The organism is Actinospineispora acaciae DSM 45401 (genome assembly GCF_000620785.1).
Classification (GTDB): Bacteria; Actinomycetota; Actinomycetes; order Mycobacteriales; family Pseudonocardiaceae; genus Pseudonocardia; species Pseudonocardia acaciae.
In genome coordinates, this window is record NZ_JIAI01000008.1 from 113634 (window position 1) to 169609 (window position 55976).

Sequence of the window (55976 nt, forward strand, 5' to 3'; positions counted from 1 at the left end):
AGCCACTCGTGTGGCGTCATATGCAAGCCAGCAAATGCTGTAAGGCGCTCCGCAACTTCCGCGGCGGCGGCACGCGCCTCGGGATGCTCCCGCAGAAGCATATGCCAGTAGACGGTGCCGTGCCCGTGCCGAGGTTCGGGACGGTGCTTCCAACGATCGCGCATCCGATCAGGAAAGGGACTCATTCGGTCTCCGGGTGCCAGCCCGTCGACACCGCGCGGGCGCTGAACTCGCGGAGGCCCTTCCGGAGCTCGAGTACCATCTTGCTGCCTCGGAATTGGTTCCGCCCCAAAGAGCGGTCCAGTCGATCAACATAGGCGGTCACAGTGGCTACGCGCAGTTCAGGAGGCAATGTCAGGACAGGGGTGACCTCCTCGACAACCTCGTCGAGAGAACCGTTCATCAAGTGGGCTATGCCCGCTCCCATCCTTACCTGTGCCCACGTCGCCCGAACCCTTGGCCCGCCAGAGCGCCACTCCGCTTCGGCCGTCGACGCGGCTCGCAGCGCGGTTTGTGGATCTCCTGTCCCGGCCGCAACGGAGAGCGCGAAAAGTGCCTGACGGGCAACCGGAAAGGACCAGGCGGACATACCAGAATCGTCTGGAACAGTTTCAGCGGCATGCTCGGCGCGCTTGAGTGCTTCACGGGCTCTGCCACAATCCCCAAGCAGGGCCGCAGCGTTTGCTTCCTGACTGGCAAGCTGGATCCTCACCGGCGCGTGCGGGCTGCACTCGAAGCCTTTCCGAGCAACGTCAGCCGACTCGACTAGCCGCTCCTCCCACCTCAGTGTTTTCGCCAACGCCGTCCATGCGAGCGCCTGATTCGTGCCGGCTTCGCGCGCATATTCCAGTGCAGCAGCACCGCACTTCTCGGCTCGATAATCCTGCTTGAGATCTCCGAACAGCAGGCAGGCATGCGCTAGAAGTTCCGACTCGATCCGAAACAGTTCACGTTTCTGACTAAGACGCTGCCGACACCGGAGAAGTGTTTGGATCTCGCGGTGCAGTCGGAGAACCTGGGCCAGAACGCGCGTTGCCGGCGCTTGCGTATGAGCCTCCGCGAGCGATGCCGTAGCGGTTGACAGTCGACCAATGACCTCATCACTCACGCTTGAGTCGGCCAGCTCGGCGACCAGGACTCCGGTATCGATATCTTGATATCCCGGGCCAGTGCTGGCACTGGATTGCGGAACAACTCTTGACGCGAGCCCGAATTCCGCCCTGGCCCGATCTGGCATATCCAGGCCATCGGCTATGCGGCCCAGCACAGCGAAGCTCTCGACGCGCCGCTTGCCCTTCATGATCTCGCTGACCTTGCCCTGTGGGATCCCAGAAGTTACGCCAATGCGCGTTTGGCTGGCGCCGGCGTAACGACTCACGAGGCGAAACAGCATCCCAACATCGCGAGTACGAAGAGCCTCACGCGTGTCGCTTCGCTCCCAAAACCCGGCAGGTAGCTGGATCGCGTCAAAGGCTCGGCTCGCCACCGGTCGTTTCACCGCTTCCCGTCCAGGCCTTCCTCGTGCCAGGAGCCTAGTTGCCGTTGTCGCGGTCCGGCACCGCACTACACCCATCCCTTGGGGGGATACCCGCGCTGGATGGGTCGCAGCCGGGTCCTCGGTCGATCGTCTCACCATGGGTATGTCGCCGCCGCAGGCTGATGTCGCAGTCGTTCGATCGGAGCCGCGCTCGTGTTGATCTCCCCTCCTGCCCAGGCAGGGACAGCCAACGACTTCGTCCATTGGATTGCCCAGCGAGGAGACGGCGCGGAGATCATCCGTGAACACGCCCACGGGGACGATGGAACCTGCCGGTCGTGCGGACGGGTGTGGCCGTGCGCGATGCGCCGGCGCGCCGAGGAGTCGCTCACGCTTCAACCGGATCTACCGCCATCGAGTGGCCGGTGCCACACCGCGACCAACAAGATCACCGTATGGCGCGGCGAAACCTTCCGCGGCGACGGCGTGCGACCCCGCGCCGAGTGGCTCGGGCGAGCGGACTACCCGGATGCGAAGAAGGCGCGATGGTGGCTGGCGCTCATGCTGGAAACGCTACGGCACCACTCGCATCCCCACGCTGAGGACGTCTTCTGGGGCGAGGTGACCGCTGGGGAGTTCGCAGCCGAACAGGTCGAGGACGACGGGACGGTGGTCTTGCTGGGCGGCTGGCGACCGGTCGAGGAGCGAGGCAGCACGGCAACCGCGTACCTGCGTGGACCGGACGAACCGATCTCCTGGGAGGAGCCGTGAGACCGGGAGGCAGCCATGTACGCGTCAGCGGCGGTGGGCATGCGACAGATCGGACGACGTGATCTACCGGGGATCGTCGAAGCGGCTCAGCGCCTCCGGGGTGTCCACGTCGTCGGGGGTGGCCAGGTCGCCGCATTCGACCAGCCGCAGCGCGGGGTGACCGGCCAGGTAGGTACGGGCGCCGGCGTCGCCGACGGCGGCGGCCCGCACGGCGTCCCAGTGCGCCCGCCCGAGCAGGACGGGGTGGCCGGGCACGCCTCCGTACGCCGCGCGGGCGAGTACGTCGGGCACGTGAGCGGCCGCCTCGACCAGCCGGGCGATCACGGGCGCGCCGATTCCTGGCAGGTCCACCAGGTGCACCAGGGCGGCCGTCGCGGCCCCGGAGAGGGCGGCCAGGCCGGCACGCAGTGACGCGCCCATGCCCTCCGCCCAGTCCGCCGCGACCACGACCCGCACGCCGTCAGGCACCAGCGCGGCCGCCTCCTCCGCGGCAGCACCGAGCACCACGACCAGCGGATCGCACCCGCCCGCCCGCAACGCCTCCAGCGCACGCACCAGCAACGGCCGCCCGTGCAGCTCGACCAGCGCCTTCGGCCGGCCCATCCGGCGCCCGGCCCCGGCGGCGAGCAGTAACCCGGTAGGTGGGCTCAGCGGTTGATCTCGGTCTCGGGGTGCTCGTACGGCACCGAGGGCAGCGGGAACTCCACGTCGCCGAACGGCGAGGACGAGCCCTGCGTCGCGGCGGCAAGCTCGCTGACCGGATGGCCACCGTCCTCGGCCTCCGGCCACTCCGGGTCGATACGTTCGGGACGAGCCTTCGCCACCGGTCTCCTCCTGGGTCGGGTCTTCGAGGCAAAGGCTACCGTGGACATGATGGCCGGCATCTCCCTGCTCGACTGGCTGCGCGCCAGGGACGACGCAACGCTTGCGACCCTGCTCCGGCTGCGCCCCGACCTCGCGGTGCCGCCACCCGCCGATATGACCGTGCTCGCGACCAGGGCCGGCATCCGCGCATCGGTGAACCGCGCCTGCGAGGACCTCGACACCCGGACGCTGGCCGTGCTCGAAGCGCTGGTGGTGGCGGGCGCGGACACCGGGCCGGTGCCGGTCGAACGGCTGGACGCGCTGTTCGGCATCGACCGCTCCGCGCCGGAGGACCCGTCCGCCGAGCTGACCGGCCCCCGGCTCGACGAGGCCCTGGACGCGCTGCGCTACCGCGCGCTGGCCTGGGACGACCGCGACGAGAACGGGGTCAGGCTGGTGCCGGCCGCGCTGGAGGTGGTGTCCCGCTACCCGGGAGGGCTGGGCCGGCCCGCCGAGGCGGTGGCCGACCCCGACGAGCTGGCGCGGATGCTGGCCGACACCCCCGAGCAGGAGCTGCGGGTGCTCGAGGCGCTGGCCGCCGGCCCGCCGATCGGGCGCAGCCGCGCGTCCGGCGCCGGGGTGGTGCAGCGGCTGATCGGCAGGGGCCTGCTGCTGCGGGTCGACCCGGAGACCGTCGAGCTGCCGCGCCAGGTCGGGCTCGCGCTGCGCGGGCCGGCGCCACTGGGTCGGCTGGTGCCCGCCACGCCGGAGCTGGCCACCGTGGACCACGGCCCCGAACGGGTGGACGGCACCGCGTCCGGCGCGGTCCTGGAGCTGCTGCGCCAGGTCGACGTGTTGGTCGCGGCCTGGTCGGCGGAGCCGCCACCGGTGCTGCGCTCCGGCGGGCTGGGCGTGCGCGAGCTGCGCAAGGCGGCCCGCGAGCTGGGGCTCACCGAGAGCGAGGCCGGCCTGGTCATCGAGGTGGTGGTGGCCGCCGGGCTGATCGCGGACTCGGAGAGCGCCAGCGGCTCGGAGTGGGTGCCGACCACGCAGGTCGACCTGTGGGCCGCCGGCGGGCCGGAGCAGCGCTGGCTGGCGCTGGCCAGGGCGTGGCTGGAGCTGCCACGGCTGCCCGGCCTGATCGGCCAGCGCGACGACGCGGACCGGGTGCTCGGGCCGCTGTCCGACGAGCTGCGCCGCCCGCTCGCGCCGAGGGACCGCCGCCGGGTGCTCGACGCGGCGTCCGAGCTGCCCGCCGGGCGCGGCATCAAGGCCGAGACCGAGCTGGCCGCCGTGCTGGCCTGGCGCGCGCCCCGGCGCGGCGGCCGGATCCGCGACGACCTGGTGACCTGGACGATCGCGGAGGCGACGCTGCTCGGCGTGGTCGCCCTCGGCGCGCTGTCCACGCCCGGCCGCGCGCTGCTGACCAGCGCTGACCCGGCCCCGGTGCTGGCCGCGCTGCGCGCCGCGCTGCCCGAGCCGGTGGACAAGGTGCTGCTGCAGGCCGACCTGACGGCCGTCGCGCCCGGCCCGCTGCGCGCCGACGTGGCCGAGGAGATGTCGCTGGTCGCCGACGTGGAGTCGGCCGGCGGCGCCACCGTCTACCGGATCACCGAGGCCAGCATCCTGCGCGCGCTGGACACCGGGCGCGCCCCGGCCGAGCTGCACGAGCTGTTCGCCACCCGCTCGGCCACCCCGGTGCCGCAGGGGCTGACGTACCTGATCGACGACGTGGCCCGCCGGCACGGGCGGCTGCGCGGCGGCACCGCCCGGTCGTTCCTGCGCGCTGACGACGAGGTGCTGCTCTCCGAGGTGCTCGCGCACCCGTCCGCCGAGAACTGGGAGCTGCGCCGGATCGCGCCGACCGTGCTGGTCAGCGAGCTGCCGCTGGCGCAGCTGCTGGACGGGCTGCGGGCCGAGGGGTTCAGCCCGGCCGCCGAGGCCGGCGACGGCACGGTGCTCGACCTGCGCCCGCGCGGGCGGCGGATCGCGGCCAAGCCCCGCGCGTCCGGCTCCAGGTCGGCCGCCCTGCCCACGCCCGACGAGGACCGGCTGGCGGCGCTGGTCGCCGCGATCCGCGCCGGTGACCACGCCGCGACCATGGCGCCCTCGGCGGACCAGCTGCGCCGCTCGGGCGCCGACGCGGGCAACCACCGCACCCTGGAGCTGCTGCAGGAGGCCGCGCGACAGCGGCGCAGCGTGTGGATCGGTTACGTCAACTCGCTCGGGGTGGCCAGCCGGCGGATCGTGGAACCGGTCAGCGTCGGCGGCGGCGTGCTGGAGGGATACGACCGCGCCCAGGGCGACCTGCGCCGGTTCATGCTGCACCGCATCACGTCCGCCGTGGTCGTCGACGGCGAGCCGGCGCCCGAGGAACAGCCTTAGGACCGTGCGTGCGTCACCCACCGCCGCATGGCGTGCTCGACCAGGGCGATGAGGGTGAGCTTGACCGACGTGCGGTCGCGGGCGTCGCAGTCGACCATGGGCACCATGGGGTCGATCGACATCGCGTCCCGCACGTCGTCGCGGCGGTGCGCGAGCACGCCGTCGAAGCGGTTCAGCGCCACCAGGTAGGGCAGGCCCCGGTCCTCGAAGAAGTCCACGGCTGCGAAGCAGTCGGCCAGCCGTCGGGTGTCCACCAGCACCACGGCGCCGATCGCGCCGCGCACCAGGTCGTCCCACATGAACCAGAACCTGTGCTGGCCGGGCGTGCCGAACAGGTAGAGGATCAGGTCGGAGTCCAGCGACACCCGGCCGAAGTCCATCGCGACGGTGGTGGTCCGCTTGTTGGGCGTCTGGCGCAGGTCGTCCACGCCCGCGCTCGCCTCGGTCATCACCGCCTCGGTGGTCAGCGGCACGATCTCGGAGACCGAGCCGACGAACGTCGTCTTCCCGACGCCGAAGCCGCCGGCGACGACGATCTTCGCCGACGTGGTCGCCGTCGTGGCCGTGGGCCGGGACGGCCGGGACGAGCTAGAGACGGCGGAGTCCACTGAGCACCCTTTCCATCACACCCAAGTCTGGAGCGTTCCCGTTCCCGCTGACCGACTGATGCACCGAGACCAACCCGAGCCCCGCCATGTCACCGAGCAGCACCTTCGCCACCCCCAACGGCACCGACAGCAGCGCGGCCACCTCGGCGACCGAACGGGCATGCTCGCACAGCTCGGCGACCGACCGGTGCTCGTACTGCAGCATGTCCAGGTGTTCGAGGCCCTTCGGGCTGGTCGACACCAGGGTCTCGATCTCCAGGTGGTAGCCGGACCTGGTCCGGCCGCCGGTCCAGGCGTACGGGCGGACCGCCGAGGAACCGGACTCGAGCGGCGGCAGCGGGACCTCCTCGTGCCGCACCAGACCCCCGGAGGCCGGCTCCTCCGGCTCCGAGCGCGCGAGCTCCGGGAACGGCAGCTCGGCGCGCACCGGGATGGACACCTCGCCCACCGGCTCGGCCTCCTCGCCCTCCTCAGGCTCGTCGCGGTCCCGCCCGCGCCGCCGGCGCCTGCCCCGGCTGCTGCCGAAGCTGAAGCCGTTCATCACGTCGGCGAAGGTGGGTTCGGGAGGCCACCGCTCGTCGCCGTCAGGATCGTTCGTCACCGCGTCTCACCGCCCCAGGGAACCCTGCAGCCCTGCTCGCAGCTCGGGGGTCAGGACCCTACCGACCTTGTCGACCAACAGCGTCATCTCGTACCCGATCTGCCCGATGTCGCAGGTGGGCGAGGCGAGTACCGCCAGACAGGAACCGTCGCTGATGGACATCAGCAGGACGATGCCGCGCTCCATCTCGACGACCGTCTGCACCACGCCGCCCGCCTCGAAGCAGCGCGCGGCCCCATGGGTCAGGCTGACCAGGCCGGATGCCACGGCGGCGAGCTGGTCGGCGCGGTCGCGCGGCAGCCGGGCCGACGCGGTGAGCAGCAGGCCGTCCGCCGACACCACTACCGCGTGCGCCACGCCGGGCACCCGCTCGGCAAAGCCGTTGACCAACCAACCGAACTGGTTCGGATGGGCCTGCTCGGTCACGCGTACTCCTCGCTGTCTCTCGTCAGCCATGAACCCATCGGCGCGCTCACGGGTCGCCCCCGCCGTCGCGGCCGTTGGACTCCTCACCCGGCTCCTTGGCGCGATGCCGGGCCTGCCTGCCCTGCTGAACGCCGCGCTGGTAGCTGGCCAGCCGGCCCCTGATCTGCTCGGCGCTGCGGGCCGGCACCGCGGAGGCCGGCACCGCGCCGCCCTCGACGGACCCGCCGGGCATGAGGTGCGACTTGGGCTTGCGCTTGGGCAGGCCGGCGCGGGTCGTCGCGGTGTTCTGCTCCTCCTCCGGCATCGGGCTCAGCAGCGACCCGTCGGGGGCGCTCCACCCGGAGTCGGCGACCGCCTGCTCGGGGCCGTCCTCGGCCTGGTCGGGTCCGTTGCCCGGGGTCTGCCAGTTGTCCCGGAACCACGCCGAGGCCATCTGTTCGAAGATCGGCGAGTCGTCCAGCCCGCGCGCCGGCCCGCTGCCGCCGTCCAGCGACGAGGGTGGGGGCGGAGGTGGCGGCGGTGGCGGGCCGGGCTGGCGCGGTTGCTGCGAGCCCCGGGTGGGCGGGGGCGGCGTCTGCCCGCGCGGTGGTTGCGCGGGCGGTGGTGGCTGCGCGGGTGGTGGCTGCGCGGGCGGCGGGGGCGGCGGCTGTTGCTGTGGCTGCTGCGACTGCCTCGGCTGTCCGGACTGGTCGAAGCGGCCGGCCAGCGAGGCGCCCGCCGTGCGCCGGGGCAGCGGGGGCGCATCCGACGGCGGGGCGTCGGAGCCGGAGCCGGAGTCGCCGAGCCCGCCGTCGGAGGGAACCGCGTCGGCCCAGCCGGCGTCGGCCCGCACCGCGTCGGCCCAGCCGGTGTCCGCCGAAACGGTGTCCGGCGGGGCGGGCTCGGTCGGGCCGGGCTCGAGGTGGGTCGGTTCCGGGCCGTGCCCGTTGCGGGACGCCCCGTTCACCCGGCCGGCGGCCGCTCCGACCAGCGCGGTCCGCTCGGCGACCTGGACGGCCACCGTCGCGGCGGCGCCCCGGCTGGCCATCCCGGCACCGGCACCGCCACCGGCGCCGGCCAGGCCCGAGCCGTCGCCGCCCCGGCCCGGCGCGGCCGCGGTGATCAGCTCGGCGGGCACCGTCACCGACGCGGTCACCCCGCTGCCGCCGACGGCCGAACGCTCGGACTCGGTGCTGGCCAACTGCACGCTCACACCGTGCCGGTGGGCCAGCCGGCCGACCACGAACAGGCCCATCCGGCGCGACGCCGAGACGTCCACCACGCTCGGCCCGGCCAGCCGGTTGTTCGCGGTGATCAGCTCCTCGCCGGCCATGCCGACGCCCCTGTCCACGATCTCCACCCGGATCGCGCCGTCGTCCAGGAACCTGCTGGTGATCACCACCGAGGTCTCCGGCGGGGAGAAGCTGGTGGCGTTGTCCAGCAGCTCGGCGATCAGGTGCACCAGGTCGCTGGCGGCGCGGCCGCTGACCTGCCCGCTCGGCGGCTGCTGCACGACGCACCGCTTGTACTGCTCGATCTCGGACACCGCGGCGCGCAGCACGTCCACCACCGGCACCGAGGCGCCGCCGCGCTTGGTCAGCTCGCTGCCGGCCAGCACCAGCAGGTTCTCGCTGTTGCGCCGCATGCGGGTGGCCAGGTGGTCGAGCTGGAACAGGTTGTCGAGCTGCTCGGCGTCCTGCTCGTTGCGCTCCAGCCGCTCGATCAGCCGTAGCTGGCGCTCGACAAGGCCCTGGCTGCGCCGCGAGAGGTTGACGAACATGCCGCTGACGCTGGTCTGCAGGGTGGCCTGCTCGGCGGCCAGCCGGACCGCCTGCCCGTGCACCGCGTCGAACGCCCGTGCCACCTGACCGATCTCCTCCGTGCTGGTCACCGGGACCGGCTTGATGTTGACGTTGGGCACCTCGCCGGCGCGCATGCTGTCCACCGCCTTGGGCAGCCGGCGGTCGGCCACGTCCAGCGCGGTGCGCCGCAGCAGCCGCAGCGGCTTGAGCAGCGACTTACCGATCAGGTACACCACCGTCGCGGCGGCCAGCATGGTCAGCAGCAGGATCACCGAGTCGATGCCGGCGGCGTTGCGCGCGTCCTCCTGCTGGGCGGCGCTGGTGGCCTTGATCTCGTCGCGCAGCGCGGTCTCGGCGGTCCGCATCTGCTCAAGTACGGAGTTGGACGCGTCGTCCCATTCCTTCGCGCCCAGCCCGAGCTGGCCCCGGCTGTTCACCCGGCTCAGCGCCGACTGCTTGAGCCGCTGGCGCTCGCCGTTGGCGGTGTCGGTGGCGAAGCCGGCGAAGCGGGCCTGCTGGTCGGCGTCCAGGCTGGCCCGCAGCTGGCCGAGCGCGGAGTTCAGCCTGGCGTCGGTGGCCCGCACCGCGTCCGCGTCGGAGGGCAGCATCTCGGAGCGTGCGACGGCCACCGCGAGCACCGCATGCTCCAGCGCGACCTGCTCGCGGGCCACGTCCAGCTCGGCGAGCGCGGCGGACAGCCCGGCCAGCGCGGGCGTGGCGAGCTGGCGGCCCAGCGAGGTAGCGAACACCGTCATCGGCTCGATCAGGCCGGTGTAGCGGGCGATCACCGCGGGAGCGTCGATCCCGCCGCCGGCCACCTGACCACGCACCGGCTCCAGCCCGTCCAGGTTCTGCTTGGCCTGTTGGTAGGCGGTGGCGGGGGCGCCGGCCATGCTGGTCGGGTCGCCCACGGAGAGGGCCAGGTCGCCGAGCGCGCCGTCGGTCGCGGCGGCCACGTCGCGGATCGCCCCGCGATCGCCCACCCGGTTCTCCTGGACGAATACAGAGGCCTGATCACGTTCCTTCTGCAGCTGGGCGATCACCGTGGACGCCTTGTCCCGCAGCAGGACATACCTGTCCAGCGCGGCCAGCGAACCCGCGTCGTGGGTGCGGTCGGCGATCCGTAGTCCGCCCAGCGTCAGGCCGAGCAACGTCGGCACCAACAGCACCGCCGCAAGCTTGATCGGCAAAGGCCAGTTACGCGGTTGTAACCGCCCAGAGCGAACGGGTGCCGTCACATCTGTCACCTCAGCGCCTCCCCCGCACACCGCCAGACAACCCTCGGCGCTCCGCAGTGCGCCGGTTCACCCGTAGGTTCCCCCGAACCGACACCTCCCGTCGATCTTCGACACGCCCACCGAGCAGAAACGGGGAGCCCAAGATCAACGGGAGTATGATCTTGCTGGCGGTAGTGCGTCTTGAGGGCGCAAAGTATAGCGGGGTGTAAAGAGTCTCCTACTCTACCCGTGGGGAAGACGTGACAGCCGCTTCGCGTTTGCATCCTTCGGCATGTCCATGAACTACTACCGCCGTCATCCCGGCGGAAAGGAACGTCCGTGACCGACGGACCGCTGATCGTCCAGTCCGACAAGACGCTGCTGCTCGAGGTGGAGCACCCGGCCGCCGCCGAGGCCCGCGCCGCGATCGCGCCCTTCGCCGAGCTGGAGCGCGCGCCCGAGCACGTGCACACCTACCGGGTCACCCCGCTGGCGCTGTGGAACGCGCGCGCCGCCGGGCACGACGCCGAGCAGGTGGTGGACGCGCTGGTCCGCTTCTCCCGCTACGCCGTGCCGCAGCCGCTGCTGGTCGACGTGGTGGACACCATGGGCCGCTACGGCCGGCTGCAGCTGGTCAAGTCCCCGGTGCACGGCCTGGTGCTGGTCTCGCTGGACCGCGCGGTGCTTGAGGAGATCCTCAGGCAGAAGAAGATCGCCCCGCTGCTCGGCACCCGGCTCGACGACGACACGGTTCTGGTGCACCCGTCCGAGCGCGGGCGGCTCAAGCAGGCGCTGCTCAAGGTCGGCTGGCCCGCCGAGGACCTGGCCGGCTACGTGGACGGCGAACACCACCCGATCGAGCTGCGCGAGAACGGCTGGACGCTGCGCGACTACCAGCGCGACGCGGTGTCCGGGTTCTGGGCCGGCGGCTCCGGGGTGGTGGTGCTGCCCTGCGGCGCCGGCAAGACGCTGGTCGGAGCGGCGGCGATGGCCGAGGCGCAGGCGACCACGCTGATCCTGGTCACGAACACGGTGGCCGGCCGGCAGTGGAAGCGCGAGCTGGTCGCCCGCACCAGCCTGACCGAGGACGAGATCGGCGAGTACTCCGGCGAGCGCAAGGAGATCCGCCCGGTCACCATCGCCACCTACCAGGTGATGACCCGCAAGTCTCGCGGGGAATACAGGCACCTGGAGCTGTTCGACTCCCGGGACTGGGGCCTGATCGTCTACGACGAGGTGCACCTGCTGCCCGCGCCGGTGTTCCGGATGACCGCGGACCTGCAGTCGCGCCGCCGCCTCGGGCTGACCGCCACCCTGGTCCGCGAGGACGGCCGGGAGGGCGACGTGTTCTCCCTGATCGGACCGAAGCGCTACGACGCCCCGTGGCGCGACATCGAGCAGCAGGGCTGGATCGCGCCGGCCGACTGCGTCGAGGTCCGGGTCACCCTGACCGACGCCGAGCGCCTGGGTTACGCCACGGCGGAGGCCGACGAGCGGTACAAGCTGTGCGCCACCGCCCGTACCAAGGTCCCCGTGGTGCGCGCCATCCTGGACCAGCACCCCGGCGAGCCCGCGCTGGTCATCGGCGCCTACCTGGAGCAGCTGCACGAGCTGGCCGAGGACCTGGACTGCCCGGTGGTGGAGGGCTCGACCAAGAACAAGGAGCGCGAGGCGCTGTTCGACGCGTTCCGCCGGGGCGAGGTCCCCAGGCTGGTCGTGTCCAAGGTGGCCAACTTCTCCATCGACCTGCCCGAGGCGTCGGTGGCCGTGCAGGTCTCCGGCACCTTCGGCTCCCGGCAGGAGGAGGCCCAACGCCTGGGCCGTCTACTCCGCCCCAAAGGCGACCACCGCCAGGCCCACTTCTACTCGGTGATCTCCCGCGACACCCTGGACACCGAGTACGCCGCACACCGCCAGCGCTTCCTGGCCGAACAGGGCTACGCCTACCGCATCATGGACGCCGACGACCTGCTCGGCCCGCCTGTGGTCTAACCGCCCGCGAGTCGGGGATTTTGCCAGGGTGAGTCGCGGATTTCGTCAGGTCCGCGGGTCGGGTCACCAGAGCACGGCGGCCGCCGTGGTGGCGACCAGCAGGCCGGCCACGACCGGGACGAACAGCCTGCGGGCCAGGTCGATCACGGACACGCCGGTGATCCCGGCCACCGCGATCAGCGTCGACCAGACCACCAGGGTGCCGCCGCCCACCCAGGTCGCGCCGTTCTGCGCCACCGCAGCCAGGGTGGCCGGGTCGGCACCGCTCGCGCCGCCCAGGGCGGCGGCCAGCGTCCCGGTGAACGGCAGCCCCGGCCAGCCGTTCCCGTCCAGGCCCAGGATCATGCCGACCACGAGCATGACGAACGGGGCGACCAGCCGGTCGTGCGGGATCCCGCTGGACACGACGGCAACCGCGTCGCGCAGCAGGTGCGGGCCTTCGGGCAGGTCGAGGATCTTGCCGGAGAAGTCGTCGAGGCCGACGTAGATGAACCCGGCCACCGGGATCACCATGCCCATCACCCGGAACGCGAACGACGTCCCGTCCACGAAATGCTCGCAGGCCCGCTCGTGCCAGTCCGAGCGGTTCGTCACCGCCGCCGTGGCGACCAGCAACAGCGCCGCCGTCCCGCCCACCAGCGGCGCGGCGGCACCGTCGTCGAGCCTGGGCACCAGCGACGTGAACCGGCCGAGCAGGATGAACGCCAGCAGCGCGCCGAAACAGCCGGGCACCGCGACCGCAAGCGCGCGCGACCGCCGCCCGCTGATCGGCGGGTCGTCGCCGAGGTCGCCGAGGTCACCGCCGCCGGATCCGGGGCTCGCGGCGACCGGCACCTCGGGAGCCCGTTGCGCGTCGCGGACCAGCGTGCGGCGGACCGTCAACGCGTACGCCGCGCCCAGCGCCACCGCCCCGACCACCAGCGAGATCACCATCGCCCGGTCCGCGATCACGCCGGCCGGCACCCCGGCGCCCCTGGCGGACAGCCCCGGCGCCACGCCCAGGATGTAGTCCGAGGACAGCGCCATGCCCTGCCCGGCCACCGCGATGGCGACCGCCGCGCCCATCGGGCTCAGCCCCGCGCGCAGCGCCGCCGGGACCAGGATCGCGGCCAGCAGCGGCAGCACCGGGGTCGGCCAGAACACCAGCGAGAGCGCGAACGTCAACGCGGCGAGCACCAGGTAGGCGGTGCGGCCGCCGCGCATCAACCGCTGGAACGGCAACACCATCCGCTCGTCCGCGCCGGCCGCCCGCAGCGCCCGCATCAGCGACGTCATGATCGCGATGATCAAGAATATGGGCAGCAGCTCGGTGGTGGCCGCGATCGCCGCCCGGAACACCGCGCCGATCCCGGTGACCGCGCTGCCGGTCGCGACGGCGGCGGTGAGGAACGTGGCCACGATCGCCGGACCGACCACGTTCTTCTTGAACAGCACCAGCCCGATCAGCAGGGCGATGCCGGCGAGGTAGATCCAGTGCGCCCAGGTCAGTCCCACGCGATACCTCCCCGTTGAGATTCTTGGAACGGTAGGGGTGCCTGAGCTTGCGAGAACTGGAGCAAGCGCACTGGTCGTGGGCGGGTTAATGTGCACCTTGCCCATAGCCCGGGCCGGTGAGAACGCGCTTTGCTCTGCGTAACCTCGACGGTGAGGAGCCTTCATGAGTTCGGTGTCCGGTTCGGTTGCGGTGGTCACGGGTGCGGGCGGGGGGATCGGGGCGGCGTATGTGGCGGCGTTGAGTGCGGCCGGGGCGTCCGTGCTGGCCGTCGACCTTCCGGTGGCCGCCCCGGCGGGCATCGCGGCCGCCGAGCGCGCCACCGCCGCCGGACCCGGGCGGGCGGTGTTCACCGAGGCCGACATCACCGACGACGACGATCTCGCCCGGATGGTGTCGACCGCCCGCGACCGGTTCGGCGGCCTGGACGCGCTGGTCAACAACGCGGCGGTCTACGCGGACCTCGGCCACAAGCGCCCGCTGTGGGAGCTGGACAACTCCGACTGGGACCGGGTGCTGACCGTCAACGTGCGCGCCGTCTGGCAGGCGATCCGGGCGGTCCTGCCGGCCATGCGCGCGGGCGGCGGCGGGCGGATCGTGAACGTCTCCTCGTCCACGGCGCGCGCCGGCACCCCGGGTTTCCTGCACTACGTGACGTCCAAGGCGGCCGTCGAGGGGCTCACCCGCGCGGCGGCGAAGGAGCTCGGCGAGTTCGGGATCACGGTGAACTGCCTGGCCCCCGGCCTGGTCAGCGACGAGGCGTCCTACCGGGTCAGCGGCCGGGAGTACGTCGCGAACGCCGCGCTAGGACGTTCTATCAAGCGCGAGATGGCCCCCGACGACCTGCTCGGCGCGCTGCTGTGGCTGTGCTCGCCGGCCAGCTCGTTCGTGACCGGCCAGACCATCGTCGTCGACGGCGGGCAGGTGCTGGTGTGACCCGCATCGCGACGAACGGCGTGGAGCTCGCGGTCCAGGTCACCGGCTCCGGGCCGCCGATCGTGATGGTGCACGGCTCGCTGGACACCCACCGCGCCTGGGACCGGGTGGTGCCGCTGCTGGCCGACTCGTACCAGGTCGTGACCTACGACCGCCGAGGCCACGGCGCCAGCACCTGCCCGCCCGGCCAGGGCCGGATCGGCGAGGACCGCGACGACCTGGCCGGCCTGATCTCCGCGCTGGGGCTGACGAAACCGCTGGTGGTCGGCCACTCCTACGGCTCGGCCACCACGCTGCTGCTCGGCGCCCGCCACCCCGAGCTGACCGGCGGCCTGCTGGTCCACGAACCGCCGCTGTTCGCCCTGCTCCGCGACGACCCGGCGACGCTGCCGCTGGCCGAGCGGGCCGCCGAACAGCTCGCGCGGGCCGCCGCCCTGATCACCTCCGGTGCTGTCGAGGAGGGCGTCCGACACTTCGTGAACACCGCCGCGTTCGGCCCGGACACCTGGGAGAACCTGTTCACCCCAGAGATCCGCGAGACCTGCGTGGCGCACGCCGACACCTGGCTCGACCAGTCCCGCGACCCCGACCGCCTCTCGGTCCGCCCCGAGCTGCTCGCCTCCTACCCGCACCGCATCGGGATCAGCCACGGCGACGCCAGCCCGCCCGCCTACGCCCCGGTCGCCGAGCTGGTGGCCGCCGCCATCCCCACCGCTCGCCGACACGTCGTCCCCGGCGCCGGCCACGCCCCACACCTGAGCCACCCCCGGGCGTTCGCCGACCTCATCCGCGCCCACGCCCAGGGTCTCCACCCGACCGACTGAGGGTTGGCGATCAGGGACGGATCCGGGTGCCGCCCTGAGGCCCGCGCGCCCCGTCACCGGCACCCTCGATCCCATGAACGAGACCGCCTCGAACCAGAAGTCCACCCCCCAGCAGGACACCGCACCAACCGAGACCACCGAATCCCCAACCACCGAAACCCCGGCCACCACGCCAAAACCCGACACCACACCGGGACCCGACACCACGCCACCGGCGGACGCGTCGACACCGCCCGTAGACGCCACCACCCCGCCGCCGGGAACCGACACCCCGCCACCCCCGGCCCCCACCCCAACTCCCGAACCGAGCACCCCGACCCGCCTGCGGCGCAGCAAGTCGAACCGGATGATCGCCGGCGTCTGTGGCGGGTTCGCCGACCTGCTCAACGTCGACGTGACGATCATCCGGCTCGCCCTGGTGCTGGCCACCGTCCTCGGTTTCGGCGCCGGCGTGGTGCTCTACATCGCCTGCTGGATCCTCATGCCCGAAGAGGACTGACGAGCCGGCGGCCCGACCAGTTCGCCAGCCGCTCGGTCGGTCCCGCACCCGGCGCCGGCTCCACCACCGGCGCGAACGGGACGTGCCCCCCGCGCGGCTCGGCGGGCAGGAAGCCGGCCGCCGCCTCCAGCGTGGCCAAGGCAAGATCGGCATCCGCCTCCGAGCCCTGCCCGGTGGCCACCGCAAGGTCCCACCCGTGCACCAGCGTCTCGTTCAGATACGCCCACACCGCCACCCGCCCCGGAATGGTCGCCCACGGCGCCGTGACCTGAACGTCCAGCATCCGGTCGTCATCCCACACCGTCCACAGCTTCGCGGCGCCTTCCGCATAAGCGTCCGCCCACCCATCGTCCGCCACCCCCGTCACCACCACCGGCACCGTGAACGGATCCCCGCCCTCACCGATCACCTTCGCCCGCCGCACCGTGGTGACCAGATGCCCGAGCAGCGCGCGCACATCGAACTCCGTACACGGCGTCGGATCACCGAGCCGCTCAGCCCGTACCCCGCTCATCAACCCGTGCGTCCAAGCCAGCGCCCGCCGGTAGTACGGACGGGGATCTGTCAGCTCTGTGTTCGTCATGCCCGCCACCCTGCCCCCCTAAATACGACACCCCCTGTCGTATATCCATGAAACCCTTCCACCCATGCGCGCCGACCGACTGCTCTCCCTGGTCCTACTGCTGCGCAACCGAGGCCGCATGACCGCCGCCGCCCTGGCCCGCGAGCTGGAGGTCTCCACCCGCACCGTCCAACGCGACGTCGACGCCCTGTCCGCCGCCGGCATCCCGGTCTACGCCGACCGAGGCCGCGACGGCGGCTACGCCCTGCTCGCCGGCTTCTCCACCGACCTCACCGGCCTCACCCCCGACGAGGCCGTCGCCCTGCTCACCGCCCGCTCCCAAGCCACCTCCGACGCCCTAGGCCTAGGCCCCGCGTTCGCCTCCGCCATGCGCAAAGTGATCGCCGCAATCCCCGCCACCACCAGGCCCAACGCCACCACCGCCGCCGACCGCGTCCTGGTCCGCCCCGGCGGCTGGCTGGCCGACCCCACCCCCGAACCAGCCCTACCCGCCCTCCAACACGCCGTCTTCACCGCCCGCCGCCTGCGCCTGCGCTACCGCCCCGCCGAACCCCCCGGCTCCCCGCCGCCCAAAGGCGCCCCAACCTGGCGAACAGTCGACCCCATAGGCCTGGTCAGCGCCGCCGGCCGCTGGTACCTCCTGGCCCTGCGCAACGGCCAGGACCGCACCTACCGCGTATCCCGCATCACCGAAGCCGTCGAACTGGACGAACCCGCCCACCGCCCCAACGACGTAGACCTGGAAGCCCTCTGGCACCGCCGCCGCACCGAGTTCCGCTCCGCCCGAGCCCGCCTCACCGTCCGCACCCGAATCCGCCCCACCCGCCACCCCCACCTGGCCAACGCCGCCCTCACCCTGACCCCCGTCCCCACCAAAGACCCCACCTGGCTCACCTTCGACGCCGAGTTCGGCGACCTCCAACACGCCGAGTCCGCCCTCTGGACCCTCGCCCCCCACGCCGAAGCCCTCTCCCCACCCGAACTCCGCGCCGCCCTGGCCGCCCGCGCCACCCAAGTCATGACCGCACACACGTAGTCCTACGGATTCGTCCCAGCTCAACCGCTCATACGCTCGATCACCATGCGCGAGCCAACCGTCCGACACACCGCGACCTGGGCGCTCGCCCTACTAGCCGCCACCGCCCTGTCCCTGGCACTGACCTACTGCGGCCTGCTCGCGCTCGCCCTCTCCGCCATGTGCTACGACCCCGGCCCAAGCCCTCAAGCGACCGCCTGCGCCCAAGACGCCTACCTGTTCACCGCCATGTGCGCCGCCACCCTGCTCATCCCCGTAGCCATCGCCACCTGGACCCGCCGCGCCCCCACCCCCACCGGCGTCCGCAACAGGCTCGCCATCTGCCTGCTCTTCTACCTGCCGCCCGTACTCATCCTCGTGATCAGCATCCTGACGGCCTGACGCACGCCAAAAGGGGCGGTACCGGCAAAACCGGTACCGCCCCCTTTAGCACAGCGGAAATCGTGTCCAGGTGCGTCCATCGCAAGGCCGCAGCGACCGACGCGTGCCGCGCCTTGGCGCGGATCGGGCGGCCCGGCCAGTTAGCCGGGCCGCGGCGACACAGCACGCGAGGGAGCGAGAACGCCGCGAGGGGCGTGCCTGGGCGCGATTTTAGAAGTCCATGCCGCCGCCCATGTCTGGAGCACCGGCCGGAGCCTTCTCCTTCTCCGGCTTGTCCGCGATCACTGCCTCGGTGGTGAGGAACAGCGCCGCGATCGAAGCCGCGTTCTGCAGCGCGGACCGGGTGACCTTGGCCGGGTCGATGATGCCGGCCTTGACCAGGTCCTTGTACTCGCCGGTGGCCGCGTCCAGGCCCTCGCCGGCGGGAAGGTTGCGCACCTTCTCCGCCACAACGCCACCTTCGAGGCCGGCGTTGACGGCGATCTGCTTGAGCGGAGCCTCCAGCGCGACCTTGACGATGTTCGCCCCGGTCGCCTCGTCACCGTCCAGGCCGAGGCCGTCGAACACGTTGGCGCCCGCCTGCAGCAGGGCCACGCCGCCACCGGCGACGATGCCCTCCTCGACGGCGGCCTTCGCGTTGCGGACCGCGTCCTCGATGCGGTGCTTGCGCTCCTTGAGCTCCACCTCGGTGGCGGCACCGGCCTTGATCACCGCAACACCGCCGGCCAGCTTGGCCAGGCGCTCCTGCAGCTTCTCGCGGTCGTAGTCGGAGTCGCTCTTCTCGATCTCGGCGCGGATCTGGTTGACCCGGCCGGCGATCTGGTCGGCGTCGCCGGCACCGTCGACGATGGTGGTCTCGTCCTTGGTGACGACGACCTTGCGGGCCTGGCCCAGCAGCGACAGGTCGGTGTTCTCCAGCTTGAGGCCGATCTTCTCGCTGATCACCTCGCCGCCGGTGAGGATGGCCATGTCGGCCAGCATCGCCTCGCGGCGGTCACCGAAGCCCGGCGCCTTCACGGCGACCGACTTGAAGGTGCCGCGCACCTTGTTGACGATGAGGGTGGCCAGGGCCTCGCCCTCGACGTCCTCGGCGATGATGACCAGCGGCTTGCCGCCCTGCATGACCTTCTCCAGCAGCGGGAGCAGGTCCTTCACCGTGGAGATCTTGGAGCTGACCAGGAGGATGTACGGGTCCTCCAGCTCGGCCTCCATGCGCTCGGCGTCGGTGACGAAGTAGGGCGAGATGTAGCCCTTGTCGAAGCGCATGCCCTCGGTGAGCTCCAGCTCCAGCCCGAAGGTCTGCGACTCCTCGACGGTGATGACGCCTTCCTTGCCGACCTTGTCCATGGCCTCGGCGATCAGGTCACCGATCGCCTTGTCGGCCGCGGAGATCGACGCGGTGGCCGCGATCTGTTCCTTGGTCTCGACCTCCTTGGCGGTCTTGAGCAGCTCCTGCGCGACCGCCTCGGTGGCCTTCTCGATGCCGCGCTTCAGCGCCATCGGGTTCGCACCGGCGGCGACGTTGCGCAGCCCCTCCCGCACCAGCGCCTGGGCCAGCACGGTGGCGGTGGTGGTGCCGTCACCGGCGATGTCGTCGGTCTTCTTGGCAACTTCCTTGACGAGCTCGGCCCCGACCTTCTCCCACGGGTCCTCGAGCTCGATCTCCTTCGCGATGGAGACGCCGTCGTTGGTGATGGTCGGCGCGCCCCACTTCTTCTCGAGCACGACGTTGCGGCCCCTCGGGCCGAGCGTCACCTTGACGGCGTCGGCGAGGGTGTTCATGCCGCGCTCGAGCCCGCGGCGCGCATCCTCGTCGAACGCGATCATCTTGGCCATTGCGGTGTGGTCCTCCGGTAGGGATGACACGACGGCCGGCGACGGCGCCCGCGACGGACGATCGGCAACCCTGCGCTCGATCTCACCGACCCGACCTGAGTTGGCACTCGGCGCTGACGAGTGCCAGCAAGTGCCACTGCCGTGTTTAGCACTCTCCCCCTGCGAGTGCAAGGCGACAGGCTCCGCCGGGGACCGGTCGGGTGTGCTGAAATCCGCGACTCGGTGTGCTGAAACCCGCGACTCGCGGGCGGTTCTCGCGGACGGGCTGGGTCCGGTCGCGAGCGAGGGGCCCGGTGGCGGGCCCCTCGCGCGTACTCGGCCAACTTCGTGACCCTAGAGCCGGCGCACACCCTCCGCCTGGCTACGGCCATCGCGACCGGCCGTCGTCTCGAACTCCACCCGGTCGCCCTCTTCGAGGGTCCGGAAGCCGTCCATCTGGATGGCGCTGTAGTGGACGAAGACGTCGGGGCCACCATCTGTCGCGATGAAGCCGTAGCCCTTCTCCGAGTTGAACCACTTGACCGTGCCCTGGGCCACGGCATCCTCCTGTTGTTGCGGACGAACACCCCGACGCTACAACAGATTCGGCCCCCTCCCGAGGTGACCATCTCACGTTCCGGGAGGGCAGGATGCCTGTCGTGCGCACTGTTGACGAACATCGCGCGGTGGTCGCCGCGCTGCTCCCGCCTACCCCTGTCGAGGCCCGCCCGCTGGCCGACGCGCTCGGCCTGGTGCTGGCCGAGGACCTGCGCGCGGCGGTGGCGCTGCCCCCGTTCGACAACTCCGCGATGGACGGCTACGCGGTCCGCGCGCAGGACGTGGCGGACGCCCCGGTGCGGCTGCCGGTGGCCGAGGACATCCCGGCCGGGCGCACCGACGCGCCGAGGCTGGAGCCCGGCACCGCGCACCGGATCATGACCGGCGCGCCGATGCCGCCGGGCGCGGACGCCGTGGTGCAGGTCGAGCACACCGACGGCGGCACCGAGACCGTCCGCATCGACAGGTCCGTGTCCGAGGGCACGCACGTGCGCCGGGCCGGAGAGGACGCCGAGGCCGGCACGCTCGTGCTCCGCGCCGGCACCGTGCTCGGCGCCGCGCAGCTCGGGCTCGCCGCCGCCGTGGGCACCGCGACCGTCCGCGTCCGCCGCCCGCCGAGGGTGCTCGTGCTGTCCACCGGCTCGGAGCTGGTCGCGCCGGGCGAGCCGCTCGCGCACGGGCAGATCTACGAGTCGAACGGCGTCATGCTCGCGGCCGCCGTGACCGAGGCCGGCGGGATCGCCGAACAGCTGCGGTTCGTGCCGGACGACGTCGAGGAGTTCCTGGCCGTGCTCGCCGACCGGATCTCTCGCGGCGACGGGGTTGACCTGGTGCTCACCTCCGGCGGCGTGAGCGCGGGCGCCTACGAGGTCGTCAAGGACGCGTTGGCGAGCCGGGGCGTGGAGTTCGTCAGGGTCGGCATGCAGCCGGGCGGCCCGCAGGGGGCGGGAAGGGTGAGCGGCCTGGCCGGTGCGGCGAGCGGCGCTGCCCGAGCGGACAGTTCGGTGATCACACCCGGTGACGAGACACCCGTTGTGACACTTCCCGGTAACCCGGTCAGCTCACAGGTGTCCTTCGAGGTGTTCGTCCGCCCGGCGCTACGGAGCGCGATGGGCCATCCGGCACCGTATAGGCCGATCGTGCGAGCGCGGCTGGCCGAGACGCTGCGCTCACCGGCCGGTAGGCGACAGTTCCGTCGGGGGGAGCTCGATACGACGGCCGGCACAGTGCGGACCGTGGGCGGCCCCGGCTCGCACCTGCTGTCGGCATTGGCCAGGGCGAACTGTCTGATCGTGCTCGGCGAGGACGACCAGCTCCACGAGGAGGGCTCCGAAGTCGACGTTTGGCTGCTTGAGCGCTGATCTAGTGTCAAATGCCACCGATGTAACTCTGAGTTACACGCAGCGTTACGGCCGTTCGCTCCCTAGAGTGTGACGAAGGACACACCTCTTCGTGGCAACATTTACACCCTCTCGCGCGTCGATATCAGTACAGCGTTCGTCCGAACGGTCCATGTAGAGAGGGTTTCCTCTGTTTGCTCTGGACCACCGAGCGGGCGCTCGGGAATAATTTGACGCACGGTGGGTAACCCCAACTCACGAAGGACCTACCGCTTGTCGCTGGGGAGCGGACGAGCGGTTCCACGGCCGGGGTCGCTGTCTCGGGGGATGGCGGCCCCGGCCTTTTTATGTCGCCGCCCGGGTTGCCCCCAACGTTAAGGTGATCACCTTTCCCGCCCCCGCCGGTCCGGCGGCCGGCCCGGCGTACCGTGGGCGCCGGGTGGCCGCGCAGGGTCGCCCTCGCAGGAGGACTCGACACAGCCCGATGGTTTCCGTAGACCCCGAACCTCCCACCCCGGCCGGGCTCGGCCACTTCGTGAGCCTGGTACGCGCCGCGATCCCGCCCATGCACCCCGGCGGCCGGCCCGTGGTGGCCGGCGTCGGCGTGGCCGCCGTGCTGGCCAGGGCGATCACCGGCCGAGGCACCCTGCTCGGCCTGGCCGCCACCGCCGCGACCGCCGCGTTCTTCCGGGAGCCCGCCAGGGTCACCCCGGACCGCGCCGGCATCGTGGTGGCACCCGCGGACGGCACGGTGGCCACCGTCGAGGACGCCAGCCCGCCCGAGGAGCTCGGCCTGCCGGCCGCGCCGGTGCCCAGGGTCAGCGTGTTCCTGTCCGTGCTCGACGTGCACGTCCAGCGCATCCCGTGCGACGGCCGGGTGGAGCGGGTGGTCTACCGGCCCGGCAAGTTCCTGTCCGCCGACCTGGACAAGGCCAGCGACGACAACGAGCGCTCGTCCATGCTGCTGCGCGGCACCGACGGGCACCGGATCGGCGTGGTGCAGATCGCCGGCCTGCTGGCGCGGCGGATCGTCTGCGACGTCACCGAGGGCGCCGAGGTCGCCGCCGGGGAGACCTACGGGTTGATCCGGTTCGGGTCTCGCGTGGACACTTACCTGCCGGCCGGCAGCCGCGTGCTGCTCGCGCCCGGACAGCGCACCATCGGCGGCGAGACGGTGCTGGCCGAGCTTCCAGAAACGAGCCCGGGAGGGGCGTAGCCGATGCCCGTCACCGCCTACCGAGGCATCCGGCTGCTGCCGAACGCGATCACCGTGCTGGCGCTGTGCGCCGGGCTGTCCGCCGTGCAGTACGCCCTGGCCGCCCGCTACGAGCTGGCCGTGGCCGCGCTCACCGTCGCGGCCATCTTCGACGCCCTGGACGGCCGGATCGCCCGGATGCTGGACGCCACCAGCAAGATGGGCGCCGAGCTGGACTCGCTGGCCGACTGCGTGTCCTTCGGGGTGGCGCCCGCGCTGGTGCTGTTCGTCTGGCGGCTGGAGGGCAACCAGCTCGGCTGGATCGTGGCGCTGGTGTTCGCGGTGTGCGCGGCGCTGCGGCTGGCCAGGTTCAACACGCTGTTGGACGACACCGAGCAGCCGCCGTACGACAAGGAGTTCTTCGTCGGCGTCCCGGCCCCGGCCGCCGCGCTGCTGGCGGTTACGCCGCTGCTGCTGGAGCTGCAGTTCGGGCAGGGCTTCTGGTCCTCGCCGGCGCTGGTCGGGGCCTGGGCGCTGCTGGTGGCCGCGCTGATGGTCAGCCGGCTGCGCACGCTGTCCATGAAGACCGTCCGGGTGCCCGCGCAGTTCATCGCGCCGCTGCTGGTCCTGGTCGGGCTGGCCGGCGCGGCCCTGATCACCGTGCCGTTCCTGGCGCTCGCGCTGGCCGTGCTGGTCTACCTCGCGCACCTGCCCTACGCCGTGTACCGGTACCGCTGGCTGGGCCGCCACCCGGAGGCCTGGTTCATCGCGCCGCGCCAACGGCGGGCCGCCGTGCGCGCCCTGCGCGGCACCCGCCCGCCCGGCATCCGCCCGCCGCTGCGCCGCCGGGTCGCGGGCGCCGCCCGTGCCAGGGCCGCCGCCCTCAACTACCCCCGCCGCCGCCGCGAGCAGAACGGCAACGGCGAGGCGAACGGCCAGGTCGACGCCGCCGGCGTGAACGGCCAGGCCGACGGCACGGGAACGCCCCGCGACCGGCGCTTCCGCCGGCTGGGCCTACGCAAGATCCGCCGCCCGCGCTGACCGGCCCTTGACGACGGTGCTGGTGATCACGAGGGCGGCCAGGAGCACGGCGGTCACGTGGATCGGGGCGTGGGTCCACGGTGAGACCAGCACGGCCAGCGCCACCAGCGGGTAGGCCAAGTTCAGGGGCGCGACGCCGGGGCGGGGGCGGATCTCGAGCAGCCAGACGACGAGGACGAAGACGGCGACGGGCACGGCGGTCGCCCAGCCGGCTGTCAGCGGGTCCAGCCCGGTGCGGCGGGTGTCGAAGGCGACCGCCACCTCCAGGCCGGCGCCCACGGCGGCCACCGAGGCGAAGATCGGGTAGTGCCCGTACGCCCAGGTCAGGGTCAGGCCCAGCGAGGTCAGCGGGCGCGGGGTGGGGTCGTCGAAGTACAGCCACCACATGGAGAACACGATCACGATGCCGGCCGCCGCCAGCCCGAGCAGCGCTCCCACGTGCTCGCCTTCTGCCAGACCTTCCTGGATCGCGGTGGTCGCGGCCAGCACCACCTCGCCGAGCACGATCAGGGTGAACAGGCCGAAGCGTTCGGCGAGGTGCTCGGGGTGCCAGGTGGTCGGGCCGGCGCGCTCGGCCCAGACCGGGATCGCCACCTCCGCGACGACCAGCACCGCGAACCCGACCATCCCCCACGCGCCGGGAAGCAGCAGCCGGACCACCCAGCCCACCTGCACGAGCGTGATCCCGACCGCGAACCGCTGCGCGCAGGTCCGCCTCGGTGGGTCCGACCTGGCCGCCCGCAGCCACTGCGCCACCAGGGCCAGCCGCATGATCACGTAGCCGGCGGTGATGACCGTGAAGTCGCGGCTGTCCAGCGCGGCCGGCACCCCGGACGCGAGCACCAGCGCGCCGGCGATCTGCACCATCGTGGTGACCCGGTACAGCCCGTCGTCGGTGTCGTACGCCGAGGCGAACGCGCTGAAGTTGACCCACGCCCACCAGATCGCGAAGAACACCATCAGGTAGCCGAGCACGCCCGCGCCGACGTGCTGCTCGACCAGCGCGTGGTGCAGCCGCCCGGCCGCCTGGGAGACAGCGACCACGAAGCACAGGTCGAAGAACAGCTCCAGCGGGGTGGACGCGCGGTGCGGCTGGGCGGCGTCCCTGGCCAGCATCCGCCTGATCCACGGGATTCCGACGCGGCTCGGTCCGTGGTCGGTCACGCGTGCCCCCCGGCTAGCGTCGTTGGTAGTCCTTGGTCACGATGACGATCAGGCCGGGGTCCGCGTCCGCGATGCCGGGGAACCTGGGCTGCGCCTGCAGGCCGAAGGCGTTGGCCAGCGACTGCGCGGCTGCCTGCTCCTCGGTGCCGGGGCGGTAGTAGACCGTGCTGGTCGGGATGATGCCGGACGGGTAGTTGCCGACGTCGGTGACCTTCCAGCCGGAGGCCCGGAAGTCGGCGGCCGCGTGCTGCGCCAGCTCCCTGATCAGGCTGTTGTTGTACACCCGCACGGGCGCCTTGGCGGCCGCCACGCCCTTGCCGCCGCCGATGCCGCCGGTGCCGCTGCTGTCGTCCGGCAGGCCGGCGCCGGGCAGCGGCTTCTGCGCGTGCGGAGCGGGCGTGGTCGGGGGCGCGGCGAGCGGCCCCGGGGAGTGGGTGGGGACGCCGGGCGCCTGGGTGGACCCCATGCCCGGGGCCGGTGTGGCCGGTACGGGCGTGGTCGGCGCCGGCGTGGTCGGTGCCGCGGCGGGCGGCTGTCCGGTCGACGGCTGGCCCGGCTGCGGTTGCCCGGTCGGCGCCTGGCCCGCTTGCGGCTGTCCGGTGGGCGGCGCGGTGGGCGGCGCTGCGGGCGGCGGCGTGGTCGGCGCGGGGGCCGGGGCGACGGGCGGCGCGGCCAGGGGCGGAGGGGGCGCGGGCGTCGGCGACGAGGTCGGGGCGGGCCTCACCGGCGGGGCGGCCGCGGCGTTCTCACCGCCGCCGGCCAGCGAGACCAGGCCGACCACGGCGGACACCGCGGCCACGCCGAGCAGCACGAACCCACCGAGGCGCAGCGGCGACGGGCCACCGCCCCCGGGCGGCGGCTCCGGCTCGAGCACCTCGGTCTCCGGGTCCTGGTCCATACCGGCGCCGTTCAGCGCGCATCCACCCCGAGGCGGCGGGCCGCGCGGGTCCGCTGGCGGCTGGTCCTGAGCCGGCGCAGCCGCTTGACCAGCATCGGGTCGGCGGCCATCGCGGCGGGCTTGTCGATCAGGGCATTGAGTACCTGGTAGTACCGGGTGGCTGACATGTCGAACAGCTCGCGGATCGCCTGTTCCTTGGCACCCGCATACTTCCACCACTGCCCTTCGAAGGCGAGGATCTCACGCTCCCGCAGCTCCAGCTCAGCGCCGGAGTTCGACAATCCCGGGAGCATCCTGACGGAGTCCATGCACGCACCTCGACCGGTCGGTTACGAACGGCTAGAACAACACTGATGTAATTCGTCGGCCATTAGATCACGGCTGCCCGACGGCCCGTGGGACCGACGCACCCCCGGGCGACGGCGCACAGTATCGATAGGGTCCGACGCATGGCCGTCCGCCCTATCCGCATCATCGGCGACCCGGTGCTGCACGCACCCACCCGCCCGGTCACGGAGTTCGACGACGAGCTGCGCACCCTGGTCGAGGACATGTTCGAGACCATGGCGGCCGCTCAGGGGGTGGGCCTTGCCGCCAACCAGGTGGGCGTCGACCTGCGTGTTTTCGTCTACGACTGCCCGGACGAGGAGCTGCGCGCGAACCGGCGCGGGGTGGTGGTCAACCCGGTCCTGGAGACCTCCGAGCGCCCCGAGACCATGCCGGACCCCGACGAGGACTGGGAGGGCTGCCTGTCGGTGCCCGGCGAGCAGTTCCCCACCGGCCGCGCGGACTGGGCCAAGGTCACCGGCGTCGACCTGGACGGAAACCCCGTCGAGGTGGCCGGCCGCGGCTTCTTCGCCCGCTGCCTCCAACACGAGACCGACCACCTCGACGGCATCATCTACACCGACCGCCTGGTCGGCCGCCACGACCGCGCCGCCCGCAAAACCCTCAAGCGCCACGGCTGGGGCGTCCCCGGCCTCTCCTGGGACCCCGCCACCGAATCTGCCGAGCCCGCCACCGACTAGCCGCTCGCACACCCACTTCCGCCCTGGCACATGCGCTGCAGCAGGTGTGCGGAGTACGAACTGGGTGTGCCGGCGTCCCGGGGCGGAACACCACGCGGCGCGGCTGCGTTTGCGGAGTAATGGTGTAATCCGTGGAGGGCGGTGGGCGGTGTGGACGAGCTGGACGCCTACTCACGAACGGTCAGCGCGGTCGCGGCGGCCGTCACGCCGCTCGTGGCGAGCCTGCGGATCGGGCGCGGGCGGTCCACCAGCGGCGGGTCCGGGGTGGTGTTCACCGACGACGGGCTGATGCTCACCAACGCGCACGTGGTCGGCCAGGCCAGCCGCGGCGAGGCGGAGTTCGCCGACGGCACCGAGACGGACTTCGACGTGGTCGGCGCCGACCCGCTGTCCGACCTGGCGGTGCTGCGCGCCCGGGGCGAGGTGCCGCCGGCCGTCACGCTCGGCGACGCGGACACGCTGGTCGTCGGCCAGCTCGTGGTCGCCGTGGGCAACCCGCTGGGGCTGGCCGGGTCGGTGACCGCCGGGGTGGTCAGCGCGCTGGGCCGGTCGCTGCCGACGCGCAGCGGCCAGGCCGGCCGGGTGGTGGAGAACGTCATCCAGACCGACGCCGCGCTCAACCCCGGCAACTCCGGCGGCGCGCTGGCCAACGCGCGCGGCGAGGTGGTCGGGATCAACACCGCGGTGGCCGGGGTCGGGCTCGGGCTGGCGGTGCCGGTGAACGCCACCACCCGCCGGATCGTGGCCACCCTGCTCGCCGACGGCCGGGTGCGGCGCGGCTACCTGGGCCTGGTCGGCACGCCCGCGCCGGTGCCGGCCTCGGTGGCGCAGCGCTACCAGCGCACGAAGGGGCTGCGGCTGGTCGAGGTGGTGCCGGGCAGCCCCGCCGCCAGGGCCGGCCTGCGCCCCGGCGACCTGGTGCTGTCCGTCGGCCGCCAGCCGGTGCAGGACGCGCAGGGTATCCAGAGCCAGCTCTTCGCCGACTCGATCGGGACGGCGCTGCCGGTCACCGTGCTGCGCAACGGCGCGATGGTGGACGTCATCGCGGTGCCGTCCGAACTGACGGGTTGATTTCGCCGTTTCGCCACGGGCGGGCGGTGCCCGTTCCTACCCTCGACCCATGACCGCGACCACCTGGCTCGAGGACTACCAGCGGCGGCTGGCCGAGATCGGCGACCGGGCGCAACGGGCCCGCGCCGAGCTGGACGGCCTGACCGCGACGGCCAGCAGCGCGTCCGGGGCGGTGACCGTGACGGTGAACCCGGCCGGCGCGCTGCAGCAGGTGAGCTTCGGCGAGCGCGCCGACGAGCTGAGCCGCCCGAAGCTGGCCGAGGCGGTGCTGGACGCCGCGCGCAAGGCGCACCTGGACGCCGTGCGCCGCTCGGCCGAGGCGCTCGAACCGCTGATCGGCGAGTCCGAGGCGAGCCGCTACCTGGCCAGCCACCTGCCGCCGCAGGCCCGCGAGGACGGCGGCTGATGGACGGCTACCGGGCCGACGTGCCGGCGCTGCAACGCCACGCCAAGGCCGTCCGGGACCACGGCGACCGGCTCGGCGAGGTGGCGGCTGCGGCCGACCATCCGCTCGCGCCGAACGCCTACGGGCTGATCTGCGGCTTCCTCAGCGGGATGACCAACGAGGCGGAGGGCCGGCTGCGGGGCTCGATCGGCACGTTGGCCGCGCTGGCCGGCTCGCACGCGGCCGGGCTGGCCGGCTGCGCGGACGACTACCAGCGCCAGGAGACCCAGGTGGCCACCAGGTTCGGCGGCGGCGCGCGATGAGCACGCTGGTCGCCGAGCCGGAGGGACCGGAGTGGTTGGAGGGCGCCGGCCTGCTCTCCGACATGGCCGACCTGTACAAGATCGGCGGCAAGGCCTTCGAGGGTGGCGGCGTGGACCCGTCCAAGGTCTCCGCCCCGCAGGCGACGATCGCGCTGGGCGGGGCCGGGCTGGCCGGGCTCGCCGCCATCGCCGACCCGCTCGAAGCGCTGGCCGGCGCCGGGCTCGGTTGGGTCATCGAGCACGTGTGGTTCCTGCGCGAGCCGCTCGACCAGCTCGCCGGCAACCCGAACGAGATCAAGGCACACGCTCAGACCTGGCACAACGTCGGGCTGGAGCTCGGACGGATCGCCGACGAGCACGAGAGCCAGCTCGGCCAGCTCGGCGGCTGGCAGGGCGCGGCGGCCGACGGCTACCGGCGGGCGGCGGCACGCCAGAACGAGGTGATGCGCCAGGGCGCCGCGTCCGCCGAGGAGCTGTCCGGACGGATCATGACCAACGGCACGGTCGTCGCGACGGTCCGCTCGCTGGTCCGGGACACGATCGCCGACTTCGTCGTCAAGCTGGCGGAATGGGCGATCGCCGCGCTGGCCAGCGCCGCCGCCACGGCGGGCGCCTCGCTCGCCCCGATCATCGCGGGTGCGGTGGCGTCGGCGGTGAAGACCGCGTCCAAGATCGCGGAGCTGGTCTCCAAGCTGCTCAGGCACCTGGAGGAGGCGGGCGCGGCGCTGGGCAAGCTGGCCGGCTCCGCCGAGAAGCTGGCGTCCGGGCTGGCCACGGGGGCGAACGGGGTGCGGCCGAGCGGTGAGGCGGTGGCCGAGGGCCTGCGGCGGGTCGCCAAGGACGTCGCCCCGGCCCCGGGCCAGGCGCGCGAGGCGCTGGACCGGTTCGTCCAGAGCCAGCTCTCCGAGGACCGGGCGGCCGCCGCGGCGGTGGAGACGCCGAAGCAGATCGGCACCACGGCGCGGGATCGGGAGAAATGGACGCCGCTGTGAGCCCGGTGCGGCCGGCACCGAGTGCGGCCGAGCGGTGGCGCTGCGCGGCGCCGATGCTCGTGCTGGCCGTCGCCGGCGCGGTCCTGGTCGATGCGGCCGCTTTCGTCGCCGCGCACGGGCTCAGCTGGTGGGCGTTGGTTCTGCCCGCCGCCTGCCTGGTGCCGCTGGCGGCGGTGTGGACCCTCACCAGGTCGCCCACGAAATGGTGGGAGGCCGGCGCCTTCCTGGGGCTCGCCTCGGGCTTCATGGGGGGCCTGATACTGAGCTGGCGGTGGCCGGTGTGGGAAAGCATGCTGTCCGTGCTGCCGGGGCTCGCGCTCGCGGTGGCCGGCGCCTGGCTCACCCACCAGGCCGGTCGCAACTGGGAGCACCCGCCGGCCCGCGAGGCCCGGCCGCCCCCGAGCCCGCACGCCGGCCCGTTCCTTCGGTGAGGTTCCTCCGGTCGGCTGAGTGTGCGTGCGGCGGCACAGATCGACTTCCGGTCGCCCGCTAGGGTGGTCCGATGGGCATTCCGACTTCGGTGTGGTTCATCATCGCCGCGGTCGCGCTCGTGCTCGGCCTGCTCATGCTGCGGGCGGCGCAGCGGGCCGGCAGCGGCCAGTCCCGTGACCGCCGGCGCTGGGCGGCCCAGAAGGAATGGGAGTACCTGGACAACGATCCGGTGCTGCCCAGCCGCTGGCGCTACGGCACCATCCACCAGGGCGGACCCGGCGTCGCGCGCAACCTGGTGACCGGCTCGGTGCCCACCTCGGAGGGCCGCCGGCTGGTGTACGTGTTCGACCACGAGCAGGCCGGACGGCTCAGCTCGGTGGTGGTGGCCGTGCAGCGGCGCAGCTCCATCGGCGGCGCGTTCGAGCTGCGGCTGCCGTCCGCCCCGCTGCCCGACGACGCCGGCCTCGACCTGCTCGAACCGGTCGGCGAGCGGTACGCCTTCGTGTCCGACGCCGCCGCGATCCGCCCGCTGATCACGCCCCGGCTGGTGCGCGCGGCCGACGCCATCGGCGAGGAGGTCGAGCTGCTCTGGGCGGAGGACTCCTGGGTGCTGTGCACCGCGCCGCTGGACTCCGCGCCCGAGCACCTGCAGGAGCTGCTCGACCAGCTCATCGAGGTGGCCGCCGCGTTGGAGGAGGCCGTCAGGGGCGGCGGCCGCCCGTCCCAGCCGCCGAGGGACGAACCGGCGGAGCCCGAGCCGGAGCTGTCCGAGCCGCACCCCGCGCACCCCTCGTCGTCCTCGGCGGCGTCCTGGGCGCGCTCGTTCTCCGCGCGCCCGACGTTCGGCGCCGGCCGGCGTTCGCGTGAGCAGCCGGAGCCGGAGGTGACCGACGAGGTCGACCGGCAGTTCCCGGACAACAACTCCAGCCGGTCGTGACCACCGCCCTCATCACCGGTGCCACCGCCGGCATCGGGGCCGCGTTCGTCCGCAGGCTGGCCGCCGAGCACGACCGGCTGGTGCTGGTCGCCCGCGACACCGCCCGCCTGGAGGCCGCCGCCGCCGAGCTGCGGGGGCGGCATCGCGTCGAGGTCGAGGTGCTCACCGCCGACCTGGCCACCGAGGCCGGCCGGGCCGCCGTGGAGGCCAGGCTCGCCGACCCCGGGGTGGACCTGCTGGTGAACAACGCCGGCATCGGCCTGCGCGACGAGTTCATCAACGAGCCGATCGAGGCCGAGCAGGCCCAGCTGGACATCAACGTCACGAGCGTGCTGCGGCTGACCCGCGCCGCGATCCCGGCCATGGTCGAACGCGGCTCCGGCACGGTGATCAACGTCTCCAGCGTGGCCGGCTTCTTTCCCGGCCGCAGCGCGACGTACAGCGCCGGCAAGGCCTGGGTGACGACGTTCAGCGAGGGCCTGGCCGCGGCGCTGGCCGGCACCGGCGTGCGGGTCATGGCGCTGTGCCCCGGGTTCGTCCGCACCGAGTTCCACCAGCGGGCCGGGATCGACGTGGGCGCCCGCACCGGACCGTTCTGGCTGGACGCCGACCGGGTGGTGGCCGACGGCATGGCCGACCTGGCGCGCGGCCGGGTGGTGTCGGTGCCGAGCCTGCCGTACAAGGCGCTGGTCGGGCTGTTCGACGTGCTGCCCCGGCCGCTGGTGCGCACCCTGATCAGGCGCGGCGAACGGAGGATGCGGCGGTGACCGACCGGGAACGGCTGGCCACGCTGATCGGCGAGCTGGCGGTGGTGCACGGGCGGGTCACGCTGTCTTCGGGCGCGGAGGCCGACTACTACGTCGACCTGCGCCGGGCCACGCTGCACCACCTGGCGGCGCCGCTGATCGGCCGGCTGGTGCGGGCGCTGACCGCCGACTGGACCTACGACGCGGTGGGCGGGCTGACGCTGGGCGCCGACCCGGTCGCCACCGCCGTGCTGCACGCGGCGTCGGCGGACGGCGCGCGGGTGGACGCGTTCGTGGTGCGCAAGGAGACCAAGCGGCACGGCATGCAGCGCCTCGTCGAGGGGCCGGACGTGGCCGGGCGGCGGGTGCTCGTGGTGGAGGACACGTCCACCACCGGCGCCTCGGTGCTGACCGCCGTGCGCGGCGTGATCGCCGCCGGGGCGACCGTCGCCGGGGTGGCCACCGTGGTGGACCGCGACACCGGCGCCCGCGAGGCCATCGAGGCCGAGGGTTTTCCGTACCGCGCCGTGCTCGGCCTCGACGACCTGGGGTTGTCGTCCTGACCGCGCCGGGCCCCACCGAGTGGACGGCCGGCGAGCCGGTCGGCGTCGGCCCGTGGCAGGGCGAGTGGCCGGACGACCCGCGCTACGACCCCGAGCTGCTGCGCGAGGGTGACCGTCGCAACGTCGTCGATGCGTACCGGTACTGGCGCCGCGACGCGATCATCGCCGATATCGACGCCCGCCGGCATCCGTTCCACGTGGCCATCGAGAACTTCGGGCACGACCACAACATCGGCACCGTGGTCCGCACCGCCAACGCGTTCGCCGCCGCCGCCGTGCACATCGTCGGCAAGGCCCGCTGGAACCGCCGGGGCGCCATGGTGACCGACCGCTACCAGCACCTGCACCACCATCCGGACGTCGCGTCACTGCTCGCGTTCGCGTCCTCGCACGGGCTGGCCGTGGTCGCCGTCGACAACTCCCCCGGCTCCACCCGCCTCGAACAGGCGACCCTCCCCCGCGAGTGCGTCCTCCTGTTCGGCCAGGAGGGTCCTGGCGTGTCGAAGTCCGCGATCGCGGCCGCCACCCTCACCGTGTCCATAGCCCAGTTCGGCTCCACCCGCTCCATCAACGCCGGCGTGGCGGCCGGCATCGCCATGCACACCTGGATCCGCCAACACGCCACCCTCACCGCCGCCTGGTAAACCCCGCCCGCGCCCGTACCCCGCTTACGCGAGTCGGGGATTTCGTCAGGGTGAGTCGCGGATTTCATCAGCTGCGAATCAGGCGCCCCCGGTCGATCTCTGCGTACGATGTCACGCTAGAACGATCTATCAAGAGAGAGAACGACGGCACCTCACACCACCCACAGGGGGCACACCGATGGCGGTCACCCATCCACGCACCGACACCACGCGGCCCGAATCCGATGCTCGCTTCCGCCCGCGAGGCACCCTCCGACGGGCCGCGACCATGCTGTCCCCGGCCGCGGCGGTCGCCAACAAGGCCGCCCTGGAACGCGACGCCGGCGACCGCGTCGAACGCCTGATCACCGCCGCGACCGACCGCATCCACCAACGCCGCCACCCCACTCGGCCGAGGATGCGCGCCCTGATCGCCTCCGGCGGCGCCCGCCTGGCCTGGCAAGACATCCCGGTACCCCAGGACCCGGGCCCGGACGGCGCGATGGTCCGCCCGATCGCGGTGGCCACCTGCGACCTCGACCGCGCGCTCGCGCTCGGCGCCACCCCGTTCCCGCTGTCGCTGAGCATCGGCCACGAATGCGCCGCCGAGGTCCTCACCGTCGGCGAACGCGTCACCACCGTGGCACCCGGCCAGCGCGTCTGCGTCCCCTTCCAGATCAACTGCGGCCGCTGCCTGCCCTGCCGCGCCGGCCTGACCAGCAACTGCGCCGAGGTCCCACCGCTGTCGATGTACGGCTTCGGGATGGGCGGCGGCCACTGGGGCGGGGCGCTGGCCGACCAGCTGGCGGTGCCGTACGCGGACGCCATGCTGGTCCCGCTGCCGGACGGGGTGGACCCGGTCGCGGCGGCCAGCGTGTCGGACACCATCTGTGACGGCTACCGCCACATCGCGCCGCACCTGCCCGGCCTGCTGCGCCGCGACCCGGACGCCGACGTGCTCCTGATCGGCTGCCTCGGCCGGCGCACGATCTACAGCCCGAGCGTCACCCTCTACGCCGGCCAGCTCGCGCTCGCGCTGGGCGCCCGCCGGGTGCGGCTGGCCGACGGCCGCCCCGAGGTGCGCGCGGCCGCCGAGCGCCTCGGCCTCGAACCGCTGCGCCCGCGCGACCTGCGCCACGCCACGCCCGCCCCGCTCGTGGTCGCGGCCACCGTGTCCTCGCGCGGGGTGTGGACGGCGCTATCGCTGACCGCTCCGGACGGCGTGTGCAGCAGCGTCGGCGGCCTGCACCGCACCGCCCGGATCCCCGCCATCGGGATGTACACGCACAACGCCTCGTTCCACGTCGGGCGGACGAACGCGCGGGCACTGATGCCCGGGGTGCTGGACCTGATGGCCGCCGGCCGGTTCCACCCCGAGCGAGTGATCAGCACCCACGGCGCGCTGGACGACGCGCCCCGGCTCCTGGCCAGGCACTACCGCAGCAGCGACATCAAGACGGTGCTCAGCGCGGCCTGACAGAACTCGCGACTCACCCTGACGAAATCCCCGACTCGCGGACGGGTGGGTACGGGCGTGAGCTAGTGGGACTCGGCGGGGATGGGGTCCTCGTCGATGGGCTTGCGCATCTCCTGGCGGTAGCGGTACAGGCCGTAGCCGGTACCTAGGACGAAGAAGGCCACGGAGCCGATGGTTGCGGCCTGGCGGAGCCAGGGGAGGGCGTTGAGCAGGCCGGAGCCGTAGTAGCCGGCCAGGAGCAGGGTGGGGACCCAAGCGAGGGCGCCGAGGGTGTTGGCGGTGATGTAGCGGCGGTTGTTCATCCCGGCCGCGCCGGCGATCATGGGGGCGAGCGTGCGCACCCAGGGCAGCCACCGCGCCACCACCACCGACCAGAACCCCCACTTGTCGAAGAACGCGCGCGCCCTGGCCAGGTTCGCCCTGTTCAGGATCCGTCCGTCCTTGCGGGCCAGGATCCGGGCGCCGGTGCGCCGGCCGATCAGGAAGCCGACCTGGTTGCCGCCGACCGCCATCACGGTGGCCAGCCCGGCCAGCAGCCAGGCGCTGAGGTGCTGCTCGTGCGTGGCGAGCACCACCCCGGCCGCGAACAGCAGCGAGTCCCCCGGCAGGAACAGCCCGACGATGAACGCGCACTCCAGGAACACGAAGGAGAGCACGACCACCCACACCATGGTCGGAGTGGCGTCGGTCAGCATCCCGGACGCGGACAGCTGACCCCCGGCCAGGCCGGTCATCGAGGTCAGCAGGCTGCTCACGGTGCTCCAGGATAAGGTCGGGGGCGCGCGGGCCCGTCAGCTAAATTCAGCCGAGCTCGGGTACCTCGTTCTCGCGGCGCTCCCGGCGTGCCTTCAGGAACTCCACGACGATCGGGAGCACGGACAGCAGCACCACGCCCACCAGGATCAGCTCGATGTGGTCGCGGACGAACGCGAAGCTGCCCAACCAGTATCCCAAAAGTGTGACGCCCGCGGCCCATGCGACGCCGCCGATGAAGGAGTACGTCAGGTAGCGCTTGGGTTCCATCTTCCCGACGCCGGCCATCACGGTGATGAAGGTGCGCACGATCGGCACGAACCTGGCCATCACGATCGCCCGGTTGCCGTACTTCTCGAAGAACTCGTGCGTCTTGTCCACGTACTCGCGCTTGAACAGCCGCGAGTCAGGCCGGTCGAAGATGGCCGGCCCCGCCGCGCGGCCGATCCAGTAGCCGGACACGTTGCCGGCCAGCGCGCACACCACCAGCAGCGTGCAGAGCAGCCACAGCGGCGTGTCGATGGCGCCGGTGGCCACGAACATGCCGGCGGTGAACAGCAGCGAGTCGCCGGGCAGGAAGAACCCGACCAGCAGCCCGCATTCGGCAAAGATGATCAGGCAGAGGCCGATGATCACGAACGGCCCGAGCGCGGGGATGATGTAGTTCGGGTCGAGCCACTTCAGGCCGCCGACTGCCAGTACGGGGGCGGATGCGAGGACGCTCACAACGCACCACGGTACCGGCCGCGCGCTAACCGCCGCCGAACGCCGGGAGCGAACCCGGCATGAAGATCGAGATCAGGGCCAGCGCGACGCCCACCACCGCGCCGACCAGCAGCGCGATCATGAGCACCCAGCCGACCGGGAACGGGCGCGGCGGCGGCATCGGCCGCCGGGAGCCGGTCGCCATGGGTCGGCCGGCGCCGCCCTGTGCGCGCATCGCCTCGGACATCATCCGCTCCGGGTCCATCTACCGCCGTCCGTCCGCCATCAGCTTGGCCACCGACCCCAACGCCCGGCTCGCGGTGGACTTCACCGCGCCCCGGCTGATCCCGGCCGCCTCGGCGATCTCGGCCTCGGACAGCCCGCCGTAGTAGCGCAGCACCAGCACCTCACGCTGCCGGGGCGGCAGCTCGCGCAGCGCCTCCACCACCGCCTGGTGCTCGGCGGACAGGATCGCCATGGACTCCGCGGAGCGGGCGTTCACCATGTGCGGGGGAACGTACTCCCTGGCCGTGCGCCGGCGCCGCAGCACCGAGCGGGAGCCGTTGACCACGGCGGTACGCAGGTAGCCGAGCGCGGCGTACTCGTCGCGCAGCCCGGACCAGTGCCGGTGCAGCCCGGCGAACGCCTCCTGCACCACGTCCTCGGCCGTCGCCTGTTCGTCGACCAGGAACATGGCCAGCCGGACCAGCCGCATCCGGTGTTCGGCGTAGAGGTCGGCCAGCGTCATCGCCGGGGCTGCCGCCCCGGGGGCGGTGGTGTCGATCCGGCGCAGCTGGGAGAGGGTGCGCTCCACCACCCCGGAGACGGGCTCCGTGCCACTGTCGGTTTGGGAGCTCACCCGACGAGGGTAGCCAGCTGGACGTTGCCCGTGCGCTCAGGTACGAGATACTGGGCCCTACCAGCCCGGCAGCCAGAGAGACGAGTGGACAGCTATGCCGATCGCGACCCCCGAGGTCTACAACCAGATGCTGGACGCCGCGAAGGAGGGCCAGTACGCGTTCCCGGCGATCAACGTGACGTCCTCGGAGACGCTGAACGCAGCCCTGCGCGGGTTCGCCGAGGCGGAGAGCGACGGCATCATCCAGGTCTCCACCGGCGGCGCGGAGTTCCTCTCCGGCACCAAGGTCAAGGAGATGGCCACCGGCGCGGTGGCGCTGGCCGAGTTCGCGCACGTGGTCGCCCCCAAGTACCCGGTGAACGTGGCGCTGCACACCGACCACTGCCCCAAGGACAAGCTGGACGGCTTCGTCCGCCCGCTGCTCGCGGTGTCCACCGAGCGGGTGGCGCGCGGGGAGAACCCGCTGTTCCAGTCGCACATGTGGGACGGCTCGGCCGTCGAGCTGCACGAGAACCTGGCCATCGCCGAGCAGCTGCTCGAGGTCGCGAGCAAGGCCAAGATCATCCTTGAGGTGGAGATCGGCGTGGTCGGCGGCGAGGAGGACGGCGTCGCGGCCGACATCAACGAGAAGCTCTACACGGCGCGCGGCGACTACGAGCTCACCGTGGACGCGCTGGGCGGCGGGGAGCGCGGGCGGTACCTGCTGGCGGCGACGTTCGGCAACGTGCACGGGGTGTACAAGCCGGGCAACGTCAAGCTGCGCCCGGAGATCCTCAAGGAAGGCCAGGAGGTGGCGTCGGCCAAGCTCGGGCTGCCGGCCGGCTCCAAGCCGTTCGACCTGGTGTTCCACGGCGGGTCCGGATCGCTGCCGGAGGAGATCGCAGAGGCGGTCGGCTACGGCGTGGTGAAGATGAACATCGACACCGACACCCAGTACGCGTTCACCCGCCCGATCGCCGCACACATGTTCGGCAACTACGACGGCGTGCTCAAGGTCGACGGTGAGGTGGGCAACAAGAAGGCCTACGACCCGCGCTCCTACCTCAAGGCCGCCGAGACGAACATGGCCGACCGCATCGTGCAGGCCTGCCAGAACCTCAACTCCGCCGGCCGCCGGCTGAAGTGATGAGCATGCACGGCAACCTGCTCGGCCCCGAGCCCACGCTGCTGCCCGCCGACGAGGTCGCCGACGGCGAGCTGGACGGCGGCAAGGACCCGACGGCGGTGGCCGCCGCGCACCCGTCGTCCAGCGCGGCCTGGGCGGCGCTGGCCGAGCGCGCGCTGGCCGACGGCGAACCGGTGGCCGCGTACGCGTACGCCCGCACCGGCTACCACCGGGGCCTGGACCAACTGCGCCGCGCCGGCTGGAAGGGCTTCGGCCCGATCCCGTGGGCGCACCCGCCGAACCGGGGGTTCCTGCGCGCGCTGGCCGCGCTGGCCAAGGCCGCCGACGCCATCTCCGAGGACGACGAGGCCACCCGCTGCCGGGACTTCCTGGCGGACTCCGATCCGGAGGCGGCGACCGCCCTCGGCCTGGCCTGACCGGCACACCCGATAGGCCGACGCCGCCCGCGTCGGTCACGGTTCACTATGCCTATTCGGCATTCACGGCCACCCTCGGTGATCCTCAGGTAGCCTCGGTTGAGTGATATATGGGCCTGCCCACCAGTGCCGGTGTGGCGGACGGTGACGTCGCCGGCCATGGCCCGACGGTGGATTGATCACAGAGCTGAGCCGATCTCAGCTCGGTTCGTGCCGGCCGCCCGAGATCGGGCACCCTGGGCTCCCGACGACGTTGGTCCATTCGGCCGAACATCAACCCCAACCGAGGAGACCGGAAAGTAATCAATATTGGCAACCGGCCCATCGACCTAACCTGAGAAGGGTCGTCCCGACGTCAACGTTCCTGGCACGGAGGTTTCGCTCAACCATGCAGGTCCACCCAGCGGCGGAACCAGCCGAGGCCGACCGGCCGGCGGGCGCCAGTGCCTCCGGCGGGCTCGCGCGCGCCGGCGCGAGCGCGGCCGATCGGGCGCGGGCGAAGCGGTTGCTGGAGAGGCTGACCGTGACCGTCGAGCCGGAGCCGGACCAGCGGCGCCTCGCGGCCTGGGACCGGCTGGTCTCCGGGGCGGTGAACAGCGACGTCGCCCAGCTGTCCGCGTGGGCCACGATCCGCCGCCGAGCCGGCTACGAGCCGCTGTACCTGCTGGCCACCTCCGAGGACACGCTGCTGGGCGGGGCCGCGCTGCTGCGTCGGCGGCTGCGCGGGCTGGGCTGGATCGGCTACCTGCCCTACGGCCCGGTGCTGGCCGAGGACCTGGGCGGGCTGCGCGCCTCGGTGCGCCAGGAGCTGGCCGACGCGCTCACCAAGGTGGCCCGCTCGCACGTCGCGCTGTTCGTCCAGCCGCCGGACGGCGGGGACGACATGACGCTCGACCTGCTGCACCGGGGCTTCCGGTTCTCCCAGGCCGGCATCGCGCCGGCCGCGACCATGCGGGTCGACCTCACCCAGTCCGAGGCGGAGCTGCGCTCCCGGCTGAGCCGGCGGCTGCGCACCTGGACCAGGCAGTGGCCGCAGCGCGGGGTGAAGGTGCGGGTCGGCGACGAGCGCGACGTCCCGCTGCTCGCCCGGCTGGCCGCCAGCACCGCGAGCTACCAGGGCTTCACCCCGTTCCCGGAGGACTACCTGGAGGCCACCTACGCCGGGCTGGCCGGGGAGGGCCACGCGGTGCTGCTGATCGGCGAGCTGGACGGCACGCCGGTCGCCGCCGAGCTGCTCACCGGGTCCGGCGGCGTGCTGAAGAGCCGCATCACCGGGCTGGACAGGTCCTCGGAGCAGGCCGGCAAGCTGAACGTGGCCAGCGCGATGATCTGGGAGGCCATCTCCTGGGGCAAGGCCAACGGCTACCGCTGGTACGACTTCGGCGGGCTGCGCCCGGAGTCGGTGGGCGCGCTGCGCGCGGCCGGCCCGAGCGACCCGGACGGGCTGGCCGGGCCCGACCAGTTCAAGACCAAGTTCGGCGGCGAGGTGCACACCTACCCGCCGGCCGTCGAGCTGATCAAGTCGCGCACCATCCGGCTGGGTTACGACCTGGCGCGGCGGGGCGAGGGCGGGCGCCGGCTGCTCAGCATGGTCCGCGAGACCCTGCGCGGCGGCCGCTGACCTCATCCTGGACCGGCACCAGCAGCCCGGCCACCACCGGGAACGCGATCGACACGGCGAACCCGCCGCCGTAGCTCAGCGCGGCGATCAGCACCCCGAACACCGGCGGAGTGGCGGCGGCCAGCGCGTTCTGCGCGGTGTTCTGCACGCCCAGCGCCCGGCCCGCCCAGGCGCTGCCGGCGCGCTCGGCCACGGCGGTGAACGCCAGCCCGTTCGTGCTGACCGCGAGCATGGTGCTGGCCAGCAGCGCGGCGAGCGCCACCGCCGACCAGCCGGCCAGGCTCGCGGCGGCCAGCGCCAGCAGCGACAGCCCGGTGGCCGCCGCGAGCAGCCGCATCGGCCCGAGCCGGCTGCCCACCCGGTCCGACCAGAACCCGGCCGCCAGCCTGGTCGCCGCGCCGCCGACCTGCGCGAGCGCGAGCAGCCGCCCGGCCGGCACCGGCGCCCAGCCCAGCCCGTCGACCAGGAAGACCAGCGAGTAGGTGGCGATCACGAACTGCGGCACGACCAGCAGCGAGCTGGCCCCGTGGATGCGCCACAGGGTCGGCTCGCGGTAGGGCGAGCCGGCGCGCTGGCCGTCACCGTGGGCGGGACGTTCCGGATCGCGGACGATGACGATCACGAGCGCGGTCGCGACCAGGCAGCCGCCGCCCAGGGCGACCAGCGCGGCGGGCAGGCCCAGGCCGGCGAGCGGGGGCAGCGCCAGCGCGGCGGCGGCCACCCCGAGCGGCTGCGCGCACTGCCGCACCGCCATCGCCCGGCCGCGCTCGCGGGCGTCGAACCAGCCGAGCACCAGCCGTCCGCTGGCCGCGTGCACCGCCGCCGTCGCGGCACCGGCCAGCACCAGCGTCACCGCCAGGCCGGTCATGGCATGCCGAGGGCCGTCCAGCGTCAGCGCCCCGACCAGCAGCGTCGCCCCGCCCAGGCCCAGCCCGCAGCTCAGCACCAGCCGCTCGCCCCACCGGTCGGCCGCCACGCCCCAGAGCAGCAGCGTGCCCAGCAGCCCGGCCACCGGGCAGCCGGCGAGCAGCCCGGCCTGGGCCAGCGTCAGGCCGTCGGCCAGCAGCGCGGGGATGAGGAACGGCGTCCCGTACTGCACGGTGCACCCGGCGGCGACCGCCACCAACCCGGCCACCAGGACCATCCAGCGTCGACTCGGCACATGCCGATGCTAGGCAGTCGTGTCCACGAACTGGTACGTCACTCCTAGTATGTGAGAACCGATTGCGAACGTCGAATGATCCACCCGGCGGTCGTTCCGACGGCTGAGGCAAGATGGCGCTCCGTGACCCAGAGCTTTCCACGGCGGCAGGCCCGTACCCGGAGGTTCACCCTCGGCGCCCCGCGCGGGTTCACCATCTCCCCGGACGGCGCGCGGGTGCTGTTCCTGCGCAGCCGGGACGGCACCGACCCGATCACCTGCCTGTGGTCGGTGGACACCGACACCGGCGAGGAGCGGCTGGTCGCCGACCCCCGGGAGCTCGGCTCGGACGAGGACCTGCCCGCCGAGGAGCGGGCCCGCCGGGAGCGCACCCGCGAGCAGGCCGGCGGGATCGTCGGCTACGCCACCGACAGCGAGGTCACCGTGGCCGCCTTCGCCCTGGGCGGCACGCTCTACCTCGCCGACCTCTCCGGCGGCGCGCCGCGCCCGGTCAGCACCCCGCCCGGGGTGATCGACCCTCGGCCCGACCCGGCCGGGCACCGGGTGGCCTACGTCAGCGGCGGCGCGCTGTGGTGCTACGACCGCGCCACCGGCACCTCGACCGCGCTCGCCGAGCCCGAGTCCGACACCGTCCGCTACGGGCTGGCCGACTTCATAGCGGCCGAGGAGATGGGCCGGATGCGCGGCCACTGGTGGTCGCCGGACGGCTCCGCGCTGCTGGTCGCCCGGGTGGACGACGCCCCGGTGCGCCGCTGGCACCTGGCCGACCCGGCCAACCCGGAGCGCCCGGCCACCGAGCTGGCCTACCCGGCCGCCGGCACCGCGAACGCCCGCACCGAGCTGTACCTGCTGCGCGACAACGGCGGCCGCACCCCGGTGCCGTGGTCCGGCAACGACGCGGAGTACCTGGCCGCCGTGTCCTGGCCGGCCACCGCCGAGTCCGGCCCGCTGCTCACCGTCCAGCCCAGGGACCAGCGGGCGCTGCGGGTGTTGCGGGTGGACCTGGCCACCGGGGCGCTCGCGCCGGTCACCGAGAACACCGACCCGCGCTGGGTGGACATCGTGCCCGGGGTGCCGGCCGTGCTGTCCAGCGGCGCGCTGGTGTGGACCGCCGACTCGGACGACGCGCGGCGGCTGCTGGTCGGCGGCGAGCCGGTGACCCCGCCGAGCCTGCGGGTGCGCGACGTGCTCGACGTCGACGGCGACACCGTGCTGTTCACCGCCAGCGACGACCCGATCGAGATCCGGGTCTGGACCTACCGCCCCGGAGACGGCCTGAACTGCCTGACGCCGCGACCGGGCGTGTTCGGCGGCCGCCGCCGTGGCGGCACCACCGTGATCACCGAACGGACGCTGGACACGGACGGGGTGAGCGTGCGGGTGCACCGGGCCGGCGGCGGCTCGGTGCCGATCGCGTCGCTGGCCGCCGCGCCGGAACTGACCCCCCGGCTGTCCCTGCTCCCCTCGGCGGGCGGCAACGGACACGCCCACGCGCACGCCGAGCCGAGGGCGCCGCGCACCGCCGTGCTGCTGCCCACCGGGCACCGGGCCGGTGCGCCGCTGCCGGTGCTGATGGATCCGTACGGCGGGCCGCACGCGCAGCGGGTCCTCGCGGCCCGGGGCGCGTACCTGACCTCGCAGTGGTTCGCCGACCAGGGCTTCGCGGTGGTGGTCGCGGACGGGCGGGGCACGCCGGGGCGCGGGCCCTCGTACGAGCGGGCGGTGGCCGGGGACCTGGCCACCCCGGCGCTGGAGGACCAGGTCACCGCGCTGCACGCGGCCGCGGCCGCGCATCCCGAGCTGGACCTGTCCCGGGTGGCGATCAGGGGCTGGTCGTTCGGCGGGTACCTGGCCGCGCTGGCGGTGCTGCGCCGCCCTGACGTGTTCCACGCCGCGGTGGCCGGCGCGCCGGTGACCGACTGGCGGCTCTACGACACCCACTACACCGAGCGCTACCTGGGCGATCCGGCCCTGCAGCCGGAGGCGTACGAGCGGTCCTCGCTGCTGGCCGACGCGCCCAAGCTGACCCGCCCGCTGCTGCTCATCCACGGCCTGGCCGACGACAACGTGGTGGCCGCGCACACGCTGCGGCTGTCCGCCGCGCTGCTCGCCGCCGGCCGCCCGCACAGCGTGCTGCCGCTGTCCGGCGTGACGCACATGACACCGCAGGAGGAGGTCGCGGAGAACCTGCTGCTCCTGCAGGTGGAGTTCCTCAGGTCCGCGCTCGCCTCCGGGAGCTAGCTAGGCGCTTGCTAGAGTTAGCACCCATGGACGTGCCCCGAAGTCCCTGGCGCGCGGCGGCCGCGGTGAGCATGGTGAGCGCGCTGCCGCGCGGCCTGGGGCGGACCCGCCTGACGCCCGTGCTGCTCCCCGTCGTCTACCGCGCGGTGATCGTGACCGCCGTGCTCGCCGGCCTGGCCGGCATCGTCCTCGCCGCCGTCACCGCCTGGTGGCTGGGCCTGCTCGCCGTGCTCGTCGCCCCGCCGCTGGTGCTCGGCACGATCGTGCTGGCCCGCATCGGCGCCGAGCTCACCCTCGCCGTCCTGACGGTGACCGACCACGTCGCCGAGCTGGCCGCCGGCCTCCCCCGCCTGGAGAGCACCATGGACGACGTGGCCAGCGACATGCCCCCACTGGGCTTCCTCCGCCGCAACCGCTGACCTCCGTCTCAGCGGCCGGCCGCCCAAGCCGGTGATCATCAGGCCACTACGGTTGCTATAGCACCGGCCAAACAACCGTAGTGGCCTGATGATCTCCCCTACGCCGTTAGACCGACCGTCGGTCTAGCTCGGAATCGGACGGAGGCACACCCACCGCCCACCACCGACGCGCGCTACTCGCCCCGCCACACCGGCGCGCGCTTCTCCGCGAACGCCCGAGCGCCCTCCACCGCATCGGCCGACCTCATCACCGGCTCCGCGATCGCGCCCTGCCGCTCCCACATCTGCTCGCTCGACCAGTCCGCCGACTCCCGCATGATCCGCTTCGACGCCACCACCGCCAACGGCCCGTTCGGCGTGATCCGAGCCGCCAGCTCCAACGCGCCGTCCAACGCCCCACCCTCCGGCACCACCCGGTTCACCAGCCCGTACCGGTACGCATCCGCCGCCGACATGAAGTCCCCGGTCAACGCCATCTCCATCGCGACAACCGGCGGAACCAACCGGGGCAGCCGCATCAACCCACCCGCCGCGGCCACCAACCCGCGCTTGACCTCCGGAATCCCGAACTTCGCCGACTCCGCCGCCACCACCAGGTCACACGCCAACGCCAGCTCACACCCGCCGGCCAGCGCGTACCCCTCCACCGCCGCGATCAACGGCTTGCGCGGCGGCGCCTGCGTGATCCCGCCGAACCCGCGCTCCGGCAGCGTCGGCAGCTCGCCCGTCACGAACGCCTTGAGGTCCATGCCCGCGCTGAACGACCCGCCGGCCCCGGTCAGCACCCCCAACGCCAGCCCGGGATCCGAGTCCAGCTCGTCCATGGCCTCCGCGATGCCCACCGACACCGCCCGGTTCACCGCGTTGCGGGCCTGCGGCCGGTTGATCGTGACGACCAGGACCTGGCCCCGGCGCTCGGTCAGCACCTCATCGGACATCCGCGCTCCTCCTCGCTTCTACCTCACATCGGCCCACGTCGGGGCAGCGCCTCCATGGCGCCGATCAGCAGCTCCAGCCCGAACTCGAAGTCGCCGTCGTGATCGTGCTCGGCCAGCACCGGCAGCAGGTCGCGCACGTTCGTGTAGTGCGCCCGCTCCAGCGCCGCGGCCAGCTCGGCGGGGTCGTCCGGCTCGGGCCGCTGCGCCACGCCGGCCTGGTGCATCAGGTGTCCCAGGACGAACGAGACGAACGTGCGCACCAGCCGTACCGCCACCCGGTCGTCGAAGCCGGCCTTGCGCACGGCGGCCAGCGCCAGCTCCACCGGCAGCAGCCCGACGCTGGACCGAGGCTGGCGGGTGATGACCACCAGCACGCTGCGCGGGTAGCGGCCGGCGATCTCCCGGAACCGGCGGGCCAGCCCGCGGGCCTGGTCGCGCCAGTCGTCGTCCGGGTCGGCCGCGAAGGCCATGTCGGCCATGATGTGCTCGGCCACCCCGTCCAGCAGCGCGGCCTTGTTCGGCACGTGGTTGTACAGCGACATGGTGCCGACGCCGAGCTCGGCGGCCACCCTGCGCATGGACACCGAGTCCGCCCCGTCGCGCTCGATCAGCCGCACGGCGGCGCGCACTATCCGCTCCCGGCTCAGCGGCTCGACCGACTCGCCCACCCGGACACCGTACGGTCTCCCTCGGCCGGCCGCCGCTAATGCCCGCCCTGGTAGTGGTGGGGGGAGTCGCGGTACTCCGGCGGGGGGAGGTTGCGGGCGGGGGTTTCGACCAATGGCGCGTCCGGAGGCAGCTTGCCGCGCGCGCGTCGCCAGGCCGCCCGGGCGCGCGGGTGGTAGCGCCGCTCGAACGGCACCAGCTTCCACACGTTGCGTATCACCAGCCTGAACAACCGGAGCAGCCGTTCGTCCCGCGCGGTCCAGCGGTAGCCGAGCAGCTCGCGGATCGGCGGGTCGTACATGCCGACGGTCAGCCAGACGAACCCCTTGGCGATCGGGACGCGCAGCACCCGCCACACCGCGTCCGGCAGCCAGCTCGCGTGCGGCGGTTTGGCCAGCTCGGAGAGGTCCAGCACGTCCCTGGTGGCCTTGTTGTCCTCCAGCACCTCGGTGCACATCCGGTCCCAGTAGGCCTGGAACGAGGCCCAGTCCGGCGGGATGTCGCGCATCGGCATGCCGTACATGGCGTACCAGCGGATGCCCTCGGCCCAGAGCTGCTCGCGCTGCGCGTCGGTCAGCGGGTAGCCGAGGTAGTCGCTCACCCGGGCGGTGCCCATCACGAACGTGGCGTGCGCCCAGAAGAACACCTCCGGGTTGAGCGCGTTGTACCGCCGGCCCTTCGAGTCCGTCCCGGAGATCCCCCGGTGGTAGTTGCGGACCTGCCGGCCGGTGCTCGGCGCCCGGTCGCCGTCGAACACCACGCCGCCGATCGGGTAGAGCGAGCGGAACAGCCGCTCCCATCGCTCGGTGAAGAAGATGGAGTGCTGCTCGACCGCGGCGCCGAGCTGCGGGTGCATGTTCTGCATCGACCCGGCCCACGGACCCTGCAACAGCCCGCGCCAGTCCCCGAACAGCCGCCAGGTCAACGACTCCGGCCCGAGCGGTGGGTAGCCCGGCGCGTCGTCAACGGGCTGATCCGGCTGGCGGGTCACGTCCTGGGTCATCGCGGCTCCAACTGATGACGGGTGTCATCAGCGTACGATCGACGACACCTGTCGTCAATCACTGATCGTTCGTGGAGGTTCGGCGTGGCCCAGGGGGCGCCCAAGGTGTGGGGCGGCACCACCCTGGACGTGCGCCGGGACGCGCGCCGGCGCCGGCTGATGGAGGTCGGGTTCGAGCTGCTCGGCGGGCGGGGCAGCGCGGCGGTCACGGTCCGCTCGGTGTGCCGGCACGCCAAGCTCACCGACAGGTACTTCTACGAGAGCTTCGCCGACCGGGAAGAGCTGCTGGTCGCGGTGTACGACCAGGTCGCCGAGGAGGCCAGGGACGTGCTCGCCGGCGCGGTCGCGAACGCGGTCACCGGCCGCGGCGAACCGGAGGCGATCGCCAGGGCCGCCGTGGAGTCCTTCCTCGGCCTGATCACCGGCGACCCGCGCAAGGGCCGCGTGCTGCTCCTGGTCCCGATGACCGACGCCGCCCTGAGCGCCCGCGCCGTCGAGCTGATGCCGATGTTCGCCGAGCTGATCAGGGTCCAGCTCGCCGCCAACGGCTCCGCCGTCCCGGATGCCCCGCTCGAGGAACGCATGACCGCGACCGCCCTGATCGGCGCGCTGTCCAACCTGTTCATCCGCTGGCTGGACGGCACCCTGGCCGCCTCCGAGCCCGAACTGACCGACTACTGCGTCCGCATGCTGCTCACCGCGATGCCACTGGCCCGCCCCCGCTGACCGTGTCGACCCGGATCGCCCAGCCGTCGAATCCGTCGGTCTTGACCTCTGCGTCGGTGTCGATCGTCAACGAGCCGACTTGATCCACCGGCGCCTTCGTACGGAGGTTTGCGAAGATCCGCACGGTCGTATCGGACACCTGCACCTGCCCACCGAACCGGACACGGAGCAACGACAGGCCGCCATCGAAGCGCGCGGAGTCGAGTTCCACACGCCCGAGAAACGTCGCCCCGCTGAACAGCACCCGCTTGTACGCATGGACGCCACGCAACCGGCTGGTCCCGAAGAATCGCGCCCGTCGCGCGGTTAACCGGCCGATCGCACGTCCGCGCAGGTCGAGATACTCCACACTCGCCTCGGTCAGGTCGAGGTCGTACCGGTTCGGCTCGGACGCCGACGCACTCGGCAACAGCTCGATGATCAGGTCCTGTGCGGTCAACCGCACGACGCGTTCCCGGTCAGCATCGGCCATCTGCTCGACGGGCCAGGACCCATCGGACGTGGCCTCGGCCAGGTCAGGATCGCGGGGCATGGCCATATAGTTGGGGTGGTTGAACGGTCGGCGCAGGTAGGAACACAGCACGTCGAGCACCGTCTGTGTCCGGTCGGGCCTGTCGCGAGCCACCCCGGCCAGCGCATGCAACGCCCCGACCCGCACCTGGTCGGCATCGTGCCCGAGCAGCTCGACCGCCTTGGCGAACCGCTCGTTCGCGGTCCGCTCCCGGTCCTGCTCCACCCGGTCCCGCTCGACCTGCTGCCGAGCCTCCTCCGTCCGCCGCCGCCGATCGTTGATCCACAACGCGTACAGCGCCAGCACCGCGCCGCCGGCCAGCCCTCCGGTCTTGAGCGCCTCCACCCGAGAGCTGCCCGGATCGGCCAGCAACCACCCGGTGACCAGCAACAACGCCCCTACCGAACCGAGCAGGCTCGCGATCAGCAACCACTGCGGCCGCGCCGCCACCGCCACCGACGCCGCCACTCCGAGGGCCGCCACCGCGACCACCACACCGGGCACAACCAGCCACACAACCCCCACGAGTCGAACATTCTGCCCGCCCGCCGGCCGTCAGTGGGCCGTATCGCGCAAACTCAGCGCTCCGGGAGGCGGGCGGCGCGCAGGGCGGAGCGGCGGATCTTGCCGGCGGGGTCGCGCAGCGGTTCGGGGGTGCGCTCGAACGTGCGCGGGAGCTTGTGCGGCGCGAGCTTGGTACGGAGGTGAGCGGACAGCTCGGCGTCGGTGACCTCGGCGCTGGCCTGGACGATGGCGTGCACGGAGTTGCCCAGGTCATCGTCCGGCAGCCCGATCACCGCCGAGGACGCCACCGCCGGGTGCTCCTCCAGCGCGGCCTCTACCTCGGCCGGGTACACGTTCGCGCCCCCGACCAGGATCATGTCCTCGCGCCGGTCGGCCAGGTACAGGTAGCCCTCGGCATCGAGCCGGCCCATGTCGCCGATGGACTGCCAGCCGTCCCGCTCGCGCGCCCGCGCGCCCAGGTAGCGGTAGGTGCGCACCCCGTCCGGCGGGCGCATCCACACCTCGCCGACCTGGCCGGCCGGCAGCGGCCGGAAGTCGTCATCGGTGATCAGCAGCTCGCCGGAGCTGGGGCGCCCGACCGAGCCGGGATGCCGCAGCCAGTCCTCGCCGTCGATCATGCACACGGCGATCGACTCGGTGCCGGCATAGAGCTCCAGGATCTTCGAAGGGCCGAGCCAGTCCAGCCAGCCGCGCTTGACGTGCTCCGGGCACGGCGCGCCGACGTGCAGCAATGTCCGCACCGACGACAGGTCGGCGCCCGCGCGCACCTCGTCCGGAAGCCGGAGCATCCGCCCCATCAGGGTGGGCACCGCGTACAGCCAGGTGACCCGGTGCTCGGCCACGTGCCGCAGCACGTCGGCGGCGTCGAACCGCTCCATGACCACCACGTGCCCGCCCGCGACCAGCGCGATCAGCGAGAACATGAACGGCGCGTTGTGGTAGAGCGGCGCGGTGACCAGGAACACCTCGTCCGGCGCGATCCGCAGCGCGCCGGCCCGGGCAGTGATCACCTCGGTGGTGCCGGCGCCACCGGCGACGATGATCTTCGGACGGCCGGTGCTGCCGCCCGAGGTCGGCGCCTTCCACGACGGCGGGGTGGCCGGCGGCAGCGGCGCGTCGGAGAGCCTGGGATCGGGCTCGAACCCGGCCGGCAGCCAGGCGCGCGCGGCACCGGCGTCGAGCCCGATCACGATGGCGGGATCGGCGATCTCCACCAGCGCTGCCAACTCCGCCGCCGGCAGCCGCGCGGACACCGGCTGCGGGACGGCGCCGAGCTTCCACGCCGCCACCGCCGCGACATAGAACGCCACGCCGTTGGGCAGCCCGATGGTGACCAGGTCGCCCTCGCGCACCCCGCGCCCGGCCAGCTCGCGGGCCAACCGATTCGACCGCCGCGCCAGCTCCGCACGACTCACCGTGACGCCCGCGCAGCTCACCGCCGGCGCGTCCGGATCAACGGCGGCCAGCGCGTCCAACCCCACGCCGACCGGGGTGCCGTCCTCGCTCGTGTACGCGCCCCACCCGTAACCAGCGAACGGGGTCACGCTGTCGTCAGGCGGCACGCCGTCCAGCATGCCTCCGCCCGCCGAACCCCGCCCGCCGAACAACCCGTGAGTGGCTAGGGCCGCTATGACGGCCCTAGCCACTCACGGGTTCTGATCAGCGGTAACAGTAGGAGTCGGAAGAGGCGTCGCCGCCCTGGAGGCGGACCTGGTGCGCGCGCAGGCCTCGGAACTCGTCGCCGTGCGGGAAGAACCTCGGGTCTACCGAGATCCCGCCGGCCGGGTCGACGTCCAGCTTGGCGGCCCAGGCGCCGACGCCGTCCGGGTAGAACTGGTCGTCCCAGGAGCCGTACAGCGAGTTGGTCAGGTACACCCGCCGGCCGTCCCTGCTGACCTCGACCATCTGCGGCCCGCCGGCCAGCGGCAGCTCGGGCGCGCCCGGGTGCGCGGCGCGGCGCACGATGCCGCCCAGGTGCACCGAGCCGATCTCGCGCGGGTGCGCCGGGTCGGACACGTCGTACTGCTTGAGCTCGCCGGTGCCCCAGCAGGAGACGTAGAGCCGCTGGTCGTCCACGGACAGGTTGATGTCCGTGACCAGCGGCGGGACCGCCTTGAACGGCTTGAGCGCGGGCGGCAGGTCGTCCTCCTCGGCGGGCTCGGCCGGGATCGTGATCACCTTGTCCGCCGCCCACCGGTCGCCGTCGAGGTACCAGCGCCACACCGAGGCGGACAGGTCGGCGGTGGAGATCACCACGCCGGCGAACCCGTGGCTGCCCTCCGGGTCGTGCGCCGGGCGCAGCTCCAGCACCATCTGGTGCTCGGCGCCGAAGTCGATCTCCTGCTGGTGCACGCCCTTGGCCAGGTCCCAGAAGTGCAGCTTGTGGCCGTACTTGTTGCCGAGCAGCAGTTCCGGGTTGATCCCGTCCTCGATCATCGACGGGGTGCCCCACTCGCTGGTGACCAGCGTGTTGCGCCGCAGGTGCCACCAGGCGTCGTAGGCCAGGTACTGCGGGCCTCGGTCGGTCTCCCAGGCGCGCAGCACGTCGAACGTGTTGTGGTCGAGCAGCGCGATCCCGCCGGGGCCGTCGCCGTTGCTTGAGGCGCCGCCAGACCCGAGGCAGGACAGAAACAGCCCGTCCGGGCCGCAGTGCAGGGTGTGCGGGCGCGAGTAGCCGGCCTTGCTGGCCAGCTCCTCGGCGGTGATCGTCTTGACCAGCTTGGGCTGCGCCGGGTCCGGCTGGGTGTCGTAGACGTGGATGTTCGAGCTGCGCAGCCCGGGCAGCAGCAGGTAGCGGCGCTGCAGGCCGTCGGCGCCGTGGTCGTGGCCCTCGTGCAGCAGCGCGCTGGAGCAGGCGTTCCAGCCGAAGTGGTGCAGCTCGTCGCCCCTGGTCGGCAGGTCGGTCCAGCCCACGATCCGTCCGTAGCCGGAGGACTCGGGATCGACGTCGAGCACGGTCAGCGCGTCGGGCTTCTCACCGGCGCGGTCGAACGCGACCACGTAGGCGAGCTTCTCGGCGGGCGCGGCGGCGGCCTCACCTGGGGTGCGGTAGAAGGTCGGGTCGGTGTGCGTGGTCATGCGCTCGGGCTCCTGTCGTCGATGGGCTGATGGCTACCGGCAAGGACGACAGGAACTGGCGCACACCCTGAGCAGGTCGACATACAGTCGCCGTACGAGCACCGCGGGCATGGGTATCACCCAAGCGGGCCCGGCCGCCGCAGGCAACCCTCCCGTCGCGCCCCCGCCCGCCCAAGTTCCCGCGAGTCGGGCGTTTCAGCACATCGAGTCGCGCGTTTCGGCACACCGCGTCGGGTGGAGGGTCGCGGGGGCCTCGCCGCCGTGTCGAGCCCCGGGCGGGGCAGCGGCGAGGCCCCCGCGCCGCGCTGGCGTTCGAGTTGTCGGAAACGATCACCAAGCGCGGGTCTGAGGGGGAGCGGTCAGGCGGCGACCGGGGTCCGCGCGGCGCGGGCGGCGGCGAACCGCTCGGCCACGTCGCCCCAGTTCACGATCGTCCACAGGCCCTTCACGTAGTCCGCCTTGACGTTGCGGTACTGCAGGTAGAACGCGTGCTCCCACATGTCGAACACGAGCAGCGGCACCGCCGACATCGACATGTTCGCCTGGTGGTCGTAGAGCTGGTGCACGATCAGCCGCTGGCCGATCGGCTCCCAGGCCAGCACGCCCCAGCCCGAGCCCTGGATCGTGGTGGACACGGCGGTCATGTGCGCGCGCAGCTTGTCCGCCGAGCCGAAGAACTCGTCCACGGCGGCGGCCAGCTCGCCGTCGGGGTTGGCGGCGGCGCTGGACGGCGAGGTGAGGTTCTTCCAGAACACCGTGTGCATGGCGTGCCCGGCGAGGTTGAACGCCAGCGTCTTCTCCAGCCCGACGATCGCGCCGAAGTCGCCGTTCTCCCGGGCGGTGGCCAGCTTCTCCAGCGTGTCGTTCGCGCCCTTCACGTAGGCCGCGTGGTGCTTGCTGTGGTGCAGCTCCATGATCTCGCCGCTGATCGCGGGCTCCAGGGCCGCGTAGTCGTAGTCCAGCTCTGGCAGGACGTACTCCGCCATCGGTGTGTGCTCCTCAGTGCCTGACTCTGGTATTTGCAAGACGATTGCAACATAGTCCCGGCGGTATCCCGGTGCCAGGGTCGCGGCCGGTGTGTGAACCCTCATGCCGATTCGGCACGCCCGACCGGGCGACACCGGATCAGGCACGCCGGGCACCGCCGCGGCTCAGATGACGGCGTCGCGCTCCCGCCGGCTCGCGCGCAGCCGGCGCAGCATCCGGGCGTCGGTGAACCCGACCTCGTGGGCGGCGGAGTCCTGCGACCAGCCCTGCTCCAGCAGCGCGCCCGCCCGCTCCAACCGCAGCTCGTGCTGGTAGCGCAGCGGGGTGATCCCGGTGGCCGCCCGGAAGTGCCTGGTCAGGGTGCGCGAGCTGACGCCGAGCAGGCCGGCCAGCTCGTCCAGCGGGAGCGGCTCGGCGAACCGCGCGTCGAGCACGTCCTGGGCGCGGTGGACCACGTCGGCGAGGTGGTCTCGGTGCCGCAGCATGGCGCTGGCCTGCGGCGCGGCCCCGTTGCGGCGCGCGGAGACGACGAGGGAGCGGGCCGTGCGGGCGGCGACGGCGGGCCCGTGGTCGGTGGCCACCAGGTGCAGCGCGAGGTCGATGCCGCTGGCGATCCCCGCGGAGGTGAACACCCGCCCATCCGCGACGAACAGGACGTCCCGCACGACCTTCACGGCCGGGTAGCGCCGCTCCATCTCGTCCTGCACCTCGTGGTGCGTGGTGGCCCGCCGCCCGTCGAGCAGCCCGGCGTCGGCGAGCGCGAACGAACCGGCGCAGACGCTGACCACCCGGCCGCCCCTGGCGTGGTGCGCGACGATCCGGTCCAGGGTGTCCCTCGGCGTCGGCCTGGCCGCCCGCCCGGCGCCGACCTGCCAGCCCGGCACGATCACGATGTCGCGCGGGCGGGTCGGTGGCCAGCGTTCGTCCACGACCAGGCCCAGGCCCTGGTGGCTGTGCACGACCCCGCTGGTCGAGGTGTACGCCAGCCGGTAGGCGCCGCCCAGCTCGCCGGCCGTCGAGAACACCTGCGCCGGGCCGGCGAGGTCGAGCAGGTGCACGCCCTCGGACAGGGCGAACACCACGGTCCTCGGCTCGGCCGTCATGATCCGGTCAGGACGCCCGCGCCTGTGCTCCGAGCACCTGGTCGACGCTGACGACCTCGGCGAACCGGTCCTGCAGGGCGCTCGCGGTGTGCCGCTGGACATCCTCGGCGCTGAGCTCGCCGGCGCCGTCGAACCGCTCCAGGGGCTGGGTGGCGGTGGCGTCGAGCACGAACCGCACCCGGTAGCCGAGGTCGCTGGCCAGCCGGGCGGTGGTCTCGCAGCACTGCTCGGTGCGGATCCCGGTGACCAGGACGTCGGTGATGCCGCGCGCGGTGAGCTGTTCGCCGAGGTCGGTCGTGGTGAACGCGTTGTGGCTGGTCTTGTACAGCACCGGCTCGCCACCGCTCGGCGCGAGCCCGGGCAGCAGCCGTACGTGCCCCAGCTCCGGGTCGAACTCCGTGCCGGTGCCCGGCTCGCTGTGCAGGATCCAGACGACCTGGTCACCGTGGTCGCGGGCGTGCTCGACCAGCCGGGCGACGCGGTCGGCGATGTCCGGGGCCGAGATGCGCGCCCAGTCCTCCCGCTGCCGGAAGGACTCCTGGACGTCGATCACGAGAAGCGCTGTGGCCATGGCCCCGATCCTGCCGGGGCGCGTCGACGTCCGGCAGGGCCGATCGAGGCCGCGACCGGAACGATCCGGTCACGGACGCGCCCCCTGCCGGCCGACCCCGGGCGTCCGCGCTGGTGTGCTGAAACGCCCGACTCGGTGTGCTCAGACGCCCGACTCGCGGAGCGGTGGGTACGGCGGTCGGTTAGATGTCGGCGGTTTCGAGGTCCTCCGTTTCTCCTCGGATGGGCAGGGTGGCGAAGATGGCGGGGGGTTCGCGCCACAGGTCGGCCTGGCCGTTGCGCGCGGTCTCGATGGCCCGCCATACCCGTTCCGGCGTGCACGGCATGTCGACGTGCCGCACGCCGAGGTGGGCCAGCGCGTCGACCACCGCGTTCTGCACCGCCGGGGTGGCCCCGATGGTGGCGGCCTCACCGATGCCCTTGGCGCCCAGCTCGTTGAGCGGGGTCGGCGTCTCCGTGCTGGCGACGTCGTAGTTGGGCAGGTCGGCGGCGGTGGGCACGGTGTAGTCGGCGAGCGTGCCGGTGGTCGGGTTGCCGTCGGCGTCGAACCTGACGTGTTCCCACAGCGCCTGCGCGATGCCCTGGGCGATGCCGCCGTGTTGCTGTCCGCGCACGAGCAGCGGGTTGAGCACCCGGCCGCAGTCGTCCACCGCGAAGTGCCGCAGCGGCGTGACGAACCCGGTGTCGGTGTCCACCTCGACCACCGCGACATGGCAGCCGAACGGGAACGTGGGCCCGCCCTGATCGACGTCCAGCTCGGCGGCGAGCGGCTTGCCGGCCTCGGCCGCGGCGGTGGCCAGCCGCGCCCAGCTCACCGTCCGGTCCGGCACGCCGGCCACGCCCACCTGTCCGTCGTCCGTCACCTCAATGTCGTCGGCCGAGGCCTCCAGCAGCTCGGCGGCCAGCTCGCGGGCCTGCTCGAGCACCTTGGCGGCCGCGCCGTACACCGCGCTGCCGCCCAGCTGCAGCGACCGTGACCCGCCGGTCCCGCCGCCGCGCGGCACCACCGCCGTGTCCGCCTGCACGAACTTGATCTGCTCGATCGGGATGCCCAACCGGTCGGACACCAGCATCGCGAACGAGGTCGCGTGCCCCTGGCCGTGCGCGGAGGTGCCCACGGCGGCCGTGGCGGTGCCGTCCTCGTGCACGGTGACCGAGCCCCACTCCTCGGAGCCACCGCCGGCCGTGATCTCCACGTAGCTGGCCAGCCCGATGCCGAGCTGACGGCGGTCGCCCGACTCCCGGCGGCGGGCCTGCTCGGCGCGCAGCGTGTCGTAGTCGGCGATGCGCAGCGCCTCGGACAGGGTCATCTGGTAGTCACCGCTGTCGTAGCGGGTGCCGACCTCGGTGGTGAGCGGGAAGTCCTCGGCGCGCAGGAAGTTGCGCCGGCGGATCTCGACCGGGTCGATGTCCAGCTCGGTGGCCGCCAGGTCGATCACCCGCTCCAGCAGCGCGCTGGCCTCCGGGCGGCCGGCGCCGCGGAACGCGCCGACCGGCGTGGTGTTGGTCACCGCGACCGCCACGTCGAACCCGACCTTGGGAATGCGGTAGACGCCCTGCGCCATGGCGTAGCTCGGACCCATGGCCAGCGCGCCGCCGAAGCCCGCGTACGCCCCGGCGTCGCCGATCAGCCGGATGCGCAGGCCGGTGATGGTGCCGTCGCGGCGCAGGCCCAGCTCGGCGTACTGCACCTGGGCTCGCCCGTGCGGCATGCCGACCAGGTTCTCCGAGCGGGTCTCCACCCACTTCACCGGACGGCTCAACTTCTGTGCCGCCGCCACCGCGATGCTGTGCTCGGAGACGATGCCGGCCTTGCCGCCGAACCCGCCGCCGACGTGCGGCGCGATCACCCGGATCCGCTCCTGCTCGATGCCGAACAGGACACCGGCCAGCCGGCGCCAGGCGTGCGGCATCTGCGTGGACACGTACACGGTGAGCTCGTGTTCCTCACCGGGCTTGCCGGGGATCACGGCGATCGCGTTGCCCTCCATCGGGACCACCGCGAGGCGCTGGTTCTCGATGCGGGCGCGCACCACCACCTCGGCGTCGGCCAGCGGATCGTCCTTCGGCGAGGAGCGGATGCCGGCCGCCAGGTTGCCGCCCAGCTCCTCGAACTGGGCGGGCGCGCCCTCGGCCAGCGCCTCCTCCGGGTCGATCGCGGCGGGC

58 protein-coding genes (2 of these 58 cut by a window edge) are annotated in these 55976 nt (G+C 72.8%); 28 read left to right on the forward strand and 30 right to left on the reverse strand.

Features of this window, described 5'->3' with window-relative positions; genetic code table 11:
- A protein-coding gene (locus tag N912_RS62500; protein ID WP_211261452.1) for a 2'-5' RNA ligase family protein crosses the window boundary here: on the reverse strand, positions 1-101 show its 5' end (the start). 448 nt of this gene lie to the left of the window's left edge; the window shows 101 of its 549 coding nt (coding positions 1-101); the start codon lies at positions 99-101; its stop codon lies off the left edge, out of view.
- Between the two features lie 80 nt (positions 102-181).
- Positions 182-1498, reverse strand: coding sequence for an NsdA family TPR-like regulatory protein (locus N912_RS63910; RefSeq protein ID WP_211261453.1), 1317 nt, complete (start codon positions 1496-1498; stop codon positions 182-184).
- 192 nt (positions 1499-1690) lie between these two features.
- Here N912_RS63910 and N912_RS0130665 point away from each other — a divergent pair, with 192 nt between their 5' ends.
- Positions 1691-2248, forward strand: a complete 558-nt coding sequence (locus N912_RS0130665) for a hypothetical protein (protein ID WP_156994157.1) — start codon at positions 1691-1693, stop codon at positions 2246-2248.
- A gap of 63 nt (positions 2249-2311) precedes the next feature.
- Here the strand turns inward: N912_RS0130665 and N912_RS0130670 are convergent, their stop codons facing one another.
- Positions 2312-2899 carry a nucleotidyltransferase family protein gene (locus N912_RS0130670; RefSeq protein ID WP_028925393.1) on the reverse strand — a complete coding sequence of 196 codons (588 nt, stop codon included), beginning with the start codon at positions 2897-2899 and terminating at the stop codon, positions 2312-2314.
- Positions 2896-3072, reverse strand: a complete 177-nt coding sequence (locus N912_RS62505; protein ID WP_156994182.1) for a hypothetical protein — start codon at positions 3070-3072, stop codon at positions 2896-2898. Before N912_RS62505 ends, N912_RS0130670 begins: the two co-directional genes overlap by 4 nt.
- A 49-nt stretch (positions 3073-3121) precedes the next feature.
- Here N912_RS62505 and N912_RS0130680 point away from each other — a divergent pair, with 49 nt between their 5' ends.
- A complete protein-coding gene (locus tag N912_RS0130680; RefSeq protein ID WP_028925394.1) occupies positions 3122-5437 on the forward strand; it encodes a helicase-associated domain-containing protein in 2316 nt (771 codons plus the stop codon).
- Here the strand turns inward: N912_RS0130680 and N912_RS0130685 are convergent.
- From N912_RS0130685 to N912_RS55765, 4 genes are read right to left on the reverse strand one after another with little or no spacing between them, the layout of a single operon-like run.
- A complete protein-coding gene (locus tag N912_RS0130685; RefSeq protein WP_028925395.1) occupies positions 5434-6045 on the reverse strand; it encodes a GTP-binding protein in 612 nt (203 codons plus the stop codon). The genes N912_RS0130680 and N912_RS0130685 overlap by 4 nt on opposite strands.
- Complete coding sequence (locus N912_RS0130690) at positions 6026-6646, reverse strand: DUF742 domain-containing protein (protein WP_245645518.1); 621 nt, start codon at positions 6644-6646, stop codon at positions 6026-6028. Before N912_RS0130690 ends, N912_RS0130685 begins: the two co-directional genes overlap by 20 nt.
- 6 nt (positions 6647-6652) lie before the next feature.
- A complete protein-coding gene (locus N912_RS0130695; RefSeq protein ID WP_028925397.1) occupies positions 6653-7072 on the reverse strand; it encodes a roadblock/LC7 domain-containing protein in 420 nt (139 codons plus the stop codon).
- 46 nt (positions 7073-7118) lie between these two features.
- Complete coding sequence (locus N912_RS55765) at positions 7119-10022, reverse strand: sensor histidine kinase (RefSeq protein ID WP_156994158.1); 2904 nt, start codon at positions 10020-10022, stop codon at positions 7119-7121.
- Between the two features lie 387 nt (positions 10023-10409).
- Here N912_RS55765 and N912_RS0130705 point away from each other — a divergent pair, with 387 nt between their 5' ends.
- Entirely contained in the window at positions 10410-12062 is a 1653-nt protein-coding gene (locus tag N912_RS0130705; RefSeq protein WP_028925398.1) for a DNA repair helicase XPB, read from the forward strand.
- A 63-nt stretch (positions 12063-12125) separates the two neighbouring features.
- Here N912_RS0130705 and N912_RS0130710 read toward each other — a convergent pair whose 3' ends face one another.
- Positions 12126-13556 (reverse strand): hypothetical protein, encoded by a 1431-nt coding sequence (locus tag N912_RS0130710; RefSeq protein ID WP_037067487.1) that lies wholly within the window; start codon positions 13554-13556, stop codon positions 12126-12128.
- 163 nt (positions 13557-13719) lie between these two features.
- Between N912_RS0130710 and N912_RS0130715 the strand changes: the two genes are divergently transcribed.
- From N912_RS0130715 to N912_RS65950, 3 genes are all read left to right on the forward strand, one after another.
- Positions 13720-14490 (forward strand): SDR family NAD(P)-dependent oxidoreductase, encoded by a 771-nt coding sequence (locus tag N912_RS0130715; RefSeq protein ID WP_028925400.1) that lies wholly within the window; start codon positions 13720-13722, stop codon positions 14488-14490.
- Entirely contained in the window at positions 14487-15314 is an 828-nt protein-coding gene (locus N912_RS0130720) for an alpha/beta fold hydrolase (protein ID WP_028925401.1), read from the forward strand. Before N912_RS0130715 ends, N912_RS0130720 begins: the two co-directional genes overlap by 4 nt.
- 73 nt (positions 15315-15387) lie before the next feature.
- The gene (locus N912_RS65950) at positions 15388-15813 is read left to right on the forward strand and encodes a PspC domain-containing protein (protein WP_084211363.1); all 426 of its coding nucleotides are present in this window, start codon (positions 15388-15390) and stop codon (positions 15811-15813) included.
- Here the strand turns inward: N912_RS65950 and N912_RS0130730 are convergent.
- On the reverse strand, positions 15794-16396 hold the full coding sequence (locus N912_RS0130730; protein ID WP_028925403.1) for a TIGR03086 family metal-binding protein: 603 nt from the start codon (positions 16394-16396) through the stop codon (positions 15794-15796). The two genes, N912_RS65950 and N912_RS0130730, sit on opposite strands and share 20 nt — an antisense overlap.
- 64 nt (positions 16397-16460) lie before the next feature.
- On the opposite strand from N912_RS0130730, the gene N912_RS0130735 reads away from it, so the two are divergent.
- Positions 16461-17432 (forward strand): helix-turn-helix transcriptional regulator, encoded by a 972-nt coding sequence (locus N912_RS0130735; protein ID WP_028925404.1) that lies wholly within the window; start codon positions 16461-16463, stop codon positions 17430-17432.
- Positions 17433-17477: 45 nt separating this feature from the next.
- Positions 17478-17813: a hypothetical protein gene (locus N912_RS66555; RefSeq protein ID WP_028925405.1), complete on the forward strand. Its 336-nt coding sequence runs from the start codon at positions 17478-17480 to the stop codon at positions 17811-17813.
- 210 nt (positions 17814-18023) lie between these two features.
- On the opposite strand, the gene groL is transcribed toward N912_RS66555, so the two are convergent.
- Both groL and N912_RS0130750 read right to left on the reverse strand, forming a co-directional pair.
- On the reverse strand, positions 18024-19649 hold the full coding sequence (gene groL, locus N912_RS0130745) for a chaperonin GroEL (RefSeq protein WP_028925406.1): 1626 nt from the start codon (positions 19647-19649) through the stop codon (positions 18024-18026).
- A gap of 333 nt (positions 19650-19982) precedes the next feature.
- Entirely contained in the window at positions 19983-20186 is a 204-nt protein-coding gene (locus tag N912_RS0130750) for a cold-shock protein (protein WP_028925407.1), read from the reverse strand.
- Between the two features lie 101 nt (positions 20187-20287).
- Here N912_RS0130750 and moeA point away from each other — a divergent pair, with 101 nt between their 5' ends.
- The 3 genes from moeA to pssA all read left to right on the forward strand — a co-directional run bounded on the left by moeA (position 20288) and on the right by pssA (position 23762).
- Positions 20288-21547 (forward strand): molybdopterin molybdotransferase MoeA, encoded by a 1260-nt coding sequence (gene moeA, locus N912_RS0130755; RefSeq protein ID WP_028925408.1) that lies wholly within the window; start codon positions 20288-20290, stop codon positions 21545-21547.
- A gap of 463 nt (positions 21548-22010) precedes the next feature.
- On the forward strand, positions 22011-22742 hold the full coding sequence (locus N912_RS0130760) for a phosphatidylserine decarboxylase (RefSeq protein ID WP_028925409.1): 732 nt from the start codon (positions 22011-22013) through the stop codon (positions 22740-22742).
- 3 nt (positions 22743-22745) lie between these two features.
- Positions 22746-23762 (forward strand): CDP-diacylglycerol--serine O-phosphatidyltransferase, encoded by a 1017-nt coding sequence (gene pssA, locus N912_RS0130765; protein WP_028925410.1) that lies wholly within the window; start codon positions 22746-22748, stop codon positions 23760-23762.
- On the opposite strand, the gene N912_RS0130770 is transcribed toward pssA, so the two are convergent.
- Genes N912_RS0130770 through N912_RS0130780 form a run of 3 tightly spaced genes read right to left on the reverse strand, consistent with a single transcriptional unit; the run spans position 23736 to position 26132 of the window.
- Positions 23736-24926 carry a low temperature requirement protein A gene (locus tag N912_RS0130770; RefSeq protein ID WP_245645520.1) on the reverse strand — a complete coding sequence of 397 codons (1191 nt, stop codon included), beginning with the start codon at positions 24924-24926 and terminating at the stop codon, positions 23736-23738. The two genes, pssA and N912_RS0130770, sit on opposite strands and share 27 nt — an antisense overlap.
- A gap of 13 nt (positions 24927-24939) precedes the next feature.
- Complete coding sequence (locus N912_RS66560; RefSeq protein WP_051581041.1) at positions 24940-25824, reverse strand: LytR C-terminal domain-containing protein; 885 nt, start codon at positions 25822-25824, stop codon at positions 24940-24942.
- A gap of 11 nt (positions 25825-25835) precedes the next feature.
- Positions 25836-26132: a DUF3263 domain-containing protein gene (locus N912_RS0130780; protein ID WP_028925413.1), complete on the reverse strand. Its 297-nt coding sequence runs from the start codon at positions 26130-26132 to the stop codon at positions 25836-25838.
- Between the two features lie 141 nt (positions 26133-26273).
- Between N912_RS0130780 and N912_RS0130785 the strand changes: the two genes are divergently transcribed.
- From N912_RS0130785 to N912_RS55780, 11 genes are all read left to right on the forward strand, one after another.
- Positions 26274-26852, forward strand: a complete 579-nt coding sequence (locus N912_RS0130785) for a peptide deformylase (RefSeq protein ID WP_028925414.1) — start codon at positions 26274-26276, stop codon at positions 26850-26852.
- 150 nt (positions 26853-27002) lie between these two features.
- Positions 27003-27923, forward strand: coding sequence for a S1C family serine protease (locus N912_RS0130790; RefSeq protein WP_028925415.1), 921 nt, complete (start codon positions 27003-27005; stop codon positions 27921-27923).
- 49 nt (positions 27924-27972) lie between these two features.
- Positions 27973-28329 carry a YbaB/EbfC family nucleoid-associated protein gene (locus tag N912_RS0130795; RefSeq protein WP_028925416.1) on the forward strand — a complete coding sequence of 119 codons (357 nt, stop codon included), beginning with the start codon at positions 27973-27975 and terminating at the stop codon, positions 28327-28329.
- A complete protein-coding gene (locus tag N912_RS0130800; protein WP_028925417.1) occupies positions 28329-28631 on the forward strand; it encodes a hypothetical protein in 303 nt (100 codons plus the stop codon). The genes N912_RS0130795 and N912_RS0130800 overlap by 1 nt, the downstream gene beginning before the upstream one ends.
- A complete protein-coding gene (locus tag N912_RS55770) occupies positions 28628-29623 on the forward strand; it encodes a WXG100 family type VII secretion target (RefSeq protein WP_037067491.1) in 996 nt (331 codons plus the stop codon). Before N912_RS0130800 ends, N912_RS55770 begins: the two co-directional genes overlap by 4 nt.
- Entirely contained in the window at positions 29608-30054 is a 447-nt protein-coding gene (locus N912_RS0130810; RefSeq protein WP_028925418.1) for a hypothetical protein, read from the forward strand. The genes N912_RS55770 and N912_RS0130810 overlap by 16 nt, the downstream gene beginning before the upstream one ends.
- Before the next feature lie 71 nt (positions 30055-30125).
- On the forward strand, positions 30126-30992 hold the full coding sequence (locus N912_RS55775; RefSeq protein WP_064745441.1) for a type III secretion system chaperone family protein: 867 nt from the start codon (positions 30126-30128) through the stop codon (positions 30990-30992).
- A complete protein-coding gene (locus tag N912_RS0130820) occupies positions 30989-31759 on the forward strand; it encodes an SDR family NAD(P)-dependent oxidoreductase (RefSeq protein WP_028925419.1) in 771 nt (256 codons plus the stop codon). Before N912_RS55775 ends, N912_RS0130820 begins: the two co-directional genes overlap by 4 nt.
- Complete coding sequence (gene pyrE / locus N912_RS0130825) at positions 31756-32301, forward strand: orotate phosphoribosyltransferase (RefSeq protein ID WP_028925420.1); 546 nt, start codon at positions 31756-31758, stop codon at positions 32299-32301. The genes N912_RS0130820 and pyrE overlap by 4 nt, the downstream gene beginning before the upstream one ends.
- Complete coding sequence (locus N912_RS0130830; protein ID WP_028925421.1) at positions 32298-32945, forward strand: TrmH family RNA methyltransferase; 648 nt, start codon at positions 32298-32300, stop codon at positions 32943-32945. Before pyrE ends, N912_RS0130830 begins: the two co-directional genes overlap by 4 nt.
- Positions 32946-33213: 268 nt before the next feature.
- A complete protein-coding gene (locus tag N912_RS55780; protein WP_169747988.1) occupies positions 33214-34401 on the forward strand; it encodes a zinc-dependent alcohol dehydrogenase in 1188 nt (395 codons plus the stop codon).
- A gap of 62 nt (positions 34402-34463) precedes the next feature.
- Here N912_RS55780 and N912_RS0130840 read toward each other — a convergent pair whose 3' ends face one another.
- The 4 genes from N912_RS0130840 to N912_RS55785 all read right to left on the reverse strand — a co-directional run bounded on the left by N912_RS0130840 (position 34464) and on the right by N912_RS55785 (position 36718).
- Entirely contained in the window at positions 34464-35135 is a 672-nt protein-coding gene (locus N912_RS0130840; RefSeq protein ID WP_028925422.1) for a DedA family protein, read from the reverse strand.
- Between the two features lie 67 nt (positions 35136-35202).
- Complete coding sequence (locus N912_RS0130845; protein ID WP_051581043.1) at positions 35203-35880, reverse strand: DedA family protein; 678 nt, start codon at positions 35878-35880, stop codon at positions 35203-35205.
- A 25-nt stretch (positions 35881-35905) separates the two neighbouring features.
- Positions 35906-36124 (reverse strand): hypothetical protein, encoded by a 219-nt coding sequence (locus tag N912_RS0130850; RefSeq protein WP_028925424.1) that lies wholly within the window; start codon positions 36122-36124, stop codon positions 35906-35908.
- Complete coding sequence (locus N912_RS55785) at positions 36125-36718, reverse strand: SigE family RNA polymerase sigma factor (protein ID WP_051581044.1); 594 nt, start codon at positions 36716-36718, stop codon at positions 36125-36127.
- A 94-nt stretch (positions 36719-36812) separates the two neighbouring features.
- Between N912_RS55785 and fbaA the strand changes: the two genes are divergently transcribed.
- The 3 genes from fbaA (at position 36813) to N912_RS0130870 (ending at position 39881) form a co-directional block, all read left to right on the forward strand.
- Positions 36813-37844 carry a class II fructose-bisphosphate aldolase gene (fbaA, locus tag N912_RS0130860; RefSeq protein WP_028925425.1) on the forward strand — a complete coding sequence of 344 codons (1032 nt, stop codon included), beginning with the start codon at positions 36813-36815 and terminating at the stop codon, positions 37842-37844.
- A 5-nt stretch (positions 37845-37849) separates the two neighbouring features.
- Entirely contained in the window at positions 37850-38260 is a 411-nt protein-coding gene (locus N912_RS0130865; protein WP_028925426.1) for a DUF3151 domain-containing protein, read from the forward strand.
- A gap of 388 nt (positions 38261-38648) precedes the next feature.
- The gene (locus N912_RS0130870) at positions 38649-39881 is read left to right on the forward strand and encodes a lipid II:glycine glycyltransferase FemX (protein ID WP_028925427.1); all 1233 of its coding nucleotides are present in this window, start codon (positions 38649-38651) and stop codon (positions 39879-39881) included.
- On the opposite strand, the gene N912_RS0130875 is transcribed toward N912_RS0130870, so the two are convergent.
- Positions 39844-41043 carry an MFS transporter gene (locus tag N912_RS0130875; RefSeq protein ID WP_028925428.1) on the reverse strand — a complete coding sequence of 400 codons (1200 nt, stop codon included), beginning with the start codon at positions 41041-41043 and terminating at the stop codon, positions 39844-39846. The genes N912_RS0130870 and N912_RS0130875 overlap by 38 nt on opposite strands.
- A 75-nt stretch (positions 41044-41118) precedes the next feature.
- Here N912_RS0130875 and N912_RS0130880 point away from each other — a divergent pair, with 75 nt between their 5' ends.
- Positions 41119-43284, forward strand: coding sequence for a prolyl oligopeptidase family serine peptidase (locus tag N912_RS0130880; protein WP_211261454.1), 2166 nt, complete (start codon positions 41119-41121; stop codon positions 43282-43284).
- Between the two features lie 26 nt (positions 43285-43310).
- The gene (locus tag N912_RS0130885; protein ID WP_156994161.1) at positions 43311-43703 is read left to right on the forward strand and encodes a DUF4282 domain-containing protein; all 393 of its coding nucleotides are present in this window, start codon (positions 43311-43313) and stop codon (positions 43701-43703) included.
- A 173-nt stretch (positions 43704-43876) separates the two neighbouring features.
- Here N912_RS0130885 and N912_RS0130890 read toward each other — a convergent pair whose 3' ends face one another.
- The 3 genes from N912_RS0130890 to N912_RS0130900 are packed head-to-tail and all read right to left on the reverse strand — an operon-like array spanning position 43877 to position 46310.
- On the reverse strand, positions 43877-44641 hold the full coding sequence (locus N912_RS0130890) for a crotonase/enoyl-CoA hydratase family protein (RefSeq protein ID WP_028925431.1): 765 nt from the start codon (positions 44639-44641) through the stop codon (positions 43877-43879).
- A gap of 23 nt (positions 44642-44664) precedes the next feature.
- A complete protein-coding gene (locus N912_RS0130895) occupies positions 44665-45309 on the reverse strand; it encodes a TetR/AcrR family transcriptional regulator C-terminal domain-containing protein (protein ID WP_028925432.1) in 645 nt (214 codons plus the stop codon).
- A gap of 35 nt (positions 45310-45344) precedes the next feature.
- Entirely contained in the window at positions 45345-46310 is a 966-nt protein-coding gene (locus tag N912_RS0130900; protein WP_037067493.1) for an oxygenase MpaB family protein, read from the reverse strand.
- 84 nt (positions 46311-46394) lie between these two features.
- On the opposite strand from N912_RS0130900, the gene N912_RS0130905 reads away from it, so the two are divergent.
- Complete coding sequence (locus N912_RS0130905) at positions 46395-47036, forward strand: TetR/AcrR family transcriptional regulator (RefSeq protein ID WP_028925434.1); 642 nt, start codon at positions 46395-46397, stop codon at positions 47034-47036.
- Here N912_RS0130905 and N912_RS0130910 read toward each other — a convergent pair.
- The 7 genes from N912_RS0130910 to N912_RS0130940 form a co-directional block, all read right to left on the reverse strand.
- Positions 47005-48042 carry a pentapeptide repeat-containing protein gene (locus N912_RS0130910; protein WP_156994162.1) on the reverse strand — a complete coding sequence of 346 codons (1038 nt, stop codon included), beginning with the start codon at positions 48040-48042 and terminating at the stop codon, positions 47005-47007. The two genes, N912_RS0130905 and N912_RS0130910, sit on opposite strands and share 32 nt — an antisense overlap.
- An 83-nt stretch (positions 48043-48125) precedes the next feature.
- Positions 48126-49634, reverse strand: a complete 1509-nt coding sequence (locus tag N912_RS0130915) for an AMP-binding protein (RefSeq protein WP_245645524.1) — start codon at positions 49632-49634, stop codon at positions 48126-48128.
- A 97-nt stretch (positions 49635-49731) separates the two neighbouring features.
- Positions 49732-51150: a selenium-binding protein SBP56-related protein gene (locus N912_RS0130920; RefSeq protein WP_028925437.1), complete on the reverse strand. Its 1419-nt coding sequence runs from the start codon at positions 51148-51150 to the stop codon at positions 49732-49734.
- Positions 51151-51509: 359 nt separating this feature from the next.
- Positions 51510-52136, reverse strand: a complete 627-nt coding sequence (locus N912_RS0130925) for a superoxide dismutase (protein WP_028925438.1) — start codon at positions 52134-52136, stop codon at positions 51510-51512.
- Between the two features lie 165 nt (positions 52137-52301).
- Positions 52302-53240 carry a GlxA family transcriptional regulator gene (locus N912_RS0130930; RefSeq protein WP_037067494.1) on the reverse strand — a complete coding sequence of 313 codons (939 nt, stop codon included), beginning with the start codon at positions 53238-53240 and terminating at the stop codon, positions 52302-52304.
- Between the two features lie 7 nt (positions 53241-53247).
- On the reverse strand, positions 53248-53811 hold the full coding sequence (locus N912_RS0130935) for a cysteine hydrolase family protein (protein ID WP_028925440.1): 564 nt from the start codon (positions 53809-53811) through the stop codon (positions 53248-53250).
- Positions 53812-53992: 181 nt separating this feature from the next.
- Positions 53993-55976, reverse strand: the 3' portion of a protein-coding gene (locus N912_RS0130940; protein WP_028925441.1) for a xanthine dehydrogenase family protein molybdopterin-binding subunit. Its footprint extends 389 nt past the window's final position; 1984 of the gene's 2373 nt are visible here — the last part of the coding sequence; the start codon falls outside the window, past its right edge; its stop codon occupies positions 53993-53995.

What these genes read in the sequence shown, in the direction of transcription:
- N912_RS0130680 (WP_028925394.1), top strand. Translation starts at nt 3,122, where the DNA reads ATGGCCGGCATCTCCCTGCTCGACTGGCTGCGCGCCAGGGACGACGCA.
- N912_RS0130715 (WP_028925400.1), top strand. Translation starts at nt 13,720, where the DNA reads ATGAGTTCGGTGTCCGGTTCGGTTGCGGTGGTCACGGGTGCGGGCGGG.
- N912_RS65950 (WP_084211363.1), top strand. Translation starts at nt 15,388, where the DNA reads ATGAACGAGACCGCCTCGAACCAGAAGTCCACCCCCCAGCAGGACACC.
- N912_RS0130730 (WP_028925403.1), bottom strand. Translation starts at nt 16,396, where the DNA reads ATGACGAACACAGAGCTGACAGATCCCCGTCCGTACTACCGGCGGGCG.
- N912_RS0130735 (WP_028925404.1), top strand. Translation starts at nt 16,461, where the DNA reads ATGCGCGCCGACCGACTGCTCTCCCTGGTCCTACTGCTGCGCAACCGA.
- N912_RS66555 (WP_028925405.1), top strand. Translation starts at nt 17,478, where the DNA reads ATGCGCGAGCCAACCGTCCGACACACCGCGACCTGGGCGCTCGCCCTA.
- groL (WP_028925406.1), bottom strand. Translation starts at nt 19,649, where the DNA reads ATGGCCAAGATGATCGCGTTCGACGAGGATGCGCGCCGCGGGCTCGAG.
- N912_RS0130760 (WP_028925409.1), top strand. Translation starts at nt 22,011, where the DNA reads ATGGTTTCCGTAGACCCCGAACCTCCCACCCCGGCCGGGCTCGGCCAC.
- pssA (WP_028925410.1), top strand. Translation starts at nt 22,746, where the DNA reads ATGCCCGTCACCGCCTACCGAGGCATCCGGCTGCTGCCGAACGCGATC.
- N912_RS66560 (WP_051581041.1), bottom strand. Translation starts at nt 25,824, where the DNA reads ATGGACCAGGACCCGGAGACCGAGGTGCTCGAGCCGGAGCCGCCGCCC.
- N912_RS0130780 (WP_028925413.1), bottom strand. Translation starts at nt 26,132, where the DNA reads ATGGACTCCGTCAGGATGCTCCCGGGATTGTCGAACTCCGGCGCTGAG.
- N912_RS0130785 (WP_028925414.1), top strand. Translation starts at nt 26,274, where the DNA reads ATGGCCGTCCGCCCTATCCGCATCATCGGCGACCCGGTGCTGCACGCA.
- N912_RS0130795 (WP_028925416.1), top strand. Translation starts at nt 27,973, where the DNA reads ATGACCGCGACCACCTGGCTCGAGGACTACCAGCGGCGGCTGGCCGAG.
- N912_RS0130800 (WP_028925417.1), top strand. Translation starts at nt 28,329, where the DNA reads ATGGACGGCTACCGGGCCGACGTGCCGGCGCTGCAACGCCACGCCAAG.
- N912_RS55770 (WP_037067491.1), top strand. Translation starts at nt 28,628, where the DNA reads ATGAGCACGCTGGTCGCCGAGCCGGAGGGACCGGAGTGGTTGGAGGGC.
- N912_RS0130810 (WP_028925418.1), top strand. Translation starts at nt 29,608, where the DNA reads ATGGACGCCGCTGTGAGCCCGGTGCGGCCGGCACCGAGTGCGGCCGAG.
- N912_RS55775 (WP_064745441.1), top strand. Translation starts at nt 30,126, where the DNA reads ATGGGCATTCCGACTTCGGTGTGGTTCATCATCGCCGCGGTCGCGCTC.
- N912_RS55780 (WP_169747988.1), top strand. Translation starts at nt 33,214, where the DNA reads ATGCTGTCCCCGGCCGCGGCGGTCGCCAACAAGGCCGCCCTGGAACGC.
- N912_RS0130840 (WP_028925422.1), bottom strand. Translation starts at nt 35,135, where the DNA reads ATGACCGGCCTGGCCGGGGGTCAGCTGTCCGCGTCCGGGATGCTGACC.
- N912_RS0130850 (WP_028925424.1), bottom strand. Translation starts at nt 36,124, where the DNA reads ATGGACCCGGAGCGGATGATGTCCGAGGCGATGCGCGCACAGGGCGGC.
- fbaA (WP_028925425.1), top strand. Translation starts at nt 36,813, where the DNA reads ATGCCGATCGCGACCCCCGAGGTCTACAACCAGATGCTGGACGCCGCG.
- N912_RS0130865 (WP_028925426.1), top strand. Translation starts at nt 37,850, where the DNA reads ATGCACGGCAACCTGCTCGGCCCCGAGCCCACGCTGCTGCCCGCCGAC.
- N912_RS0130870 (WP_028925427.1), top strand. Translation starts at nt 38,649, where the DNA reads ATGCAGGTCCACCCAGCGGCGGAACCAGCCGAGGCCGACCGGCCGGCG.
- N912_RS0130880 (WP_211261454.1), top strand. Translation starts at nt 41,119, where the DNA reads ATGATCCACCCGGCGGTCGTTCCGACGGCTGAGGCAAGATGGCGCTCC.
- N912_RS0130885 (WP_156994161.1), top strand. Translation starts at nt 43,311, where the DNA reads ATGGACGTGCCCCGAAGTCCCTGGCGCGCGGCGGCCGCGGTGAGCATG.
- N912_RS0130890 (WP_028925431.1), bottom strand. Translation starts at nt 44,641, where the DNA reads ATGTCCGATGAGGTGCTGACCGAGCGCCGGGGCCAGGTCCTGGTCGTC.
- N912_RS0130900 (WP_037067493.1), bottom strand. Translation starts at nt 46,310, where the DNA reads ATGACCCAGGACGTGACCCGCCAGCCGGATCAGCCCGTTGACGACGCG.
- N912_RS0130920 (WP_028925437.1), bottom strand. Translation starts at nt 51,150, where the DNA reads ATGACCACGCACACCGACCCGACCTTCTACCGCACCCCAGGTGAGGCC.
- N912_RS0130925 (WP_028925438.1), bottom strand. Translation starts at nt 52,136, where the DNA reads ATGGCGGAGTACGTCCTGCCAGAGCTGGACTACGACTACGCGGCCCTG.
- N912_RS0130930 (WP_037067494.1), bottom strand. Translation starts at nt 53,240, where the DNA reads ATGACGGCCGAGCCGAGGACCGTGGTGTTCGCCCTGTCCGAGGGCGTG.
- N912_RS0130935 (WP_028925440.1), bottom strand. Translation starts at nt 53,811, where the DNA reads ATGGCCACAGCGCTTCTCGTGATCGACGTCCAGGAGTCCTTCCGGCAG.